This window comes from Parahaliea mediterranea, assembly GCF_017255185.1.
In the GTDB taxonomy this organism is placed as follows: domain Bacteria; phylum Pseudomonadota; class Gammaproteobacteria; order Pseudomonadales; family Halieaceae; genus JAFKCZ01.
The window spans coordinates 1-57,233 of record NZ_JAFKCZ010000008.1 but is presented as its reverse complement, the minus strand read 5'-3'; the positions used below and the strand labels follow the sequence as shown (position 1 = coordinate 57,233).

Genomic DNA, 57,233 nt, shown 5'->3' with positions numbered 1-57,233 from the left:
GCGTAGAGGCACGCCAGTTGAACGAGTACCTGTCGGCATTTCTGGTACAGGCGCTCGGTACCGCCACGCGGCGACAAATGCCGATCATAGAGGCCAGTTTCACGCATGCCGACGCCGGCAACAGAGCGGCGCTGGAGGCATTCTTCAATGCGCCGGTCAGGTTTGGTACCGCGGAAAACATGCTGCGTTTCGATAGCGCTTTCCTGCGGGAGCGTTTCTATACCAGTCACAGCTTGTTGCACGATGTTTTGACGCAGGCGCTGCGTACCTATTTCGGCTCCAAGCATTCGGGGCAGGGGATTGTCGATATCCTTTGCCGTGAACTGATTCGCGTCGGGGGCGACGAAGCGGTTACGCTGGAGCGTATTGCCGAACGGCTTGCCATGTCGCCTCGTACGCTGCGGCGCCGATTGGCGGATGAGGGGTACAGCTTTCAGGAGGTCAAGAAAATGGCGCGCGAAAAGCGTGCCAAGTACTACCTGAGCCAGACCAATATGCCCCTGTCGGAAATAGCCTTTGAACTCGGTTATTCGGAACTCAGTGCCTTTAGCCGCGCATTTCGCAGCTGGGTCGGGCAGACCCCGCAGGCTTACCGCGAACATAGCGCGACACTTCTACGTCCCTAGAAATTTCCCAATACCTCTCCGGTTTTAATCTCGAGAAGCTACGCGGGTCTCGGCGGCCGCGCTATGCACTTTTCGCGTGCGTCCCTGCACACAATTAGTTCCGCAAACACGCCCTGCCGGTCAAGTGAATGGCCCGTTTTGTCAACACCGCGCCAGCCACGCAGGCGTAGTATCGATACCCATACTGCCTACCCAAACTCATTCAGGAGATAATAACGATGAGAGCAAAGCAGTTTATGGCTCTTGCAGTGTTGCTATTGACCGGCCTGGTTCAGGTGCATGCGGCGCCGGACGCGGACCATATCTACACCAACGCAAAAATCTATACGCTCGATCCGAACCGGCCGTGGGCCGAGGCCATTGCGGTACGCGACGGTCGCATTGTCGCGGTCGGCGATACCCGCGAGGTGCTCGCTGGACGGGGCGCCGATACACGGGTGGAGGACCTGGGTGGCGCCATGGTCCTGCCGGGCCTCATCGACGCCCACGTGCATCCGCTCAAGGGCGGTATCAAAACCTTGTACGAATGCAATTTTCCCTTCAGCGCCACACCGAAGGACGTCGCGTCGACGGTTGCCGCCTGTGTCCGCGACAATCCCGACGCGGTGTGGATTCGCGGCGGGCAGTGGGATAGCGCGTTCTTCGACCGCTTCGATGTCCCGTCGCCGAAGCAACTGCTGGACGAGGTGTCGGGTGACAAGGCGGTGGTACTGAGCGACGACAGTGGCCACAACGCCTGGCTGAACAGCAAGGCGCTGTCGCTGATGGGAATCACTGCGGATACCCCCAACCCCGCAGACGGCACCATTGTTCGCCTCGATGGCGGCAGCGAGCCCAACGGCCTGCTGTTGGAGGGGCCGGCGCAAGCGGTGGAGGCACTGCTGCCGGAATGGACCCTGCCCCAGCTGCTGGAAGGGGCGCGGGAGTCCGTGCGCATTGCCAACAGCTTTGGTATTACCGCGATGAAAAGCGCGATGGCGCCGGAGTCGGTGCTAAAGGCGTTTAACACGCTGGATAGTCGTGGCGAGCTGAAAGCGCACATCGCCCTGTCGATACTGACCCCCTACGGCAGTCGCAAATCGCCGTTGAACTACGATGATTACAGCGTGCTGAGGGACAGGTATCGCAGCGCCGATGTCGATACCCGCTTTATCAAGATCTTTATGGATGGCGTGCCGACGCCTTCGCGCACCGCGGCCATGCTGGCGCCGTACACCGCCGAGTCTCCCGGAGCCGAGCGCACCCGCGGCCCCATGCACCTGTCGTCGGAGCAACTGGCAAGCGACCTGATCGCATTCGACAAGCGCGGATTCACGGTCAAGATCCACACGGCGGGAGACCGCTCTGTCCGGGTCGCGCTCGATGCGATCGAAGCCGCGCGCAAGGCCAATGGCAACAGCGGCCTGCGCCACGAGCTGGCCCACGCCGGCTTTATCGACCCCGATGACATCGCACGCTTCGCGGAACTCGGGGCGGTGGCGGATCTATCGCCCTTCCTCTGGCATCCGTCCCCGATCATCGATTCAGTGATCAGCGCGGTCGGGCCGCGAGGCGAACACTATTTCCCGATAAAAACCCTGCTCGAGGCCAAGGCGCCTGTGCTTGCGGGATCGGACTGGCCGGCGGCGGTGGAAACCATCGATCCCTGGCTCGGCATCGAGGCGATGGTTACCCGGCACCACCCACGAAACGCCGCCGCCGGTGAGCTGTGGCCCGAGCAGGCCATCACGCTGGAGCAGGCCATCGCAATTTTCACCGTCGACAACGCCCGGGCGCTGCGCCTGGAGGAAGAGGCCGGTTCCCTGGAAGCGGGCAAGTCCGCCGATTTCGTGGTGCTCTCAGAGAACCTGTTCGATATCGCGCCGGAGTCGATCAGCGACGTCCGTGTGCTGCGCACGGTGTTCAAGGGACAAAGCGTTTATTTGCGGGAGGCCGGCGGCCGGTGAGGTCGCGGGTTCGCAGTTTTCCAGGACAGTATTTTCCACAAACGATAAAACAGTCACCCAGGGGGGTTGGACGATGAACGGATATTTACAGGGTACCAGCAAAAAAACCGCAATGTGGGGCGCCGTGGTGGCCGCGTTAATGGCGCCCGGGCAGGCGGCCCTCGCCGCGCAGATCGAAGAGGTCGTGGTTACCGCGCAAAAGCGGGAGCAGGGCGCCAACGATGTCGGCATTACCATCAATGCGTTTACCGGAGAGCAGTTACAGGACTTCGGCGTGCTTACCGCCGAGGACGTGGCGATGATGACCCCGGGGCTCACGGTCAACGAAACCGCGGCGACCGGGGTCCCGCTGTATACGATTCGCGGCGTCGGCTTCCAGGATTATTCCACCGCGGCTTCCTCGACCGTGGGAATCTACTTCGACGAAGTGGCCATGCCCTATACGGTGATGACCCGTGGCCTGGTCTTCGACACCGCGCGGGTCGAGGTACTCAAGGGTCCCCAGGGCGATCTCTACGGTCGCAACACCACCGCGGGCCAGATCAACTTTATCAGCAACAAGCCCACGCGCGAGTTCGAAGCCGGGGTGATCGGCAGCTACGGCTCCTACGAGACCTTTGACCTCGAGGGTTTCGTCTCCGGGGGCAATGATCTGGTGCAGGGCCGGCTGGCCCTGAAAACCACCCAATCCAGCGAGGGTTGGCAGGAGAGTACCTCCCGCGACGACGAGCTGGGCGAAAAGGACGCCACCGCGGTGCGCGGTATCATCAACGTCGATGCCACCGATACGCTGCGGTTTATGCTGATCGCTCATTACGTCAAGGACCAGTCCGACAACCGCGCGAACTCGCCCTATAACGGCAACGACATCGGCCTTGGCGAATTCAGCAACCCCTACACCCCGCTGGATGAGTACCGCCTGCCGACGGGCAGCCACTTCGGTGAAACGCCGCCCTGGTACACCACCGGCGATGCCGAGGCCGCCGACTGGACCAACAGCTATACCAGTCCCATCACCGGGAAAACCTTTAATCTGCGGCCCCAGCGCGACAACGAACTTACCGGCTTCATGGGCCGGATGGACTGGGATATCGGCGAGATGACGCTGACCGCCATCACCGGTTACGACGAGTTCGAGCGCACCGAGTCCAACGACTGGGACGGTGGTTTCTACACCGATTCCAGCAATATCAACACCACCGACCTGGAGGTGTTCTCGCAGGAGATTCGCCTGTCGGGTGACACCGGGCAACTCAGCTGGATCGCCGGCCTGTATTATTCCCACGACGAGATGGAGGAGTACTATCACTACTTCATGGCGGACTCCGTATTCGGCCTGGGTTCGGTTCCCTGGGGCGTGGACCTGTTCGCCGCGACGCCGATCCTCGAGCTCGATACCAAGTACGAACAGGAAACCGAGTCAGCGGCGGTATTCGGTCATGTGGAATGGATGTTCGCCGAAAAATGGCGGCTCACGCTGGGTGCGCGTTACACCGAGGAAGAGCGCGACTGGGCCGGGTGCACCTTCATCGCGGAGGATGGTTCGCTGGGCGGGTTCCTCAATGCCCAGTTTGGCGCGGCGCTCGGTCCGGGTGACTGCGGTACGATCAACGACAACCCGGATTCTCCGAACTATATCTTCAGCGTAATTGGTACGCCCGCCGTCAACGACGCCTTCCAGGTATACAAAGACACCATCGATACCAAGCGCTGGATGGGCAAGATTGGCTTGGACTACGCGCTGTCCGACGACGTGCTGCTCTACGGCACCATATCCAATGGCTTCAAGTCCGGTGGCTTCAACGGCGCCAACTCCAATACCACCCAGCAGTTGCAGCCCTACGACGAGGAGGTGCTGACCTCCTATGAAATTGGCGCCAAGACCACCTTGCTCGATGGCAGTATGCAGTTGAACGCGGCGACCTTCTTCTACGACTACGAGGACAAGCAGGAGCAGGATATCGCGGTGACCTTCGTGGGTAATATCTCGGGGCTAACCAATGTGCCCAAGTCCGAGATATTCGGCGCGGAGCTGGACCTGCAGTGGCTACCCATCGACGGGCTCATGATCAACGCAGGCATCGCCTGGCTCGACACCGAGGTCACCGAGTGGGACGCGGTGGACCCGGTCGCAAGCGCGTGGCCAGTGACGGTAACCCGCGATGTTTCCGGCATCGAACTGGCGCAGTCGCCGGAGTGGTCCTACACCGCGTTGGTCAGCTACGAGTGGCCGCTGGGCGACGCCCTGAAAATGGAAGTGGCGGGTGACGTCAGCTTTACCGACGATACCACCGGCGGCGCCGAGCCGCAGAACGCCACCGAGGACTACACCATTTTCAACGCGCGCCTGGGTCTGGGTTCCCAGGATGGCCAGTGGCGTGCGCTGCTGTGGGCGCGCAACCTCACCGACGAGGACTACTATCCCGCGGCCTACACCGGGGGCAACGGTCCCTATGTGCGCAGCTACGGCATGCCGCGGACCTACGGGGTAACCCTGAGCTATTTCCTCGGGCAGTGACGCTACCCTCCACTGCCCACCTGTATGGGCCCGGCGTGCCGGGCCCTTTTTTCCGCACAGCGTCCATGGCGTTGTGGATGTAGGAGAGAACACACCATGAGCAGCACACAAGCCCGTACCGGTTTTGTCGCCCACGAACTGTACATGTGGCACAACACGGGCAACTACGCCGGACCGATGCCCTACGGCAACCCCGTGCAACCGGATATCCACGCTGAAAACCCCGAAACCAAGCGCCGCTTCCGCAACCTGCTCGAGGTCGCCGGACTGACACCCCGCTTGCATCACATCGCGCCGCGCGAGGCCACGGAGGCCGAAATCCTGCGCTTCCACACGGCGGAGTACCTGCGAAAACTGAAAGCCCTGAGCGCCGACAACGGCGGTGACGCGGGTCCGTTCACGCCGATGGGCCGCGGCAGCTACGATATTGCCTTGTTGTCCGCCGGCGGTGTGCTGGCGGCGCTGGAGGCGATTATGGAAGGCCGGGTGGATAACGCCTACGCGCTGGTGCGCCCGCCCGGCCACCACGCCCTGGCCGACATGGGCATGGGCTTCTGCCTGCTCGGCAACGCGGCCATCGCCGGTTACCACGCACTGGAACACTACGGGCTCGAGCGCATCGCGTTTGTCGACTGGGACGTGCACCATGGCAATGGCACCCAGAGCGCGTTCTATGGCGATCCCCGCGCGCTCACCATCTCGGTGCACCAGGACAACTGCTTCCCGCCCGACTCCGGCCACCTGCACGAACGCGGCAGCGGCGAGGGGGAGGGCTTCAATATCAATGTGCCGCTGCCGCCCGGTTCCGGCGTGGGGGCCTACCAGGCGGCCTGGGAAAGGGTGGTGATTCCCGCCCTCGACGCGTTCAAGCCCCAGCTCATTGTCGTGCCATCGGGCTTCGACGCGGGGGCCTACGACCCCCTGGGGCGCATGCAGATGCACAGCGACGGCTATCGCTCGCTCACCCGGCAATTGATGGATGCGGCGCGACGCCACTGCGGCGGACGCCTGCTGCTGTGCCACGAGGGTGGCTACAATACCTGGACAGTGCCCTTTTTCGGACTGGCGGTTCTGGAGACCCTCAGCAGTATCCAGACGGGTACCGTGGATCCCTTCCTGGAGATGCACGCGGCGCTGGGCGGCCAGGATTTGCAGCCCCACCAGTCCGAGGCCATCGCGCGGGCACAGGAGCTGCTGGCGGGGCTGTCGTAAAATGACTTTGGAGCTGGTCTGGTCGAACGGGGAGGGCAAGCGGATGTCACTCAATGAACAGGAGCGGGCGGTGCGCGCCGTGATCCAGTCCTACGTCGACGCCTGCCAGGGCGGCGACGTCATGGCGCTGCGCGAACTGTTTCACGCCGATGCATCGATGAGTGGGTACCTCGGCGACAACGCGATTGCCGGGACGCCCGAGCCCTTTTTCGACGCCGTGGCGCAAAACCCGGCGCCCGCGGACGCCGGCCTGCGCTACGAGGCCACCATAGAATCCGTCTCGGTGAACGGTCGCGTCGGTACCGCGGAACTCCATGAGCAGGGCTACCTGGGCATGAACTTCGTCAATCACTTCCATCTGATGTTGGCGGATGGGCAGTGGTACATCACCGCGAAACTGTTCGATTCCGAGCCGGTGGGCGCCCGTTGACGGAGGTGCTCCAACATCGCGCCGCGGCCACCGCGGCCGCGGTTCTACTGAGCTTTATCGCCACCGGGGGTTTTCTTATCCTGCCATTGCTGGTGGGGGCGGCGGCGACCGATTTTCAATTGACCGAGGCCCAGGTGGGCATTCTCGCGACGGCCGTCATGGGGGGCGCGGCGCTGAGTTCCGCCGCGGCCCTGCTGTGGATTCGTCGCGTCGATTGGCGCCGGGCGGTCGCGGCTTCGATGCTATTGATCCTGCTGGCGCATTTTGGCTGTCTCTACGCTACCGGGGCGGAAGCGCTGGCGCTGCTGCTGTTGCTGACCGGGCTGGGCGGTGGCGCGGCCTACTCGGTTGCGCTCACCGTGCTGGCGGACCAGGCGCACGCGGCGCGTTACTTCGGGCTCTCCGTCGCCGCCCAGGTGACCTTTCAGATTGTCGGCATGCTGCTCTTGCCACCTTTTATCGCGGATTACGGCCTGGTTGCCGTGCTGGCTCTGTTGTTGGCGCTAAATGTCGCGGGCCTGTGCCTGGCGTGGTGGCTGCCCGCTGGTGGACTGGTTACGCCGCATCTGGAGGGAGGCAGGTTGTTGCCCGGTGTTCCGGCCTTGCTGGCGCTGCTTGGCTGTTTTCTGTTTTTTTTCAATGTCGGTGTCGTTTGGGCCTACATCGAGAGAATGGCGTCGGCGGCGGGCTTGTCCCCGGAATTCATCGGCCTGGGCCTGGCGATCGGGGTCAGCTTCGGCATTCCCGGGGCGTTGATGGCTTCCTGGTGTGGCGATCGCTATGGCCAGGTGCCGCCGCTGGTCATCGGGGGGGTTGTTATGCTGGCCTCCGTGGCCCTGCTGGCCTTCGCTCTTTCCGGGCCGGGCTACATCGTTGCGCTGGCCCTTTACAATTTCAGCTGGAACTTTTGCCTTGCCTTCCAGTACGCCGCGGTGAATCGCGTCGACGACAACGGCCGCAGCGTGGCGGTCGCGCCGGCGTTTCACGGATTTGGCGCCGCGGTGGGGCCGGTAGTGGCGGCGATTTTCGTGACCCGGGAGAGTTACCTGTCGGTGCATCTGCTCGCCTTCGCGGGGATAGTGGGCAGTGTGCTGCTGTTTGCACTCTCCGTGCGGACCGGAGTTCCGCACTCCGCGGCGGCTGTGCAAGAGGCCGCTTGAGCCCACAAGCAATAGGGGAGAATAGGTGGAGAAAGCCATGAAATCTCGCGCGCGCGACCTGGGGATTCCCCTGGCGGGTGTACCGGGAAAGTGGAACGCCATTACCGATGTTCCCGGCGTGGAAGTCGGCTACCGCACCGTGATCGCGCCGCCGACCGACCGGCAGGGACCGGCATATACCGGGGTCACGGCGATACTGCCGCGCGGTCGCGCCAAACAGCCGAACCCCGTATGGGCGGGCCAGTTCGATCTCAACGGCAACGGGGAAATGACCGGTACGCACTGGATCGATGACGCAGGCTATTTCGCCAGTCCGATCTGTCTCACCAATACCCACTCCGTCGGCGTCGCTCATCACGCGACGGTCGCCTGGATGACTCGCCACTATCACCAGCATTACCACGATTACCACAGTTGGGCCATGCCGGTTATCGCGGAGACCTACGACGGCCTGGTCAACGATATCTGCGCGCGGCACCTGACCGAGCAGCACGTATTCGAGGCCCTCGCAGCGGCGCGGACCGGCCCGGTGGAGGAGGGCAATGTGGGCGGCGGGGCCGGTATGCAAACCTATGAGTTCAAGGGCGGTAGCGGTACCAGCTCGCGGGTGGTGGATATTCTCGGCAGGTCCTACACCGTCGCCGCCTTCGTGCAGTCGAACTTCGGCCTGCGGCCCGAATTCACGGTGGCGGGCGTGCCGGTTGGCCAGCACCTGAGGGACAATGCCATCATCTCCGGTAGCACGGGTCATGAAACCGGTTCGATTATCGCCATCGTCGCCACTGATATCCCCATGCTCCCTATCCAGTTGCGGCGCCTCGCGCGTCGGGGCGCACTGGGGATCGGCAGGACCGGGACCTACGGCGGCCACTTTTCCGGCGACATCATGCTGGCGTTTTCGACCGCGAACGCTATTCATATGCCGCCGCTCGGAGCGGAACAACCGCTGTCGTTTTCGCTGGAGTGTATCAACGACGCGCACTGCGACCTGATCCATGAAGCGGCGGTTCAAGCCGTGGAGGAGTCGGTGTTGAACGCGATGGTGGCGGCTGAGTCGGTGCCCACCTTTAAACCGCCGGGGCACACGCTGGAGGCGATCGATCACGATGCGCTGCGTGATGTCCTGCGCCGCTACAACCGGCTTGTGGAATGAAGCCAGTCCTGGAGGGGAGGCTAAAGCCAATGGATAGAACAGCAACAGATACACCATTAGGCCTGAACCGGCGCCGCCTCCTGGGGGGCGCGGCCGCGGCCGCGGGAATGGCCGCGCTGGGCCCCGCCCTGGGCGCCGTGGGGTCGCGTAGGGACGATTTGCCGGCGGCCATCTGCGACATGACGGCGCTGCAGCTGTCCCGCGCCATACGTTCGGGCCAGCTGGGTTGCCGCGAGGTTATGGAGGCCTACCTGGCCCGGATCGAGCGTTTCAACCCACTGTATAACGCCATCGTGGCGATGCCGGAGCACAGCGAGCTGCTGTCGCAGGCCGAGCTGGCGGACCGGGACCTCGCCCGCGGGCACTACCGGGGCTGGATGCACGGTATGCCACACGCGGTCAAGGATCTCGCCGACGTGAAGGGCCTGGTCAGTACGGGGGGTTCGCCTCTATTCAGGAACCATGTTGCCACGCGTGACAGCCTGGTCACGGCGCGTATGCGCGCCGCCGGCGCGATATTCATTGGCAAGACCAACGTGCCCGAGTACGGTCTCGGCTCCCAGACCTACAACCCGGTCTACGGCACCACGCGCAATGCCTACAACCCCGACCTGGTGGCGGGTGGCAGTAGCGGCGGCGCGGCGGTCGGGCTGGCGACGCGCATGTTGCCGGTGGCCGACGGCAGCGACATGATGGGTTCGCTGCGCAACCCGGCGGCCTTCAACAACGTGATCGGATTCCGTCCCACCCAGGGGCGCGTGCCCCACGAAGGCAGTGACCTGTTCCTGCAGCAACTCGGTTACGAGGGCCCCATGGGCCGCGATGTGGACGACACCGCGCAACTGCTGGCGACCCTCGCCGGTGTCGATCCCGCCACGCCCCTCAGCCTGCGCGACACCTTCAGCGGCGCGCCACCGATGGCGGAAGCCGCTCTCGCCGGCCTGCGCATCGGCTGGCTGGGCGATTACCGCGGCTACCTGCCGATGGAGAGCGGTGTGTTGCCCCTGTGCCGCGGTGCGCTGGGAACCCTCGAGGATCACGGCGTCGCGGTCGAGGACGCCGTTCCGGACTACGACATGGCCCGCCTGTGGCGGTGCTGGCTCACGCTGCGCCACTGGGCATTGGCCGGGGGTGTGGGTGCGCTGTACGCCCAGGCGGACAAGCGGGCGCAGATGAAGCCGGAGTTGGTGTGGGAGATCGAGGGCGGCCTCGACATGAAAGCCGTGGACGTGGCCGCGGCGGGCGTGGCGCGCAGCGACTGGTACCGGGCGCTGCTGGCCCTGTTCGAGCGCTTTGATTTCCTGGTGCTACCCACGGCGCAGGTGTTTCCCTTCGCGGCGGATGTCCACTGGCCGCGACAGGTTGGCGGCGTGGACATGGATACCTACCACCGCTGGATGGAGGTCGTTATCGGCGGCACGCTGTCCGGCTGTCCGGTGGTGAATGTGCCCGCGGGTTTTGCCGCCGACGGCCGGCCCATGGGCCTGCAGGTGATCGGCCCCTTCGGGCAGGACGCCAGGGTGTTGTCCTTTGCGCGGGCCTACACCGGGGTCACGCCGTGGCTGGGGCGGCGGCCGGTGTTGCGCGAAGCCTGATTGTGGGCGGCGGGCGCGTGTCGCCAGCGCCGCCCGGTACCGCGATCAGAAATCGTAGGACAGGCCGGCGTACCAGTAGGCGCCGTTGAAGCCGAAGGGCGCCGAGCGGCGGGAGTAGTCGAACACCCCCGGGCTACTGACCAGGCGCTCGCCCCCGGGGGTTCTCTCCAGGGTGCCGCCGCGACTGTTACCGATTTTATTCCTGTCGGGGTACTCGTCGAAGATATTGTTGCCACCGACGGTAAAGCCGATCCCGTTGCCCAGCGTGTAGCCCAGTTTGAGATCGGTCACGTACACCGCGCCGTAGGTCTGGCGCCCGCCATCCTCGACGGTATATTCACCGAAGCGGTTGACCGAGAGGTTGGCCAGGAAACCGCCACGGGTATAGGTGCCCGACAGATTGACCCGGTCTTCAGGTTGCCACTCCTCGATAATGGAGATCTGCTGGCTGGAGAACACCACTTCGGGATCGACCCCGGCGAGACCGCCGGTGGTGAAAATGTCGGTGACATCGGTTTGGGTGACGTTGCCCGCCAGGGTAAGGTCCAGGTCGCCCCCCATCACGCCGAGTCCGACCCAGGTCATCACCAGGTCGACCCCCTCGGTCTCTGTATCCGCGCCGTTGAGGAAGAACTGGGCGGCGCCGGCGCCGACCGCGTCGAGGGCATCGCCGAGGTTGCCGGTGGGATCGTCGTCACCAACCAGCTGGTTGCTGATGACAATGCGGTCCTCGATCTCGATGAAATAGTAATCGAGGGTGATACTGAGGCTGTCGCCCGGGTTCCACACGATACCGGCACTGTAGTTATTGGATTCCTCCTCCTTCAGCTGGGGAATACCGATGGCCTTGGCCAGTGCGCTGTCGTTACGGAAGGTGCCGATTTGCACTGGAATCTGCGGCCCGTCCGGGTCGTCGGGATTGCTGACAAACTGGGTGCTGATATTGTTGAAGAACTGTTGCTGCATGGACGGCGCACGGAAGCCGGTATTGATCGCTCCGCGCAGGCGGAAATCGTCGGTCAGCGCCAGGTTGCCCGCCAGCTTGAAGTTGGTGGAATCGCCGAAGTCGTCGTAGTCGTCGTAGCGCACCGCCGCGCTGACCAGCAGGTTGGTGGTGAGCTGGTACTCGCCGTCGAGATAAAACGAATACACGTCCCGCTCCTCGTCCACGGCGGATACCGGGGAAATACCCGGGAAGCCCTGGATACCGCCGCCGGCGTCCTGGGGATACAGGGACATGCCATCGCTTGTGTCGAAGTCGGCATAGGAGTACGGCTCGCCCGCTTTGATCTTGTAGTCTTCGCTGCGGTACTCCGCGCCAAAGGCCAGTGCCAGGTCCCCCAGTTCCTGGAACAGGCCGACATTGAGGGTATCCATGCCGAGTTCGAGATCGTAGGCATCCGCCGAGCGCGCAATGGTATCGCGAATCTCGGCGTCGGAGAGCCCCTGGCCGAAGCGCAGTTCGTTGACAAAGGAATAGTTGATGGAATTGCGCGTCTCGTATTCGATGGTGTTTTCGCCGGTGGTGTAGGAGATATCCAGTCCCAGGCCACTGTCAAAATTGATCCGGTAGCCCAGGTCGAGGGAATAGTCCTCGATCTGTGAACTGATCAGCGGCAGGAATCCGTCGGGGACCACGTTGTCGCCATCCGCGAGGAATGCATCGGCGCCCGAGACCGGGTCGCGATAGAAGGCGGCGGATTCGTTGTCGCGCTCGGAGTAGGTGACGAAGCCGTACAGCTCGCCCTGGCCCAGGCTGTAGCCGGCGTTGGCGACGAAGGCGTACTGTTCCGACTCGGCGTCGCCGATGCGGAAGGAATTGCGGTTGAAGTCCAGCTCCCGGGGGTCGCCCGGCTCGTCGATGCCGTTACCGTCGGTGTCGGCACAGCCGCCGTAGACGCAATTGCCCTGCACCCCGGCCCGATCAGTCCAGTCGCGGTCCCGGTAGTTCAAGGTCAGGTTGAGGTAGCCGCTGTCGCCCAGCGGCAGGCCGCCGTTGAGATCGACATTGCCAGTCTCGCCATCGCCCTCCTGGTATTCGCCGTAGGAGGCATAGGCGCGGCCGCCCTCGTCGGCGTCGCGCAGCACGATATTGATGACGCCGGCAATGGCGTCGGAGCCGTACTGGGCGGCGGCGCCATCGCGCAGGACTTCGATGCGCTTGATCGCGGCCGCGGGGATGGCGTTCATGTCGACCCCCGCCGTGCCGCGGCCGACCGAGGTATTGACGTGGATCAGCGAGGCCTGGTGGCGGCGCTTGCCGTTGATCAGCACCAGGGTCTGGTCGGGGCCGAGGCCGCGCAGCGTGGCCGGTCGCAGGGCGTCGGTGCCGTCGCTGATCGCCGAGGTGGAGAAATTGAAGGACGGGGCGATGGCCTGCAGCATCCGGCCCACTTCCGTCTGCCCGGTGTTTGCCAGGTCGTCGGCGGACAGTACATCCACCGGTACCGGCAGCACCTCGGCCGAGCGCCCCGGCGCGCGGGTGCCCGTCACCACCACTTCTTCCAGGACGGGGTCTGTCTGCGCCAGGCTGGACGGGGATTGCGGCAGTAATGCGGCCGCCGCTGCCGCCACGTACAGGGGCGCGCAGGGGGGAGAGTATCTGCGTTTCATCTGTTGAGCCTCCGGAGTGTTGTTCTTGGTGTGGCGTGTTGTTGGCGCAACATTTGGCACCGCAACACGTACTGACTTTCCCTGCAAGGCGGGGTCATCGGCATCTGTAAACCGTACCTTAAGCAACCTTAGCACATGGGCCAGCGGCCATAGGCGGGGCGTTGGAGATTGTAACTATTTAACAGATAGCCGTCGGTCCAGGGGTGAGCGCATGGCTGGCCCGTGATTCCGCTCGGCGCCCTGCGGAACGGGGCGGGCCTGGATTTTCGGGTCGCGCCGTGCGATCACATGCGTTTCAGATGCTCGATAAAGGCCCTGACCTTGGGGGAGTCACCCATCTTTCCATGGTATATGGCGTGGATGGCCTGGCTTCCCCAGTCGACGTCCGGCAACAGGCAAACCAGTTCCCCGCTGCGGATCTCGGCTTCGACCTGGTATTCAAACAGGCGGGCCAGCCCCAGCCCCCCCAGGCACAAACCCTTGATCGCCGCGTAGCTGTTGCAACTGACTTCGCTGTGGGTCGCGACTTCGGCGCGGGCATCGCCGAGGGTGTACGCCCAGTTGTCGTACGCGCGTCGATGGAAAAAGTTCAAACACCGATGGCGCCCGATCCGTGCCGGCGTGTCGGGTGTGCCGTGCTCCGCCAGGTAGCTGGGGGATGCGACGATTACCCGCCGGACGTTGAACAGGTGCTGGCTGGTCAAGGACGAGTCTTCCAGGCGGCTGCTGCTTCTCAGGGCGATATCTATGCTTTGCGAGGGCAGCTTGATCATTTCATTGGTTAAGTTCAAGGACAGGGAAACACCGGGGTAGCGCCGCTTGAAATCCGCGATATGGGCATACGCCAGCCGTTCGCCCACCGCCGGGGTGGCGGTGATCCCGAGAGTACCTTGCGCCAGGTCATCGCGGGATTCGATACGGCCCAACACGGCGCGAAGCGACACCAGTTGCTCGACCCCGTCCCGGTAAAGCAGACGACCCGCTTCGGTCACTTCCAGCGTGCGGGTCGTGCGGTTGAACAGGCGCTTGCCCAGCTGTTCCTCCAGGCGGGCAACGGCCTTGCTGACGGCGGGCCCCTGTACGCCGAGCTGGTCGGCGGCCCGGGAGAAGCTCCCCTGCTCAACCACGCAACAGAAAACCTTCAGCAGATAGAAAATGTCCTTTTCCATTGATTCCGTTCAAGAATTTATAAATTTCCATTATAGCTGTTCATGGGAAACAAATAAGCCCCAATAATGGCCGCCTCAACCAGGGAGGCATATGCCATGTACAAGAGAAAAGCGAGCACCATGTTCAGGGTGATGCGCGGCACCGCGTTCAGCGGCCTGCTAGCGGGATTGCTGTTGGCTTCGGGGCCGGCGAGCCATGCCGGTATCGTCGATCCGGCGCGGACGGAGTTTGTCGAGCTGAAGCTGCCCGACAACTGGTATCTGGGCGAAGTGGCGGGGCTCGAGTTCATGCCCTCCGGCGACCTTGTGGTATTTAACCGGGGGCAGCATCCCCTGTTGGTCTTCGGGCGGGACGGTGGCTTCAAGCGGGAATTGGGCGTGGGTCTTTTCAGGGTGCCCCACGGACTTTTTGTCGACACCCAGGGCTACATCTGGACGACGGATCAGGAAACGCACCAGGTGCTCAAATTCGATAGCGCGGGCGAAATTCAATTGATTCTGGGCAGGAGGGACTTTCCGGGCGAAGGCTGGTTTGACAACGGCTACCAGCTCAATTTGTTCAGGGCGCCCAGCGACGTGGCAACCGACAGCGAGGGCAACATATACGTCGCCGACGGTGGCAATTTCAGGATCGTCAAATTCGATTCGGGTGGCGGCTTGCTGCAAAGTTGGGGCGGCAAGGGCGACGGCGCGGGGGAGTTCAATTTTCCCCACTCCCTGGTGATTGATGAAGACGACCGGATCTATGTCACCGACCGGCAAAATGCACGGATTCAGGTGTTTGATGCCGACGGTGGCTTCAGGGAAGAGTGGCGGGGTATCGGTTACCCCTACGAGCTGGAGCGCTACGACGCGAACACCCTGATCCTGACCGACGCACGCAGTGGTGAAATCAACAAGGTCGGCCTCGACGGCAAGCTCAAGGAGAAGTTCGGGCAGTGGGGCAAGCGGGAATCCGAGTTCGGTTTTCCCCACGGCCTGGCCGTCGACAAGCACGGCAATGTGTTTGTAGGTGAACTGTTGAACTGGCGCATCCAGAAATACCGGTAAGACATGCTGATTTCGCCTGATTTTATAGTGCCAGGCGCCTGCCAAGTGGTGTTCTCTCGATGAAAGCGGGTCTTTTTATGGTGGGCTACGGCCTGTTCCAGACGCTTGTTTGGCTGCTTGTGTCCTATTTGGGCGGAAGCCTTCCGGTCACTGTGATGTTCCTGTTTCGCAATTTGGTCGGCCTGGCGATATCCCTTGTCCGACAGCCGGTTTCTGGCTTTAATCTCGGCACTTTCCGGCGCTGGAGGATGCACCTGCTGCGCGCCGCGGCAACGCTCTGTGGTGGGCTCAGCATCTTTTACTCGGTGACCCGGATACCTGTCGCCGATTCTGTGGCCATCACCTTCCTGGCGCCCATCTGTGGCTCCCTGCTCGGCGTTTTCGTTCTCAAGGAAGCCATAACCAGGCATTTGCTGTTCAAGCTTGTCGGCGGCATCGGCGGAGTCTTCATTATCACCGGGTTCGGCGCCACGGGGGATACAAGCGGCTACCTGGCCGCCCTGTTCGGCGCCCTGATGACCGGTTTGGCCTATGTATCGGTCAAGCGCCTTGCGGATACCGAAACGCCCAGTGACATACTGAACGTATCCTACCTGCTCATGGTGCCCTGTGCCGCCGCACTGGCGGCGCGCGACTGGGTGACGCCGAGCGCGACCGAGCTGCTGTGGCTGATTGCATTGGGCGCGGCGTTTTATTTGTCGCAACTGCTGATGGCCTCGGCCTTTTCACGGGCGCCGGCCGCCAAAATACTGCCGCTGGACTACACGCGAATCCTGTTCTCCAGCGCCCTCGGCTTCCTGGTGCTGGACCAGGCCATTACCTTCCATACCTGGCTTGGCTCTATCCTAATTCTGGCCGTTACCCTGATTCCTGAGAGAAAATCATGCGGTGCTACAGCGTAGATGTCTTCTCGCCGATACCCAAGTACGCGAACCGCTGCCTGGTTTTTTGCGGTGAGCTTCCGCTTTCGGACGGTGAAATGCAACGCCGCGCGCGGGAATCGGGACTGTCGGAAACCGCTTTTATCGCTGGTCGGGGAGAAACCTTCCGGCTCAGGATTTTCTCGCCAGTACGGGAAATGGGTTCCTGCATTCACGCAACATTGGCTGCCCTGTACGTTTTCAGACGTTTTCTCGGGGCGGTTGACAATGCCTGTCTGCTGTTAAACGACAGGAAGATAGGAGGGGGGCTTGCGGCAAACGGGGTGGAGCTTGGGGTCGCCACATTGGGTGCTGACAAAATTTTTAGCAAGAGCGCCCGCCACGAGTTCCCGTCGATAGGGCCGCATAAGGCGCAGTGGAGCGCGGCAACGGCGAGTGGCAACAGGCGGCTGATGCTCGAACAGCGCACCAGGCGGGAAGTTGAGAGCGTGGATGCGCGAAGGATTGCCGCGCTCGACACCCGCTACGATGACGTGGAGTCCTACTTTTTCTATGCACCGATCAATCGGGACCGCACCCGCTTCTATGGCAGGATGTTCGCTCCCAAGCTGGGAATACCAGAGGATCCGGTCAACGGCAATTCCTGCCTGGCCCTGTTCAGTAAAGAGCGCCTGGCGCGCGCCGGGCTCGACGAGATCGAAGTGGTACAGAATACCCGGGCGCGACTGGTCGTGCGGGGCAATGCGCGCGGAGCGACAATACAGGCGCAATGCCATTTGGTTTCCAGTCACTATTCCCCCTTGTATTAAGGGGGGGCGCTAGGGCGGCCAGACCCGCGGAAAGACCCGGTCATCCGCCGGGTACGCCCCGGGCTGCACGTTGACATCGTCCTGCGACACCGTCGGGTCGCTGCCGGGGTGGGGCCACCACCGGGCGTCGTCGCCCAGCCAGCGGGTCGACAGGGCCGCGCGCCGCTTGTTGGCGGAGTTATTGCCGCGGGCGCCGTGCAGGGTCCAGGCGGAGAAGATGACCGCGTCCCCGGGTTTGACATCGAAGCCCACGATATCGAAGTCGCCGCGATTGCCCTCGATGTCCGGTACCGGTTCGCCGCCGTCGACGCCGGTCCACTGCTGGTTGGGGTGATCCTTGCGGGCGTTGAACACTTGCGGGCGGTAATAGGTGCGCGCGGCATGGGAGCCGCGCACGAATTCCATGGCGCTTTCCTCAACGGTGGTCTCGGTCAGCGCCAGCCAGATGGAACAAATCTGGTTGCCCCTGAAGGGCCAGTAGGGGATGTCCTGGTGCCAGGGCGTGGGCGCCGCCGTTTCCGGCTCCTTGACCAGCAGATGGTCGAAGTAGAAGCGCGCCGACGAGGATTGCATGGCCTGGGCCGCGAGGGCCGCGCAACCACTGTGGAAGATGTAGTCGCGGATGGTGGCGTTGTGTTGCCACATATAGCGCTCGGTGAACATGCGGTCCCGGGTCTGGCCGGGGTTGCCGTCGTTGACCCACTGGCCCGGGTGGCTCAGCTGCTCGTCCACCAGGGCATTCAGGCGCTCGACCCACGCTGGATCGACCGCCTGGGGCAGGTAGGCGACGCCATCGCTCTGGTAGCGTTCGATTTCAATGCCGGAAAGCGTGCGTGTCATTATAGTGGGTCTCCGTTTCTCCGCCCGCGAAGGCGGGGCATGCCCCGGCTGGCCCGGGGCGGATAGAGCGGGCTAGAGAATCCGCCGCGGGTTGTCCTTGATTTGTAGCGGTTGGGTCTCATCCTCTTCCTGCAAGCGGATTTTCCAGCGATTGCGGAAGTGGGAAAAGGCCCGGTCGGCGGTAAAGGACTTGGGCGCGAAGTCGGGGCTCTTCTCCAGCAGCTTTTGCTGTTCCTCGATGAAAATCTTGTCTTCCATGAAGCCCTCCATCAGCGAGTCCTTCAGCGACACCGCGATGTCGGGGTTGTCGAGGTCGCTGCCGTGCAGGTAGTCCCAGAAAAAGTGCGTGGTGTTGCGCGTTTCCGGGGTCATGAACTGGCAGTTGCGGTACTCCCGGCGCCGGCCCTGGTCCGCATTGTCGCCCACCGGCTCGAACAGGGTTTCCATGAGGAAAACACCGGGCAGGTACATGGCCATTGTGTTGCAGCGGTCGAGGTCGACCTCGTGCTCCGCGGCCGGAATGACCTTGCGGTGGAAGGGCGGCGGCGCGCTGTTGCGGTGCCAGCGCACCACCTTGAAACCGTTGTCGAGTTTTTCCAGGTCTTCCGCCTGGGTGTCGTAGGCGTAGGCCTCGGAACCGCCGAGGGTGTTGGCGTGCACGAAGGCGACGTGGGAAAAGTCACTGAGGTTGTCGACAATCAACAGCCAGTTGGCGTCATAGTGCAGGTAGTCGCCGCGGTCGAAGCCGCGCCACTGGTCGGGTTGGCTCAGGGGCGGGAAGTCGTGAATGTCGCTTTCGTCGGCCCTGTCCGCATCGCCCATCCAGATCCACAGCATGCCGCCCTTGGAGCACACCGGGTAGCTGCGCACCTTCATGTTGGCGCCGATATGGTCCTGGCCGGGGATTTCGATCACCTCGCCGGCGGGATTGAACAGCAGGCCGTGGTACATGCAGCGCAGGCAGTCGCCCTCGACGCGCCCCAGTGACAGCGGCGCGGAGCGGTGGCAGCAACGGTTGTCGAGGGCCACGTAGCCCTTGCTCTCGGACTTGTAGAACACCAGGGGCACTTCGCAGATGGTCCTGGCCAGTTTGTTGTCCGCCTCCGCGACTTCCCATTCCCAGGCCGCGGCGTACCACATATTGTCGACAAAAGTCCTTTCGATGTTCACGGTGGGTCCTCCCAAATTCTGTCAGTGTGAAATTATGTTTATAAGCCCGGGTTACAGGCGGCTGTCCCCGTAGGTCATGCTATGGGTGCGCGAAGCCTGCGGTCCCGGGACCGCCGCGCCGGATTGCGGCGTGACCGGGAATACGGCATTGAGTTGTCCGGTACCAGAGCTGCCGAAATAGGGGGTGATGATTTCCGCGGGTTGATCGTAGTCAGACCAGCCCAGCGCACCGAGCAGCATGGCGGTGTCGTGCATGAAGCCCTCGCCGTGCCCCTTGGCCGCGTACTCGGGCAACATCGCGCAAAAGGTCTTCCAGTCACCCTGCTGCCAGAGTTCAAGGACATCGTGGTCCAGCCGTTCGAGGAAGGGACTCCACACCCGGTTGAGGTAGTCCGGCGCCATGCCGTTTTGGGCGAAGCGATGCGACAGTGAACCGCTGGCGAGAAAGGCCACGGTGCCGTCGTAGTGCTTCTCCACCGCCTGGCGCATGGCCCAGCCCAGGCGCGCGCTATCGTTGAGGTAGTGCACTGTGCACAGGGCGGATACCGAGATTGCCTTGAAGTGCTGGTCGGCGTTCATGTAGCGCATCGGCACCAGGGTGCCGTATTCCGGGTCCAATGTGGTGTTCACGTGGGCCAGGGTTTCCACTCCCTGGGCGTTGCATTCCTCGGCGAGTATTTCGCCCAGGCGGGGGTTGCCGTGTACCTCGAAAGGCATGTTGTTAATGAAGTGTGGCAGCTCGTTGCTGGTATAGGTGCCTTTCGCCACCTCGCGGCAATTGATGTGATAGGCGGAGTTCACCAGCCAGTGGGTGTCGAAAACCACGAAGGTGTCGACCCCGAGTTCGCGGCAGCGGCGGCTGATTTCCCGGTGGCCGTCGATGGCCGCCTTGCGACAGTCCTTGGTGGGGCCGTCCAGCTCCGACAGGTACATGGACGGTACGTGGGTGATTTTTGCGGCGAGTGCGAGCTTGCCCATTCTAATTCTCCGGTCAATCTAGTCGTTTCGTGTAAGCTGTGTAGGCATGCCTGCATTCAGGCCGCCATTGGTCTCAGGTTCCGGCGCCGGTTCGAAGGGCGCTATCCTGGACCAGCGGCATTACGTGGGCGTAATTGCCCTGGTGGTACAAAAGCGGTGCCTTGCCGCTGTCGCTGAAGCGCAGCACGCGTCCAATGAGAATCCAGTGATCGCCGCCTTCGACCACCTGGTGGCTCCGGCATTCGAACACCGCGGCGCAATCCGGCAGCACCGCGGTCCCGCCGAGGCCGTCCTGGAATTCGCAGCCGGAGAACTTGTCGATACTGCGCCGGGCAAAATGATTGGAGTGCGCCACCTGGTCGGCCGAGAGCACGTTGACCGCAAAGTGCGTGGCGTCGAGAAAAGCCGGAGCACTGCTCGACTGCTTGTCGATGCTCCACAGTACCAGGGCGGGATCCAGCGACACCGAATTGAAGCTATTGGCGGTGACGCCAAGGTGCTTGCCGTTGGGCGCTCTGGTGGTGACCACGGTCACCCCGGTGGCGAAGTTGCCCAGCGCGCGACGCAATTTAATACTGTCGAAATGTTCTATCGCAGTCATTATGTTTATATCCCGCTGTTTTCAATGCACATTCTTCACCGTTGTCGCCGGCCTGCTCAGAGCAGGCCGGGGTCGGGTTCCAGGCCCATCAGTTCGCGGCCGAGGATTTGCGCGCAGACATCGTAGTCAGTATAGGCGTGTGCCGCGGTCATGTGGTTGTCCCGCCACACGCGCTGGGCCTCCCGGTCGAGCATCCAGTTGCTGCCGCCGAGCGCCTTCCACAGCCGGTCGGTGGCCTCGTTACACATTTTGACCGCGTAGGCCTGGTTGGTTCGCCAGTAGGTCAGGGTTTCGCGGTCGGGGTACTGTTGGCGCTCGCCGTGTTCCCGGTGTTCCCGCCAGGTCGCCTCCATGAAGGCGCGGGCCGCCTTCACCTGGTGCACCGACTCGGCGAGGCGAGTGAGGGCGGGAATCGAGGCGCCCACCGACGCACCGGTGTAGGCGCGGGTGCGTTTTTGGGTGTACTCCCGGTAAATCTCTATCATGCGCTCCGCCGTGCCCAGGGCCATGGCGGCGAAGCCCGAGGCGAAATACGGCCGGTACGGGGTGTAGTAGATCTTGCTCTGGGGATACAGGCCAAAGCCCTTGGAGCGGCCCTCCATCATGTCGCGCGCGCTGGAAATCCGGTGCTCGGGTACAAAGGCGCCGCGAATCTTCAGGGTCTTGGTGCCGCTGCCCTTCATGGCCATGGCGTACCAGTTGTCGACGATCTCGTAGTCCCGGCGCGGAATGGCGGCAAAGCAGTAGAGCTTGTCGCCGTCGCTGCCGATGCGGTTGAAGCCCACCAGCGCCCACTGGGCGTGGTCGCAGCCGCTGCTCCAGGTCATATCGCCGGTGAACAGGATACCGCCGTCGGTTTCCTCGTAGCGGCCGATGGGCGCGATACTGCTGCAGGCCGTGGCGTCGGGGTTGTCGCCCCAGACCTCGTCCTGGCACTCCCGGGAAAACATCGCCAGCTGGTGGTTGTGGGTGCACAGCAGGCTGAAGGCCCAGGCGGTGCTGCAGCAGGCGCCGGCGAGGGCGGCGATGCAGTCGGTGAACTCGGTAAGCGGCAGTTCGAGGCCGCCGTAGGCCTTCGGCAGAAATGCCCGGTGCAGTCCGATGCCCTTGAGCAGTTCGACGTTCTCCTCGGGCATTTGGCGCAGCTCTTCCGCCCGTTCAGCGTTGGCGGCGATCTGCGGCAGTATCGCCTGCAGGCGTTCCAGCATGGTGGGGTTGGTTTGGATGGCTTGTAGTTGGGCCGATGGCATCGCGCTGTCCTCTTGTTATAGAGGCGTCCAGTATCGACCCGGGTGCCGGGAATTAAAATGTAAAAAATCTTTGATAAATTGTACTTTTCAACATCCCGAAAGAGGCCCCTCTGACATTTTGCGGTAGTGGAGCGGGCTCATGCCGGTATGGGACTTGAAGAAACGGGAAAAGTAGGCGGGATCGGAAAACCCCAGTTCGTAGGCGATTTCATTGATGGAGAGCGTGCCGAAGGTCAGCATGCGCTTGATCTCCCGCAGAATGCGTTCGTGGATAATCTTCTTGGGCGGGCTGGCGGACACGCGTTGGCAGACCTGGTTGAGGCGGCTTTCGGAGACCCCGATCTCGTCACTGTAGCGCGACAGCCGCCAGTGATCGCGAAAGTGCAGTTCGATCTGCCGGTTGAAACGGTGAAAGAGCCTCAGGTCGTCGCTGGCCACCGCGGTGCTGGTGGCGCGACGGTGGCTCAAGCGGGCGATCTGGATCAGCAGGAAGGCGACCAGGTGCTCCAGGGCCTGCGATTTGCCGGGCAGGTCCGCTTTCCATTCCTGGCGTATCTGTTCCAGCACGCGGCGTAAATTGGTCCACTGGTCCGCCTGCCGCTCGGCGAGATCCCCGGGCGTCAGGCAGATACCCTCGTCGAGCTGGATCGAGGCTTCGTTGCGCAATCCGCCCTTCAGCAGTTGCCAAACCAGCGACTGGTGCACCGTCAATACGTGCCCGCCGGCGCCGGATTCGGTCTGGAAGGAGTGCGGGACCGCCGGGGGCGTCAGGAACAGCGCGGGGCCCTTGACCTGAAACAGTTTGTCGTCGATGTGGAAATTGACCTCGCCCCGCTCGACGTAGTGTATCTGCAGGTACTGGGCGTGGCGGTGCACGGGCATGTCGCGACCGAAAAAGCCCGCCAGGTTGCCGAGGGCGTCGTAGTGTATGACGGCATCGACATAGCGGTGGTCGTAGTCCTCGCCCAGGTTGATATTGGGAATCCACTCGCCCCGCTGGTGGGGGCGGGCGGTGGTCGCGTTGGAGCGGGCAGGCATGGCGGGGCCGCTGCTGTCAGTACGCGCCGTTTCCGGGCTCTTGCGGCGGCGGTGAATCACCGCTGGCCCGGTGGTTGGCGAGGATGGACTTCGCCGTGTTGGCCAGTACCTGGGTGTCGACCCCGAGGGCGACGAACTGCGCGCCACAGGCCTCGTAGTGCCGCGCGAGGGCCTTGTTAGTGGCCAGTGTGCCCGCCGCCTTGCCCGCCGCGCGGATTCTGCCGAGAGCGTCTTCCACCGCCGCTTTCACGTCCGGGTGGGCGGGATTGCCGAGATGCCCCATGGACGCCGCGAGATCCGCGGGGCCGACAAACACGCCGTCCACGCCGGCCACTTCGAGAATGCTGTCCAGGTTGTCCAGGGCCCTGACCGACTCGACCTGGATCAGCAGGCACATTTCGCCATCGGCGTCATCGAAATAGCCCTCTACTTGGTTCCAGCGGGCCGCGCGCGCCAGGGCGGTGCCCACGCCGCGCGTGCCCCGGGGCGGATAGTGCATGGCCGATACCAGGGCCTCGGCCTGTGCCGCGGTTTCGACCATGGGTACCAGCAGGGTCTGCGCCCCCAGGTCCAGCACCTGCTTGATGAGCGACGCGCTATCGTCCACCAGGCGGACCACCGCCTGGGACGGGGTATTGTCGATGGCCAGCAGCTGGGCGTGCATCGCCGACAGGTCGTTGGGCGCGTGTTCCGCGTCGATCAGCAGCCAGTCATAGCCGCACAGGCCGCAGAGTTCGGCGGACAGCGGGTTGCACAGGCCCAGCCAGAAACCGTATTGCTGCTCGCCCTTGTCCAGGGCGTGTTTGAACGCATTGCGAGGCGTTTTCATGGTATCTCCGACGGGGTCAGGTGAACTGGCAGCGAATGTCGCCGAGGGGGCCGTAGTCGGCGTGAATGTCGTCGCCGGGTTGCACGATGATCGGGGCGGTAAAGGAGCCGGACAGCAGGATCTGGCCAGGCTCCAGCGCGATACCGTGGGGCGCGAAGCGCTTCGCGATCCAGCAGATGCCATTGGCCGGGTGATCGAGCACCGCCGCCGCCAGGCCGGTCTCCTCGATAACGCCGTTGCGGTAGAGAATGCCGCCGCTCCAGCGCAGGTCGATGTCGCGGGGTTTGAAGCGCTGTTCGCCGACGATGATGCCGGCGTTGGCCGCGTTGTCGGCAATGGTATCCATCACCGTGCGGGTATAGCCGGTTTCCGGGTCCACCCGGTAGCTGCGCGCGGCGATCAATTCCAGCGCGGGCACCACGTAGTCCGTGGCGTTCAGCACGTCCTCGATGCCCAGGTTGTCGCCGAACAGCCTTTCCTTCAGCACAAAGGCCAGCTCGACCTCGATGCGCGGGTCGGTGAAATCGCCGTGGGGGATGCGGCTGTTGTTGTCGAACCACATCGATTCCAGCAACACGCCGAAATCCGGGGTGTCGATCTTCATCGCGCGCTGCATCACCCGCGAGGTCAGACCGATCTTGTAGCCGATGACCGGATCGCCGTTGGCGGCCTTGCGCTGCACCCAGGCGGACTGGACCGCATAGGCGTCGTCCATGTCCATGTCGGGGTAGCTCTGGGTCAACGGGGCGATTTGCCTGCGCGCGCGCTCGGCCTGGTAAAGGGCCTCGGCCGCGGTCGCGATCTGCTCTTGGCTCAGTGTGCTCATGCACCGGCCTCCAGATAGTCCTGGATATTGTTCTTGTTGTATTTCAGCACCGGCTCCAGCTCTTTCATTTCGAAGGACAGGGCCACGCCCCGGCTGTCGAAGCAGGGGGCGAAATGCCGCTCGTACACGGCGAAGAAAGCCTCCGCCGCGAGCGATTTTTCCTCCGCCGAGCGCCCGCTGCCGATCAGCGCGGTGAGGTGCACGAACATGTGCTCCGGGTTGCCGTCGCCCATGCGGTAGTCGTGGCAGGCGTAGGCCCGGCTGCGAATGCCCTTGAGCGGAAACAGGCCCGTGGACAGCGCGCAGTCGTGCAGGGTGGCGAACAGCTCCTGCAGTGCCAGCGTGTCGCTGTCGATGTTGTCGGAGTACTCGAGTACGAAGTGCATGCGAATCTCCCTCCTAGCGCTTGCCCAGCTCGGGGACCTTGTGCGTGCCGTGGGCCATGCACACGTTCTTGGTCTCCATGTAGAACTCGAAGCTGTAGTCGCCGCCGTCGCGGCCGATGCCGCTCATTTTAACGCCGCCGAAGGGGGAGGGCAGGTTGCGGTTGTTCTCCGAGTTGATCCACAGCATGCCGGTCTCGATCTTGTGGGCCAGGCGCAGGGCCCGGCCCTGGTCCGAGGTCCAGGCGTAGGCCGCCAGCCCGTAGGGGCTGTCGTTGGCGGTGGCGATGGCTTCCTCCTCGGTGTCGAAGGTGAGCGCGGTGAGCACCGGCCCGAAGATTTCCTCCCGGGCGATGCGCATGCTGTTGCTGGCATCGGCGAACAATGTGGGCTGCACGTAGTTGCCGTTGCTGTCGACGCCGTCGCCCTGAAACTTGTGGCCGCCCACGGCGATATTGGCGCCGTCCTCGCGGGCGATGTCCATGTAGCTCAACACTTTCTCAAAGTGGCTGCTGTGAATCAGCGGGCCGACCTCGGTGTCGGGGTCCAGCGGGTGGCCCACCCGCAGGTTGCGGACCCGGGCCTCCAATGCCTGCATGAAGCGATCGCGAATGCCGGACTGCACCAGCAGGCGGCTGCTGGACGTGCAGCGCTGGCCATTGAGGCTGTAGAGCATGAACACCACCGCATCCAGCGCGCGCTCGAAGTCCGCGTCGTCGAACACGATGACCGGGTTCTTGCCACCCAGTTCAAAGTGCATGCGTTTCAGCGTGGGCGCGCCCTGGGCCATGATGTGGGAGCCGGTGACGGATTCACCGACAAAGGCGACCGCGCGAATTGCCGGGTGTTCGGTGAGGCGCTTGCCGGCGGTCTCGCCAAAGCCGTTCACCATGTTCCACACCCCGGGCGGCAACCCGGCCTCTTCGCTGACCTCCGCCAGGATGGCGGCGGTCAGCGGGCTGAATTCCGCGGGCTTGTGCACGATCGTGCAGCCCGCGGCCAGCGCCGGGGCGATTTTCCAGGTGGCCAGCATGAAGGGGGTGTTCCAGGGCGTGATCACGCCCACCGGCCCGATCGGGGTGCGCAGGGTGAGGTTGGAGTGCTCTGGCTGGTACAGGGCCTGGCCATTGCGCGCCTCCGGCGCCTTGTCGGCGAAAAAGCGGAAGTTGGCCGCGCCGCGCACCGCCGCCTGCTTCATGAAGCGCAGGGCCTGGCCGCAATCCATGCTTTCCACCAGGGCGATTTCCTCGGCGCGCGCCTCCAGCAGGTCGGCGAAGCGATGCAGTATGCGCTTGCGCTCCTGTCCGCTCAGGTCCCGCCAGGCGGGAAAGGCCTGTTCGGCCGCGTCACAGGCGGCGTCGACATCGGCCGCGCTGCCGGCGGCGACCTTGCCCAGGCTGCTGTTGTCGACCGGGGTAAGGTTGTCGAACGTGTCGCCGTCGGGGGCCGTCCAGGCGCCGTTGATGAAGTGGGTGGTGGGGCGGTCGCGGAACCGTTGCAGGTAGTTCCCGGCCAGGGACAGGTTGTGCGTCAAATCGGGCATGGCTAATCCTCCAGTCAGGTGTAAAGATATAACACGTTAAGTAAATTGCTGCCAGCCTCAGGGGCTATTCTTGCTGATTTTTGTATTAAATCCCATTTAATAGGACTTAATAGCATAAGGCTGAAGTTTTAGGCTGGTTGATATATTAACGCGTTAAGTATAATCTGGCTAGCCATCGAAACCGAAACCTTAGAGAGGGAATGCAATGCGACTTGCGACATACAGTCAGGACGGGCGGGAGTCCTGGGGGGCGATAGTCAGTGTGGACGGCGCCGATTGCCTGGTGGATCTCGCCGATGTGGCGCCGAGCCTGCAGGCCGCGATCGAGGGCGGCGCACTCGCGGCGATTGCGCTGGAGGGCAGGCCTTCACGGCCCCTGGCGGGTATTGAATGGCGGCCGCCGATCGTGGCGCCGGAAAAAATACTGTGTATTGGCGTCAACTACGCCAACCGCAACGCCGAGTACAAGGACGGCAGCGAGGCGCCGACCAAGCCCAGCGTATTCATCCGTTTTCCCGATTCTTTTACCGGGCATAACCAGCCGCTGATCCGTCCGCCGGAATCCCAGCAGCTGGACTACGAGGGTGAGATCGTGGTGGTGATCGGCAAGGCCGGCCGGCGCATTCCCCGCGAGCGCGCCTTCGAGCATATCGCCGGCCTGACGATCATGAACGAGGGTACCCTGCGGGACTGGGTGCGGCACGCCAAGTTCAACGTCACCCAGGGCAAGAACTTCACCCGCTCGGGTTCGATGGGCCCGTGGCTGGTCACCGCCGACGCGTTCACCCCCCAGGCGCTGGAGGACATGCGCGTGACCACCCGCGTCAATGGCGAGTTGCGCCAGGACGACACGACCGCCAGCATGATGTTTCCCATTGCCTTCATCATTGAGTATCTTTCCACCTTCTGTGAACTCAAGCCGGGCGACGTGATCGCCACCGGCACGCCCAACGGCGCCGGCGCGCGTTTCGATCCGCCCAGGTACCTGGTGCCGGGCGACACCGTGGAGGTGTCGGTGGAAGGGGTGGGCGTGCTGGTCAACGGTGTGGCCGACGAGGAACTGTAATCCGCATGAGAGCCTTTCGCCGCTCGCTGCCGATGTCGCTGCTCAAGGCGCGCGAGGCGGTGATGAAGAATTTCATCCCCCACCTGCGCGAGCACGACCTGTCGCCGCAGCAGTGGCGCGTGCTGCGCGCCCTGTTCGACGCGCGTGAAATCGGCGCGCCGGAAGTGGAAATGACCACCCTGGCGGACCAGTGTTACCTGCTGATGCCCAGCCTGTCGCGCATCGTGCAGCACCTGGCGAAGCGCGGCCTGATCCAGCGCCGAACCTCGGCCACCGACCAGCGCCGTTCGATGATCAGCCTGGACGAGACCGGTGTCGAGTTGGTGAAGGTGATGTCGGTTCAGTCCGAGGCGCGCTACGCGCACATTACCCAGGTGTTTGGTTACGGCAAGCTCGAGTTGCTGTACGAACTGCTGGATGAGCTGACCGAGAAGCTGGGCGAGGAGGCCTTCGAGCCGGACGATTTGAAGGAGGCGGAGTAATTGTCGAGCCTCCTATTCCCCCTGTAGTTCGGCATCTTGTCTTTTGATCTCCTTCTGTCCGTCTTCTGACCGTCCAATTTTCCAGTAGCTGGAAATATAGAGATGGGACTTGGGAACCGCATGCTCCTGTTTGAAAAGCCGCCTGAGGGTTCGCATGCTGCTGAACTCAGAGGCGGACCACACGGCGGGCTGCCCCGCCAGCCACGGCAGCTTGCGGATGCATGCCGCGAGAAAATATCCCTCGGGGTCCGGGGTGGGATTTATCACCCGGCGTATTTCCATGTTTTGTGGGTGCTCAAGCGCTTGTATATCTGCCTTGTCGGTGACTTCGATAAGGGCGTAGCCACGTGCTTCACCCCCCAACGTGATACGGCGCACGTTTTGTGATACCTGCGAGCAGCGTAGCACGGCCAATTCTATTGGATTGGGTCCAGCCATCTGAGTAGTACTCCTTGGTTCCGCTATCTGTTTCCGGTTGCTCGCGGGCGCATCGTCAAAGGGAAGTTTCAATACTGACGGTAAATTGCCTGGGGTCGCCAAAATAGTTTTGCCGTGACCCGCCTTGCACGCGGGCATAGTACTCCTCGTCGGTCAGGTTGGTGCCGTTGAGCACGATACGGGTACTTTCGTTCAGGTTGTAGGACAGCATCATCGAGAAAATGGTATAGCTGTTCTCTTCCCAGCGAATGCCGTTGCTCTCGGAGAACGTACCGCTGCTATACTCCGCACCAAGGCCGAAAGCCAGCTTGCTGTTTAGGCTGTATTTACCCCAAAGTTTTAGGCTGTGTTCGGGTGTAATGGAGGAAAAAGGCTTGCCCTTGTCGGCCGGGTCGCCGGTTTCGATTTGCTCGGTGTCTGTGTAGGCATAGCCGGCCAAGAGGTCGAGATTATCCATCGCGCTGCCGGCGATCTCCATCTCAAAGCCTTCCGCCTGAACTTCTCCGCCTTCGATGGAATAGTCTGGATTTTTCAGGTCCTCGATCGCGCGCTTGTCCTCGGTGATCTGGAACACGGCAAAATGATAGTTGCCCCGACCGCCGTTCAGTTCGCCCTTCAGACCTGCTTCATACTGTATGCCGACCCTGGGCGATAGCACGTTCTCGTTAACGTTGCGTTCATCCTGCGGTACAAAGGACTCCGAAATACTGGCGTACAGGCTGATCGACTCGCTCAGATCGTGGACCAGGCCGGCATTCGGAGTGAACTCGTCGTTTATTTCCGCCGCGGAAGTGCCGTTGTCGGTTTCCCACTTGGTTGTCAGGCGGCCGCCGAGAATCAGGTTGGTCGCGTCCGTTAGCGCCAGGGTTGCCTTGAAGTACGCGCCGTTCTCTTTGGTGTCGGTGGTGCGCGGTGGGCTGCCCAGGGTCAGTGTTTGCCGTGGGTCCGGGTTGCTGGCGGAGTCCGGGTCGTAGACGTTGATGGAAGGGTAGTCAAAGTCGTAGTAGTAGCCGTGAATCGCATTCTCCGCATCGCGACCATTCACGCCCAGTAGCAGTTTGTGCTCCTGGTTGAACAGCGTAAACGGCAGATTCGTGTGTAGGTCGAAACTCAGCTCCGATAGATCCTGGTCGGTCGCAAGGGCCCAGCGCGCGGTCTCGCCGGTAACGGGGTCGATAGGGCTGGCGGTGTAATTGAGTAGGTATTCAACGTCGCGATCGGCATTGGTCACGGTCGCCTTCACGGTCGCGCCGGACTCAAACGCGTACCTGGCTTCCACAAACTGCCGGGCCAACCGGCTTTCCTTGTAGTTGTGGGGTGTACCGGTATACAGGTCGCGATCAATGTCGCCGAAGTTGCCATCGGCCAGGGTGGGAACGCCTACATCGGGCACGGCTTCGGTATCTTCGATGGTGGCGCCGGCTGCCAGCGCCAGGTTCGGGGTCAAGTCGTATTCTATGGTGGTGTAGAACAGCTTCTTCTGGCTGGAAACATCCTCAATGTAGGAATCGGAATCCTCATAGCCAATGGCGGCGCGGGCGCGTAGTCTCTCGTCATTCGTCAGGGCGCCGGTCGCGTCCAGTTCGAGCCGGTAGCCGGGCCAGGATTGGGCAAAGCCCTTAATGTTCACTGAGCGTTCTGCATGGGCCTTTTTACGCACCAAACTGATGTATCCCCCCGGCTCGCCCGCGCCTTCCAGCAGGCCGGCGGGGCCGCGCATCACTTCCACGCTTTCGTAGCTGATCAGGTCCGGGGTGCCGTGGCCGTGAGTGCCATTTGAAGTCCCTGTTGTTCTCACGCCGTCAATACTGACGGCGTCCAGCTCGAATCCGCGCATCAGGTAATTAAAGGTGCCGGAGCCAAAGGTTTTAACGGTCACGCCCGTGGTCGCTTTCAAGGCGTCACTGAGGGTCAGCATGTTGCGGTCTTTGATGGTTTGGCTGGTAATGACCGTAATGGACTGCGGAATCTCGCGCAGCGTCTCAGAACCCTTGCCCAGATTGACGACGTTGGAGGTATAGGCGCCGGTTACGATGACCTCTTCGACGTTGTCGCTTGCGCTCGATGGCCCGGGGCCTGGTGACACCTGCTGCGCCTGCAGGCTCGCCGCGCCCAGCATGGCGCCCACGGCGATGGCGTTGGCAATGGGGCGCAGTCGCTGCGGCGTCCTCGGGAGGCCGTGAGCTGGCGCGAGTTTAGTAGACGACTTTTTTTGCATGATTCCCCCTGTCGATAATTGGCATGGCGAGGTCTGTTGCCTCTTGGCTGCGGGTCGGCCGGATGCGCCCATGTGCCGCGCGGGGCCCCCCTTTGCATTGGGCGACCTGATCGCCGCCTGGCACTGGAAAGAAATGCTGACACAAATGATAACGATTATCAATAACGTTAAGTGTGGGCTGCTGGGGCGCCGCCGCAATGCGGCCATCCACCACCGCGTCAGCTGTGCCAGTCATCCATACTGATCACGCTTGCGGTGTTTTTTGGCGAAATTGGGGGATGGAGCGAGCGATCGGCAGAGGTGTTTGCACGGCGGCGTTATCGCGCAAGGGGCGCGACTGTGCTGCGGTAAGGAGGATTTTTCAGGAGGTGGCAGCCCGCCGCATCGATAGGGTGTGGCGGGCTTTATCGGTCATGAAATGCAATATGTAGGGGCTAGGGATCAGGCCTCATCCCGATACGACTCAACCGACGGGCAGCTACAGTGCAAATTCCGATCCCCATACACATTGTCCACCCGGTTCACCGGCGCCCAGTACTTGCTCTGGCGCAGTGAGACCACCGGGTAGGCGGCCTGCTCGCGGCTGTAGGGGTGTTCCCACTCGCTGGCGGCAACGTCGGCCAGGGTGTGGGGGGCGTTGACCAGGGGGTTGTCTTTTGCGTCGAGCTTGCCGTCCTGTACCGCCTGGATTTCCTGGCGGATGGCGATCAGGGCGTCGCAGAAGCGGTCGAGTTCGGCTTGCGACTCGGACTCGGTGGGTTCCACCATCAGCGTGCCGGGCACCGGGAAGCTCATGGTGGGGGCGTGGAAGCCGTAGTCCACCAGGCGCTTGGCGATGTCCTCCTCGGAGATGCCGCTTTCCTCTTTCAGCGGGCGCATGTCCACGATGCACTCGTGGGCCACGTTGCCAGTGGTGCCGGTGTAGAGGATGGGGAAGTGGTCCTTGAGCCGGTGGGCGATGTAGTTGGCGTTGAGGATCGCCACCTTGGTGGCCTGCTGCAGGCCCTCACCGCCCATCAGCGCGATGTAGGCCCAGGAGATGGGCAGGATGGAGGCGCTGCCATAGGGCGTGGCGGAGACCACGTCGTTGTTGGCATCCAGGCCGGGCACCGGGCTCACCGGGTTGGTGGGCAGGAAGGGCTGCAGGTGCTTGCCCACGCCGATCGGGCCCATGCCGGGACCGCCGCCGCCGTGGGGGATGCAGAAGGTCTTGTGCAGGTTGAGGTGCGACACGTCGGCGCCGAACTTGCCCGGGGCCGCCAGGCCCACCAGGGCGTTGAGGTTGGCGCCGTCCACGTAGACCTGGCCGCCGTGCTGGTGGATTACCTCGCACAGCTCAATGATGGACTCCTCAAACACGCCGTGGGTGGAGGGATAGGTGACCATGATGCAGGACAGGTCCTCGCTGTGGCGCTCGGCCTTCAGCTTCAGGTCGTCCATGTCGACATTGCCCTTGCCGTCGCACTCCACGATCACGATCTTCATGCCCGCCAGCGCGGCGCTGGCCGGGTTGGTGCCGTGGGCGGAGGCGGGGATCAGGCACACGTTGCGCCGGGCATCGCCGCGGCTCTCGTGGTAGCGCCGGATCGCCAGCAGGCCGGCGTACTCGCCCTGGGAGCCGGCGTTGGGCTGCATGGAGATGGCGTCGTAGCCGGTGCACTCGAGCAGCATGTGCTCCAGCTCGGCCAGCAGGGCCTGGTAACCCCTGGTCTGCTCCGCCGGCGCGAAGGGGTGGATCTTGGCGAACTCGGGCCAGGTAATGGCCAGCATCTCGGTGGTGGCGTTGAGCTTCATGGTGCAGGAGCCCAGCGGGATCATCGCGCGGTTGAGGGCGATGTCCTTGTCCTCCAGGCGGCGCATGTAGCGCAGCATCTCGGTTTCGGAGTGGTAGTCGTTGAACAGCGGGTGCCGCAGGTAGTCCACCTGCCGGCGCAGGGCGTTGGGGATGCCGTCGAATTCAGCCACCTCTTCGTCCAGGCTGCTGCAGGGGCTGGTGGGCTGGCTGCCGGTGAAGATTGCCACCAGGGCGTCGACGTCGGCGGCGGTGGTGGTCTCGTCGAGGGACACGCCCAGGCGGTCCCCGCCGATCAGGCGCAGGTTGTAGCCCTTGTCGAGGGCCCGGGCCACGATGGCGTCGCGCTGCTCGCCGACGGTGTAAGTGAGGGTGTCGAACCAGCTGTCGTTGTCGGGGGTGAGGTTGCCGGTGGCCAGCATGCGCTGTAGCAGGCTGGTCAGGCGCTGGATGCGCTCGGCGATGCGGCGCAGGCCCTCGGGGCCGTGGTACATGGCGTAGAAGGCGGCCATGATCGCCAGCAGCGCCTGGGCGGTGCAGATGTTGCTGGTGGCCTTCTCCCGGCGGATGTGCTGCTCCCGGGTCTGCATGGCCATGCGCAGGGCCTCGTTGCCGCGGCGGTCGATGGACACACCGATGATGCGCCCGGGAGTGGAGCGTTTGTAGGCGTCGCGGGTGGCGAAGAAGGCGGCGTGGGGGCCGCCGAAGCCCATCGGCACGCCGAAGCGCTGGCTGTTGCCGACCACCGCGTCGGCGCCCAGTTCGCCGGGTGATTTCACCAGCAGCAGGGCCATGATGTCCGCGGCCACGGTCACCAGGGTCTGGTTGTCGTGGGCGGTCTCTATCAGCGGCGAGATGTCTTCCAGGTGGCCGTGGGTGCCGGGGTACTGGAGCAGGGCGCCGAAGGCGTCGGTGGCGCCGATCAGCTCCGCCGGGTCGCCCACCACCACGTCGATATCCAGGGCGTCGGCCCGGGTCTTCACCACGGCAATGGTCTGGGGGTGGCAGTTTTCGGCCACGATAAAGGTCTGGCTGCGGTTTTTCTTGTTCACCCGCTGCAGCAGGGTCATGGCCTCGGCGGCGGCGGTGCCCTCGTCCAGCATGGAGGCGTTGGCCAGGTCCATTCCGGTGAGGTCCATCACCATCTGCTGGTAGGTCAGCAGGGCTTCCAGGCGGCCCTGGGAGATCTCCGGCTGGTAGGGGGTGTAGGCGGTGTACCAGCCCGGGTTCTCCAGCACGTTGCGCTGGATCACCGCCGGGGTGTAGGTGTCGTGGTAACCGGTGCCGATGAAGGATTTGTTCACCACGTTCTGCGCGGCCAGCGCGCGCAGGCGGGCGATCACCGCCTGTTCGCTCTGTGCGCCGCCCAGGTCCATGGCCTGCTCGCGGCGGATGGCGGCGGGCACCGTGTCGTCGATCAGCGCGTCCAGGCTGTCGTAGCCCAGGGCCTCGGCCATCGCCTGTTGCTGGTTGACAGTGGGGCCGATGTGGCGTTGGATGAAATCCTGGTGGTTTTCCAGATCGACGAGGCTCGGACGGCTCATGGGGGCTCCGGTGGTTCAAATAAATGGTGCAAGCGGGGGCGCGATATTAACAGTCGGGCCCGTTTGCGGCAACGCAGGGGCCGCCATCCGGCGGGCCCGTTGAGCGGGGTCGGGCGCAGCAAACCCATGTCACAAAACCTTCCCATGACCGACCTGCTGGCGACTATCCGCGATTGTCGTCACTGCGCCGGGCGCCTGCCCCTGGGGCCGCGGCCGGTGCTGCGCGCCAGCGCCGGCGCGCGCCTGCTGATTGTGGGCCAGGCGCCGGGCACCCGGGTGCACGCCAGCGGCGTGCCCTGGGACGACCCCAGCGGTGACCGCTTGCGGGACTGGCTGCGGATGGACAAGGCGCAGTTCTACGACGAGCGGCATGTGGCCATCGTGCCCATGGGCTTTTGCTACCCCGGCAAGGGCAAGTCCGGCGACCTGCCGCCGGACCCGGCCTGCGCGCCGAAATGGCACGACCCCCTGCTGGCGGGTATGCCGGAACTGGAGCTGACCCTGCTGGTGGGTAGCTACGCACAGCAGTACTACCTGGAGGCGGACAAAGAGACCCTGTCGAGCCGGGTGCGCCGCTGGCGGGACTTCGGGCCGCGCTTTTTCCCCCTGCCGCACCCCTCGCCCCGCAACAACCTGTGGCTGCGCAAGAACCCCTGGTTCGAGGCCGAGGTGCTGCCGGCGCTGCGGGAGCGGGTGGGGGCTCTGGGCTTGTTTGCCGCCGGTTGAAACCGGCTCCGCCTTGCCTTCATCGGCGGCAACGCCGACACTGTGCGGCCCACGATTTTCAGCAGGAGCACCCATGGACCTGGTCAATCCCGAAACCGTCGGCCTCGACCCCCGGCAACTCGAGCGCATCGGCGAGCACTGGCGGCGCGCCTACCTCGAGCCCGGCAAGATTCCCGGCTGCATCACCCTTATCGCCCGGGCCGGGAAGGTGTGCTACCTCGACGTCGCCGGCCGGCGGGATATCGCGCGCGACCAGCCGATGACCGAGGACACGGTGTTTCGCATTTACTCCATGACCAAGCCCGTGACCTCGCTGGCGTTGATGCAGCTCTACGAGCGCGGCCTGTTCTCGCTGGACGACCCGGTGCACCGCTTCATCCCCGCCTTCCGCGACTTGAGGGTGCGCAAGGCCGGTTCCTTCCCGCTGTTCGAAACCGTGCCCTGTCAGCGCCCGATGTCGGTGCGCGACCTGCTCACCCACACCTCGGGCCTGACCTACGACTTTTTGCGCGAGTCCAATATCGACTACGCCTACCGCAAATTGCAGGTGGGCAATCCCAAGCCGGGCTATACCGCGGCCGACATGGTGGCGGAGCTGGCGCAGTTGCCCCTGGAATTTTCCCCGGGCGAGCGTTGGAACTACTCCCTGGCCACCGACGTCTGCGGCCACCTGGTGGAACTGCTCAGCGGCCAGAGCCTGCCGGACTACCTGGAGCAGCACCTGTTCCAGCCCCTGGGCATGGCGGACACCACCTTCAATATCCGCCCCGGGCAGCTGCCGCGCTTCGCCAGCTGCTACCAGCGCGACGCGAACAGGGAACTGGTGCTGAACGACGACGGCCAGGACAGCCGCTTCCGCGAGCGCAGTTTTTATTCCGGGGGCGGCGGGTTGCTGTCCACGGCGGGGGACTACTACCGCTTCTGCCAGATGCTGCTGAACGGCGGCAGCCTCGACGGCCAGCGGGTGATCGGCTCCCGCACCCTGGATTTCATGACCCGCAACCACCTGCCGGGGGATGTCGACCTGTCACAGATCGCCATTGGCAGTTTCAGCGAGACGGTTTACGAAGGCGTGGGCTTTGGCCTGGGCTTCGCCACCAAACTCGATCCGGTGGCCAACGGTTACCCCGCCTCCCCGGGGACCTTCTTCTGGGGCGGCCTGGCCAGCACCCTGTTCTGGGTCGACCCGGAGGAGGACCTGACGGTCCTGTTCATGACCCAGCTGATGCCCTCCAGCACCTTTAATTTCCGCGGTCAGCTGGAGGCCATGGTCTACGCCGCGCTGGAGTAGCGCCCGGATACGGACTGCAGGTCCCGCCGGCACTGCCGGGCGGCTCCCACCGGCTGCGAGCGCGTTGTGCTTCCAGCCGGTCTTCCCTAGCCGGGCGCCCCTGGCCGGGCGCCCCTAGCCGGGCGCCCCTGGCCCAATCGCGGTAATAATTGGCCCGGCTTCGGCGGCGCTATTGTAAATGAGAATACATCCGATTACTGTTCGTCTCCCAATTATGAGGTGCGTCGCGCCCCCGCAAGATTCGACGCACCGCTATCCGCTAGGGAGACACCATGAACAAGCAGACCCTCGCGCTGGCCGTGGCCAGTGTCATCGCCAGCTCCGCCATGGCGGACAATGCCCTCGAGGAAGTCACCATCGTCGGCAGCCAGGAAGCGGTGCGCAACCTGCCGGGCACCGGGGCCCTGGTGGACAATGAGCAGATCAGCGTCGAAGCCGCCAACGACATCAACCAGCTGCTGAAAACCGTACCGGGTATCTATATCCAGGAGGAGGACGGCTACGGCCTGCGCCCCAATATCGGCATTCGCGGCGCCACCTCCGAGCGCGCCTCCAAGGTTACGCTGATGGAAGACGGGGTGATGATCGCGCCAGCGCCGTACTCCAATCCCGCCGCTTACTATTTCCCGACCACCGCGCGCATGCACGCCATTGAGGTGATCAAGGGCGCGCCACTGCTGCGCTACGGCCCGCAGACCACCGGCGGGGTGATCAACCTGGTGTCCACGCCGATTCCGGAATCCAACAGCGGCAATCTCAACTTCCGCTATGGCGAAAACGGCGAGACCGACCTGCTGGCCAGTTTTGGCGCGCGCGCCGGTGACTTTGGCGTGTTGCTGGAAACCACCCAGCGCCGCAGCGACGGCTTCAAGGACATCGACCGCAGCAGTCGCGACAGCGGCTATGACATCCAGGATTACCTGTTGAAACTGGGTTGGCAGGGCGAGGGCCAGAGCCTGCTGTTCAAGGCCCAGTACTCGGAGGAGACCTCCGACGAGACCTACCTCGGCCTCACCGACACGGATTTCGACCGCGATCCCGACCGGCGCTACGGCCTGTCCAGCATCGACGAAATGGACAACGACCACCAGGGCTACAGCCTGAGCTACGAGCTGGCCCTCGGCGAACGGGTCAACATGACCGCCCTGGGCTACTACAACGAGTTCGCCCGGGACTGGTTCAAGCTCGGTGGTGGCGGCAGCTTCATCAGCGCCGCCAACGCTGGCGACGCCGAGGCCCAGGGGGTGCTGGATGGCACCGTCGACGCCTTCGGCCTGAAATACAAGCACAACAACCGCGAGTACGAGTCGCGGGGTGTCGAGCTCAACTTCGATGTCGATCTGGGCGCCCACCAGCTCGCGGTGGGCGGCCGGGTGCACGAAGACGAGATGGACCGCTACCAGCCGGAGGAAATCTACAACCAGATCGACGGCGAACTGGTGTTCGTGGGCATCGAGGCGGCCACCGGCGGCGACAACCGCCTGGAGGAGGCCGATGCCACCAGCCTGTGGCTGGTGGATACCTGGCAGGTCAACCCGGTAATGGACGTCAACCTGGCGCTGCGCTACGAGGATGTGGAGTCCCGGCGGCGCCAGTACGCCACTGCGGACCGCTCCGACGCGCCGAGTCGCCGTGGCAACGACAGTGACGAGTGGCTGCCCGGGGTGTCTTTCACCTACCAGCTGGGCCAGGACTGGCAGCTGCTGGCCGGCGTGCACCGGGGCTTTTCGCCCCTGGGCGGCGGCGCGGTGGCCAACGAGGAGCCGGAAACCAGCACCAACTGGGAAGCCGGTTTCCGCTACGACGGCGGCTGGTTCCTGGAGGTTGTGGGCTTCTACAGCGACTTCGAGAACAAGACCGAGAACTGCTCCAACGCCAGCCCCTGCAGCAACGGCGACACCTCGGGCTCCTTCAACACCGGCGAGGCGGTGATCCAGGGCCTGGAGCTGCAACTGGGCAGCGCCATTGAGGCGGGTGCGCTGACCATTCCGGTCAACCTGATGTACACCTACACCGACGCCGCGATCAGCGAGGACAATCCCGCCGAGGGCTTCGAGGACGGCGACCAGCTGGCCTCGGTGCCGGAGAACACCTTCAGCCTGCGCGTGGGCCTGGAGACCGGCATGGGCTGGAACAACTACGCCGTGGCCAAGTACATCGACGAGATGTGCATGAACGTCGGTTGCAACAACGGCGGCGACCGCTTCGCGCGCAGCGAGGACTTGTTTGTGGTGGATTTCATCAGCCGCTACGAAATCAGTCCCGGGGCGGTGGCCTTCCTCAAGGTGGAGAACCTGTTCGACGAGCAGGCCATCGTTTCGCGCCAGCCCGATGGCGCGCGGCCCAACAAGCCACGCACGGCATCGGTGGGGATGGAGTGGACGTTCTGATTCCCGACCCAATCGGCACCTGAAAAAAACGGGCCGCTGGAGACAGCGGCCCGTTTTTTGTCGGGGGAGGGTGTTACAGGCGGTAGTTGAGGTTGAGGTAGAGCATCCGCCCACGGGGGTCGTGTACCTTGGTGTCGTAGCCGAGCAGGTCCACCACGGCGGGCGGTTCCTCGTCGGTCACGTTGATGGCGCCGACCGCCAGCGTCGCCTCGCTCTCGCCCAGGGCAAAGGCGTAGGCGTAGCGCAGATCGACGGTGGCGTGGCTGTCGATCTCCAGTCCACTGTTGTCGTCGTCGTAGCTGTCGGTGTAGCGCAGGTAGGCCGTGGCGCTGTGCGCGCCCAGGGCCCAGTCCAGACTGATATTGCCCTTCCACTCTGGCAGTGAACGGGCGAAGTTCAGCTTGTTGCGGCTGCCCACGGCGTCGATGGTGTCGCTGCCGCCGCTCTCGCGCAGCTCGTATTTGTTGACCCAGGTCCACTGCGTGCCAAAGCGGAACAGCCCGGCGCCGCTATCCAGCCGATACTGTCCCGACAGGTCGATGCCATCGGTCTCCGCCGAGGAGGCGTTGATGAAGTCGGTCTGCACCAGGGTGATCAGGTTGCTGGCGGGGTCGCGGGTGACCGCGAGCTGCGCTGGCGTGCCGCTGAGGCCGGCCTGGGTGTCGGCCACTTCCTGGGCCACTACCGCGTCGGGCACCTGCTTGACGATCAGGTCCTCGTAGTCGTAGTACCAGTAGTCGAGGCTCAGCTCGAGGGTGTCGTTCTCCCAGGTGACCCCGAGGTTGACCACGTCCGCCTGTTCCGGGTCGAGGTCGGGATTGCCATTGGTCTGGGCGGAGCGGAACACCGTGCTGTCGGTCAGCGGGTCGTACATATTGGCCTGGGAGGCCTGGGTGGCGTCGGTCTGGAACAGTGAGGGCGCGCGGAAGGCGGTGCCGACGCTGCCGCGGAAGGAGAGCGTGTCGCTGGGCTGCCACAGCGCACCCAGTTTCGGGTCGAGGCTGTTCACGCCGTCGCCGTAGTCCTCGTAGCGGGCCGAGGCCTGCAGCTCCAGGTTGGCGGTCACCGGGATGCTGAACTCGGTGAACAGGGCGTAGATATCCCGCTCGGCATCGTAGTCGGGACCGCCGAACAGGGACAGGAACTCCTGGTTGTTGTAGTCCTCGCCCCAGTCGTGGGCCAGCTCCTCCCGCCGGTAGTGCGCGCCGAAGGCCGCCATCACCGTGCCGGCCTCCAGCTCGAACAGCTCTCCCGAGGTGATGGCGTCGAAGGTGAGCAGTGATGTTTCGCCATTCATGTCGGTGCTGCCGATCATATCGGCGATCACCGCGGGGTCGTTGTCGGCGCCCGCCAGGGGGTTCCAGTACTGGTTGTTGTCTGGCCCGCCGCGGCCGGCCAGGGCCGCCACGGCGCGGCTTTGCAGGGTGTCCGGGCGATCGTAGAACACTTCCTGTTCGCTGTAGCTGCCCTGCGCGGTCCAGTACCAGTCATTGGCGAACTGCCCCTCCAGGTTGCCCGCCACGCGCAGGGTGTCGTACTCGTTGCGCGCCACCGAGGGGCCGGCCTCCGCACCCTGGATGCGGCCAAAGTAGCTGACATCCTCGCCCCACAGGTTGCCGGGGTTGTCCTCGGGCACGGTGGGGAAGAAGGTCAGGAAGGGGAAGGACGGCGAGGCGATGTGCTCCACCTCGGTCTTGTTGTAGGCCAGCTCCAGGCGGCCGGACACGGTTTCGGAGAAGTCGTGCCGGGCGGTGGCGAACAATTGTGTGCGCTGCTCGTCGGGAGACAGGTCGAAGTAGGGCGAGTAGTCGAAGCCGCAGAAGCCGTTGTCGCGGGGAAAGCCGCCGACCGTGCCGCAGCCGGGGTCCATGACAAAGCCGCCGCTGGTGAGAAAGGTGCCGGGATGGCCCAGGCTGGACAGGGCGGTGCCTTCGGTGAAGTCGCGGTCGGCGGAGTACATGGCCTCGCGATCGAAATAGCTGGCGGCGAGCATGAGGTGGGTGCTGTCGTTGCCGCCGCCCCAGATCGCGCCGAACTCCGCATCACTGTGGTCGCCGTGCTCCGCCGCCTGGTAGTTGGCCTGGATCTCGAAACCGTCGAAGTTGTCGCGGCTGATGAAGTTGACCACCCCGGCCACGGCGTCGGAGCCGTAGGTGGCGGCGGCGCCGTCCTTGAGGATTTCCATGCGCTCGATGGCGATGAAGGGCAGCAGCGAGTTGGTATCCACGAAACTGGAGCCATCGGTGGCCGCGACTGCGCTCAGTGTCTGGCGCTGGCCGTTGATCATCACCAGGGTGGACCCGAGCCCCAGGTTGCGCAGGTTGATATTGGAGGTGCCGCTGGTCAGGGGCTGGGCCAGGTTGTCCACCTGGAACTCGGCGCCGCTGTTCTCGGGCAGATTCTTGACCACGTCGACCACCGTGGCAGCGCCCTGGTCGAGCATGTCCTCCCGGCCCACCACGCTCAACGGCGAGGGCGAGTCGAACTGGCTGGGGCGGCGGATATGGCTGCCGGTGACGACCACTTCCTCCAGCGCCGGGCTGTTGCCCTGCGCTTGCAGGCTGGCCGGTAGCGGCAGCAGGATGAAGCCGGCGGCGGCCAGCAGGGAATGGGTGGCGGGTTTGGCTTTATGTTTTGTCATTGCGAGCGCTCCTTGGTTGAACCTCTTATCCAGGACGGTCGCCGCGGTGATTCACCCCACCTCGGTAATCAACGTTGCCACTCTACACTCAGGTACCACACCCGCCCCCGCGGATCGTGGGTGTGGGCGTCGTAGCCCAGGAAGGTGTTCACGGCGGGGGGATCGCGATCAGTGACGTTGTACACGCCCAGAGCCAGATCGGCGCCCCCGGGCAGCAGGCCGGGCCAGGCGGCGTGCAGGTCGAGGGTGACCTGGCTGGCAATGTCCTCGCCGCGGTTGCGGTCGTCGCGGTAGCCGGAAACCCCGTTCAGTCGCGCCCGGGTCTCGAATCGCGGGCCCCGCCAGCCGAACCAGGCGTTGGCTTTGAGCCGCGGCAGGGCGCGCGCCGCGGGGGTGCCGGCGTTGCGGCTGCCGGCGCCCTCGAACACCGCCCCGCTGGCGTCGCGAATGCGAAAGCGCTCGGTCCAGGTCCAGGACAGGCCCGTGTCCAGTGCGCCGCTGCCCCAGGGCAGTTGCGCGCCGAGGGCGCCGTCGAGGCCGATGCTGCGGATGTCTGCTGCGTTGACGAAATCGGCGCGGATCTCGGTGATCTGGCCGTTGGCCGGGTCGCGGCTGACCTTGGCGATGGCTGCCGGATCTCCCGCCCGGGCGTCCTCGAGAATGGTCTGCGGCGACTCCTTGAGGGTCACGTTGCGGTAGTCGTAGTACCACAGGTCGAGCCCTGCATAGATACCCCGCGGGTCGCGGTATTCAAAGCCGGCGGTGGCAATGCGGGCGGTGGCCGGCGACAGGTCGCGGCGGCCGCTGGTGATCACGTTGGCGAATTGCGGCGTGCCCGGCGTGATGCCGTCGCTGATCGCCACCGGCACCGCCTGGCTGGCCTGGGTCTGGAACAGCGACGGCGCGCGAAAGGCCCGCCCCCAGGTCAGCCGCAGGGCGCTGCGCGACCCTGCCTGCCAGTTGAGCGCGAGCTTGGGCGACAGCGCGCCCCGGGCGCCGCCGGCGTGCTCGTAGCGTCCGGCGAGTTGCAGGTCGAGGGTGTCGGTGGGGGACAGCAGCAACTCGCTGTACAGCGCGGACACGTCGCGGCTGCCGCTGAAATCCGGCCCGCCGCCGAGGCTGAGAAACTGCTTGTCGTTGTAGACCTGGGCGAAGTGCTGTGACAGCCACTCGCGGCGGAACTGCCCGCCGAGGGCGAAGCGCGCCGGTGTTCCCGCCAGGGTCAGGTCGTGGCTCGAGGCCGACAGGTCGAACGCGACCAGGCGCGACTGGCCGCGCATGCCCCAGTCGGCGAACAGGGCCTCGACCACCTCCGGGTCGTTGACGGCGCCGTGCCGGGGGTTCCAGTAGGCGTTGTGCTGCGGCCCGCCGCGGCCATCCAGCGCCGCCTGCAGTTCGTCGCGCACCGTATCGGTGCGGCCGTAGCGCGTGCGGCTGTAACTGAAATTGACTCCCGCCTGCAGGTGGACCGGATACTCCGTGCGGCTGAATTCGAGACGCGCGAAATCGCTGCGATAGCGGCTGCGGGAGCGCGAGGCGCCGGCTTCCGCGCCCAGGACCCGGCCGTAGAACCGCACGTCCTCGCCGAAGTCGTTGCCCGGGTTGTGCGCCGGCACCAGCGGGAGGGTGTTGGCAAAGGGAAAGGAGGGGGTGGCGTGCACCCAGACCTCGGCGGCGTTGTGGCTCAGGGTGGCGGTGACGCGGCTGCCGTCGCGCCAGGTGTGTTCCAGGCGGGTGTATAGCCGCCGGCGCCGCTCCTCGGGGCTGAGGTCGAAGTAGGGCGATGAGTCGAACAGGCAGTAGGGGTTGCCGGGCCGTATTTCACCACCGGCCACGCCGCAGTCCGGGTCCCGTACCAGGCCCTCCTTCGAGGTCAGGTAGGTGCCGGGTTGCCCCAGGCTGCTGATTACCGTGTGATCCGGGTAGTCCCGGTCGGTGGTGAGCAGCGCATCCTGCTGTTCCAGGCTCAGCGCCAGGATGCCGCTGCTGTTGCCGCCGGGTAGCGCGCCGCCAAACAGGGCGCCGAGGCGGGTGTTGTCCTGTCCGCTGCGGCTGGTGGCTGAATGGCGCAGGGCCAGTTCCACGCCGCGAAAGCCGTGACGCGGGATCACATTGACGACCCCGGCGACGGCGTCGGAGCCGTAAGTGGCGGAGGCGCCGTCGCGCAACACGTCGATGCGCCCGATGGCGATTTCGGGCACCAGGGCGTTGACGTCGACGAAAGTCTCGCCCTGGGTGGTGGCCACCGGCACGTCGACCTGGCGCTGGCCGTCGAGCAGTACCAGCGTGGTGCCGAGGCCCAGGTTGCGCAGGTTGATGGCGGCGGTGCCGGCGGTCAGGGGCTGGTTGAGGTTGTTGATCTGGATCTCCGCCCCCGAGTTGATCGGCAGCTGCTGCAAGACCCGGGGCAGGCTGACGTGGCCCTCGGCGCGCAGCGTGGCTCGCGGCACCATGGTGACCGGCGACAGGCCGCCGCGATCCGCCGGCAGACCCAGGTGGGAGCCGGTGACCAGGATCTCCTCCCGCGGCGGTACGGATGCAGCGCGCTGTTCGCCGGGCTCCGCGCTCACCCGGTAGATGACCAGGGTGCCCGCGTCGCTGTAGCGAAAGGCCAGGTCGGTATCGCGCAGCAGGGTGGTGATGGCCGCCTCGACGCTCTCTGCATCGCTGACCGCCGGCGCCTGCAGGCCCGCGGTGAGTTCGGAGGCAAAGATGATCTGCAAGCCCGCCAGCCGCGACAGCTCCAGCAGCGCCCGATCCAGCGGTTGGGCGGGGAGTTGGTAGGGGGGCTGGTAGGAAAGAGGCTCGGCCGCCGCAGGGGGCGGGGCCGCCAGCAGACCGGCCAGGCACAGCAGGCAGGCGGCGAGCAGGTGCGGGGCGTCGTTCACCGCACCCGGATATGGATGCCCGAGGCGGTGTGGACCACCCGGGCGGGCAGGGCGTCCTCCACATCCCTGAGTACCGCGTCGACATCGCCGAAGTGGTCAAAAGAAGCCGTGATCGACTGCTTGCCGAGCTGGCTGCTGGCGATGTAAATGGGGGTGTCGCTGTAGCGGTTGAGGTCCGCCACCAGTTGCCGCAACGGCTCCCGGAAGTAGTCGCGCCGGCCTTCCCGCCAGGGCGCGGCGCCGGTGCCGGCCAGGGACGTCAGCGCCAGGGCGCTGCCGTCGTCGCGATAGCCGGAGGCCTGGCCCGCGGCCAGTTCCAGCGCGCTGTGCGGGTCCTCCCGCTGGATGGCGACCCGGCCGTGGGCGACCGCCACGCGCACCGCGTCCTCGCCCAGGCTCACATTGAAGGCGGTGCCCAGAGCGCGGGCGCTGACCCCGCCGGCGCTCACCGTGAACGGGCGCCGGGGGTCGCTGGCCACGTCGAAGAAAGCCTCGCCGCGCAGCAGCGCCAGCCGGCGCTGGGCGGGTGCGTAGCGCACCGTGACCCGGGAATGGGCCCCCAAAGTCACGGTGCTGCCGTCGGCGAGTTCGATGCTGCGAATTTCTCCGCGGTCGGTGCTGTAGTAGGCGGGTTCGCCCGGGGCGGTTGTCGTTGGATCGGTAAAGAGCTGCGCGGCCCCGGCAAACAGCAGGGCCAGCACCACGCTGGCCGCCAGCGCCCAGCGCCAGCGCTGGACCGGGAGCCGTTGCTCCGGGGGCGGCGCCGGCTCGCCTGTCGCCGCCCGCTCGGTCCGCAACACGGCCTCGCGGGCGAGGTCGAGTTCTCCCCACAGGCGGCAGACCGATTCAAAGGCCCGCGCGTGCTCGGGGGAGGCTTCCAGCCAGGCGCGCAGGGCCGCGTAATCGGCTTCCCCGGCCTCGCCGGAGGACATGCGCAGTAGCCAGTCGCGGGCCTGGGCGCGTGTGTCGGCGTGATCAGCGATCATCGGCGCCCTCCGTCAGTTCGCGATCCAGTTGCGCCAGCGCCTGCGACATGTGTTTTTCCACCATGCCCTGGCTGATGCCCAGGTGGTGGGCCACCTCGCGGTAGGTGAGCTGGCGGTACTTGTGCAGTACGAAGACCTGGCGGCGCTTGGGCGGCAGGCGGCGCACCGCGGCCTCCAGCGCGCGCAGGCGCTCCCGGGACACCAGGGACGCGGGCAGGTCGTCACCGGGTGTCGCGGTGTCGAGATCGGCGGCCTGGGCCCGGGCGGTGTTGCCGCGGCTGGTGGCGGCGCGCAGCTTGTCCACCGCGAGGTTGCGGGCCATGCGGTACAGGTAGGCGACCGGTGAGCGCGCGCGGGCAAAGGCGCGCGCGGGGGCGCTGTGCTCCGCCGCCAGGCGCAGGAAGGTTTCCTGTACCACGTCCTCCGCCTCTTCGTCCTGGCCGATTTTGCGGGCCACGTAGCGCTGCAGGGACTGACGGTGTTCGCTGTACAGGTGTTCCAGTTTATTTTTATTGGGGTCCATGGGCGCAGACCCTACCACAGGGCGCACGGTTCGCGAACTCGTGGCGGTGGTCGCGGGGAGCGCCGGAACAGCCCTGGTCGCGCCCATTAAACCGCGGCCTCCGCCCGCCGGAAGGCCGCCAGCCCCTGCCACGCCAGCAGCGCGGCCAGCGGGCACACCAGCAGCGGCAACAGCGCCAGGGACTGGTGCAGGGCGGCGTCGTCCTGGAACAGGAAATCGGTCAGCATCGCCACAGCCGAGGGCCCGAGGGCGAGACCGAAGAAGTTGGTACAGAACAGCAGCAGGGCCGAGGCCTGGGCGCGCATTCGGTTGGGGGTGATGAACTGCAGCGCGGCGACCCCCACGCCGTAGTAGGCGTTGAGGCAAAACACGATCGGTACCGCCGCCAGCAGCGCCAGGGAACTGGAGGGCGCCAGCGGCCCCAGGATGGCGGGCACCAGCCACAGCAGGGCGATGCCGAGGATGATGCGCAGCGGGGCGTCGCCGTGGCCGCGCGCCATCAGCGGCTGCACACACCAGCCCGCGGCCAGGGTGCCGAGGCTGCCGGCCACCAGGAAGATGGCGCCGAACTGCGTGCCCGCAGTCTCCCGGGGCACGCCGAAACTGCGGATCAGGAATTCCGGGTACCAGGCCATGGTGCCGTAGCCCAGGATCGACAGCAGCGACAGCGAGCCGATCACCCCCAGATAGGCCCGGCGGTGGGCGCGAAACTGCCGGCCGATGTCGGCCAGGGTGGCGTGGTCGCCGGGGGCGGCGCTCAGCCCGGCGCGCCGGGGCGGCTCCTTCAGCATCGCCAGCAACAGGGTCAGCAACAGGCCCGGGGCGCCCACCGCGACAAAGGTCATCTGCCAGGCGGACACCTCGCCCCAACCGGGCACCACCATTGGCTCCATGGTGGCGAACCAGGCGTAGGCGGCGCCGCCCACCACATAGGCCAGGCCGCCGCCCAGGGTGATGCCCAGGCTGTAGATGGCCAGGGCCCGGGCCAGCTTGTCCTTGGGAAACAGGTCGCCAAGCAGGGAGAAGGCGGCGGGCGACAGCGCCGCCTCGCCCACCCCGACCCCGATGCGGGTCACGAACAGGGTGCCGAAACTGCGCGCGGCGCCGCACAGGCAGGTCATCAGGCTCCAGCAGAAGATGCCGATGCTGATGATCCACTTGCGGTTGTGGCGGTCCGCCAGCCGGGCGATGGGCAGGCCGAGCACGATGTAGAACATCGAGAAGGCGAAGCCGTGCAGCAGGCTGTACTGGAAGTCGCTGATCGCGAACTCGTCGCGGATCGGCCCGATCAGCACCGCCATCACATTGCGGTCAATGAAGGAGAGGATGTAGGCCAGTAACAGCAGCGCCAGGGCGTAGTTGGCCTGGCGGCGGTCCGGGTAGTCTGCGGGCAAGGTGGAAACTCCTGTTTTTATTGTTGTGACGCTAGCCGGCCGGGTTTACCCCACCCCATTTCTATCCGGTCGCGGCGTAGCGGATCTCGGTAATCAGGAAGCGGCGCTCGCCGGTGGGGCTGCGCACGGTGATTTCGTCGTCCAGCCGCCGCCCCAGCAGGGAGCGCGCCATGGGCGAGTCCATGCTCAGCTTGCCCGCGGCCAGGTCGAACTCGTCGGGGCCGACGATGCGCCAGGTCTGCTCCGCGCCGTCGTCGTCCTCCAGGGTGACCCAGGCGCCGAAAAACACCTTGTCGGTGTCGTCCGGGGTGCGCGACACCACCTGCAGTTCGTCCAGGCGCTTGTTGAGGAAGCGCACCCGGGAGTCGATCTCCCGCAGGCGGCGCTTGCCGTAGATATAGTCCCCGTTTTCCGAGCGGTCGCCATTCTTGGCCGCCTCGTGCACGGTTTGCGTGACCACGGGGCGCTCCACCTTCCACAATTGGTGTAGCTCGGCCCGCAGGACCTGTTCGCCCTCGGGAGTGATGTAGGCCGAGCCTCTTCGGCGCGGCGGTCGATATCTGCCCATGCCGCGCATTTTAGCGCCGCTCGCGCCCGGGGCAATAGCGGGCGCTTGCCTTCCCCCGATGGGAATGTTCTATGCTCGCTGTTTGCAAACTGGAGCTAGCCACGCAATGGATGAGAATCACAACAGCGCCGCCCTGGCGGGTCAGCTGCGCTGCCCCCACGGCTCCGAGGCCGTGGCGATAGGGGCGCGAATGGCGCGCAACAATGCCGGTCCGATCACCCAGGCGATCGACTGGCTGGCTCCCGCCAATGGGGATCGGGTGCTGGAAGTGGGGCCGGGCAGCGGGGCGCACATCCCATTGATACTCGAACGCGGCGATGCCATTCGCTACCAGGGCTTGGACCTGTCGGCGCCGATGGTGGCCGAGGCGGTTGCCAGCCAGGGTGCGTGGATCGAGACGGGGCGGGCGCGTTTCCAGCAGGGCAGTTCCGAGGCCATGCCTTTTGCCGATGCGGCATTTGACAGCTTGCTCTGCGTCAATACTCTCTATTTCTGGGAGCGCCCGCAGGATCACCTGGCGGAGATGCGGCGGGTGCTGCGACCCGGCGGGCGTTTGTGTCTGGCCTACGGCGACCGGGACTTCATGAGTGCCTTGCCGTTCAGTCGCCACGGTTTTCGCCTGTATGGCCGCCCGCAGGGGGAGGCGCTGCTGGCCGTGGCGGGCTTTGACACCATTGAGCACCGTTCGTACTGTGAGACTGGTGGCAGCAACAGCGGTGGCGAGGTGCAAAAGCGCTTCCATTTGCTGCGCGCCCGCCGGCCGGTGCTGGACCTTGCGACCAGCCCCTGCTAGAAATGGGGCTCATATTAACTGGAGACTCGCTGTGCCTGCACTTCCCAAGTTTCGCCCCTTGTTGACCGCTATTGCCCTGGGGGGCGCGGTGTTGGTTTGCGCGCCCGTGTCCGCTGCCTGCCTGGACTGGCGGGGCGAGTTGCGCCAGGGCGGACTGGTGTCGGCGCGGGTGGCGCCGGGAACCGAGGTCAGCCTGGCCGGCGAGCCGCTGGACGTGCTGGAGGACGGCACCGTGTTCGCCGGATTCGGCCGCGACGCGCCCGCTACCGCGGAGCTGGTGGTCGGCGGCGCCTCGCCCTGCACCCAGACCCTGGCCGTGGCCCAGCGCGAGTACAAGATCCAGCGGGTGGAGGGGGTGCCCCAGCGCACCGTGACCCCGTCGCCGGAGCACCAGGAGCGGATCGCCCGCGAGCGCGCCCTGGTGGGGGCCGCCAAGGGCCGCGAACTCCGGCGGCCGGAGTTGCTGCGGGGGGCCCTGGCGGGTTTCGACTGGCCGGTGACCGGCCCCATTTCCGGGGTCTACGGCAGTCAGCGTTTCTACAACGGCGTGCCCCGCAGCCCCCACTACGGGGTGGACGTGGCGGTGCCCACCGGCACCGAGGTGCGGGCCCCGGCATCGGGGGTGGTGACCCTGGCGGAGCCTGACCTGTTTTACTCCGGCGGCACCATCATCCTCGACCACGGCTACCGCCTGTCCTCGTCCTTCCTGCACCTGAGCAAGGTGCGGGTGGCGGTGGGTGACGAGGTGAGCGCCGGGGACGTCATCGGCGAGGTGGGCGCCACCGGGCGCGCCACCGGCCCCCACCTGGACTGGCGCATGAGCTGGCGCGGGCACCGTATCGACCCGCAATTGCTGGTGCCCCCCATGCCGCAACCCGGGCAGGCCACCGGGGGCCACTGAGCCGGCGGTGCAACTGCGGGCCAAATGCCCGTATAATGGCCGGCCGTTTTGAACATCCGGACCGGATTCATGATCGACGAAAAGTTGTTGAGCATCCTGGTGTGCCCCGTGAGCAAGGCGCCGCTGGAGTATGACAGGGATAAAGAGGAGCTGCTGTGCAAGGCCTCCGGCCTGGCCTACCCGGTGCGCGACGGCATCCCGGTGATGCTGGAGAGCGAGGCCCGCCAACTCACCGCCGACGAGAAACTGGGCTGAGCATCGAGGTCAGTGGATGTGACCCTACAGGCGCCGGCAACACCCCCCTGTAGGGTCGAATTCATTCGGCCACCCAGCGCGGAACATTACCAGGCCAAATTCATTCGGCCAAAATACCCCGGCAGCTAACCAGGGAGACCCCCGAACCCATGTCCGACACCATCTTCGGCAAAATCGTCAACGGCGATATCCCCACCGAGTTCGTCTACGAGGACGAGCACTGCGTGGCCATCAACGATATCCATCCCCAGGCGCCGGTGCACGTGCTGGTCATCCCCCGCAAGGCGATCGAGAAACTCTCCGACGCGCAGGATGACGACCAGGCCCTGCTGGGCCACCTGATGCTGGCCGCGGGCAAGGTCGCCCGGCAGCTCGGCGTGGACGACGCCTTCCGCCTGATCGTCAACAACGGCGGCGGGGCGGGGCAGACCGTGTTCCACCTGCACCTGCACATCCTGGCGGGCTCCACCCTCGCAGAGAGCCGCATGCTCGGCTGAGCCGCTTCTTTTCCATTCCGAGACCGACTATGAAGACCGTAGAGATACGCGAAGCCTTCCTTGCCTTTTTTGAGCGCCAGGGCCACACCCGGGTACCCTCCAGTTCGCTGGTACCCGCCAACGACCCGACCCTGCTGTTCACCAACGCGGGCATGAACCAGTTCAAGGACACCTTCCTGGGCACCGACCCGCGCCCCTACAACCGCGCCGCCAGCAGCCAGCGCTGCGTGCGCGCCGGGGGCAAGCACAACGACCTGGAAAACGTCGGCTACACCGCGCGTCACCACACCTTCTTCGAGATGCTGGGCAACTTCAGCTTCGGCGATTACTTCAAGCGCGAGGCCATCCGCTTCGCCTGGCAGTTCCTCACCGAGGAGATGCAGCTGCCGAAGGAGCGCCTGTGGGTGACCTGCCACGTCTCCGACGACGAGGCCGAGCGCATCTGGGTCGAGGACATCGGTTTCCCCGCGGAGCGCATCTCCCGGCTGGACGAGGACAACTTCTGGCAGATGGGCGACACCGGCCCCTGCGGCCCCTGTTCCGAGATTTTCTACGACCACGGTCCCGAGGTCCCCGGCGGGCCGCCCGGCAGCGAGGACGACGACCTCGACCGCTACATCGAGATCTGGAACCTGGTGTTCATGCAGTACAACCGCGACGCCAGTGGCGAGATGCACCCGCTGCCGGCGCCCTCGGTGGATACCGGCATGGGCCTGGAGCGCATCGCCGCGGTGATGCAGGGCGTGCACAGCAACTACGAGATCGACCTGTTCCAGGCGCTGATCCGCGCCGCCGCCGGCATCCTGGGGGTGGACGACCTCGAACACGCCTCGCTGAAAGTGATCGCCGACCATATCCGCTCCTGCGCCTTCCTGGTCACCGATGGCGTGATGCCGGGCAACGAGGGTCGCGGTTACGTGCTGCGACGCATCATCCGCCGCGCGGTGCGCCACGGCAACAAGCTCGGCGCCACCGGCCCCTTTTTCCACCAACTGGTGTCGACCCTGGCGGCGGAAATGGGCGAGGCCTACCCGGAGCTGGTGAAGCTCCAGGCCCAGGTGGAGAAGGCCCTGCTGACCGAGGAGGAGCAGTTCGCCAAGACCCTCGACAACGGCCTGCAGATTCTCAACGACGCCCTGGAGCAGCTCGAGGGCGCCCAGATTCCCGGCGACGTGGTATTCCGGCTCTACGACACCTACGGTTTCCCCGTGGACCTCACCAACGACATCGCCCGCGAGCGCGGCCTGACCCTGGACATTGCCGGCTACGAGGCCGCGATGGCCGAACAGCGCAGCCGCTCCCAGGAAAGCGGTACCTTCAGGGTGGATTACAACGACGTGCTCAAGCTGGAGGGCAGCACCGAGTTCACCGGCTACGACGCGCTGACTGGGCAGGGCACCGTGAGCGCCCTGCTGCGCGATGGTGAGGCGGTGGACAGCCTGGCCGCGGACGAGTCCGGCGTGGTGGTGCTGGACCGCACGCCCTTCTACGCGGAGTCCGGTGGACAGGTGGGCGACACCGGCTACCTGAGTGCCGAGGGGCTGCGTCTGGAGGTGACCGATACCACCAAGGCCCAGGGCCACCACCTGCACCACGTCAAGGTGCTGTCGGGCAGCCTTAAAACCGGCGACCGCCTGGAAGCCACGGTGGACGGCAGTGTGCGCCAGCGCACCCGCCTCAATCACTCCGCCACCCACCTGCTGCACGCCGCCCTGCGCCAGGTGCTGGGCGAGCATGTGACCCAGAAGGGCTCGCTGGTGGACTCCGAGCGCCTGCGCTTCGACTTTTCCCACTTCGAGGCGGTCAAGGCCGAGGAGCTCAAGGCCATCGAGACCCTGGTCAACGCCCAGATTCGCGCCAACACCCCGGTCACCACCCGGCTGATGAGCATGGAGGAGGCCATGGCGGCCGGCGCCATGGCCCTGTTCGGGGAGAAGTACGGCGATAGCGTGCGGGTGCTCAGCATGGGCGAGAAGGACTTCTCGGTGGAGCTGTGCGGCGGCACCCACGTGGCGCGTACCGGGGACATCGGCCTGATGCGCATCTCCGCTGAATCTGGTGTCGCCTCCGGCGTGCGCCGCATCGAGGCGGTGACCGGCGCCGGGGCCCTGGCGGCGATCGACGCCCTGGAAGGGCAGCTCGGCCAGGTCTGCGAGGTGGTCAAGGCCGGCCGCGACAACGTCGCCGCCAAGGTCGGGGCCCTGCGGGCCGAGGCCCGCGAGCTGGAGAAGGAAGTGGCGCGGCTGAAACAGAAGCTGGCGACCTCCGCCGGCGGCGATCTCACCGCCGGCGCGGTGGAGGTGGCGGGGGTCAAGGTGCTGGCGGCCAGTGTCGACGGCGGCGACGCCAAGACCCTGCGCGACACCATGGACCAGTGCAAGAACAAGCTCGGCAGCGGGGTGATCCTGCTGGCGGCGGTGGACGGCGACAAGATCGCGCTGGCGGCCGGTGTCACCAAGGACCTGACCGGCCGCGTGCGCGCCGGCGACCTGATGAAGGAATTCGCCGGGCGCCTGGGCGGCAAGGGCGGCGGTCGCCCGGACATGGCCCAGGGCGGCGGCTCCGACGTGGCGGCCCTGGCCGATACGCTGAAAGCCGTCCCGGAGTGGGTCGCGCAGGAGCTGGGCTGAACCGTGAGCGAGCCAGGGCGGTCGAATGAATTCGACCCTACAGCAGTTGGACCCCGCCCCCCTGTAGGGCCGAATTCATTCGGCCAGGCAGATCGGAGCCCACCCCCTGTAGGGCCGAATTCATTCGGCCAGGCAGATCGGAGCCCGCTCCCTGTAGGGCCGAATTCATTCGGCCAAGCAGATCGGAGCCCACCCCCTGTAGGGCCGAATTCCTTCGGCCAGGCAGATCGGAGCCCACCCCCTGTAGGGCCGAATTCATTCGGCCATTCCGGTACTGTTCACACTTCCATCGAACGTTGCCCCGCAGCGGTTTTCAATCCCCATACTTTGTTGTTTAATGGCGCCCCTTTAAACACAGGGCGCAGAGCGAGCGCATGAGCCTGATCGTACAGAAATTCGGCGGAACCTCGGTAGGCAGCATCGAGCGTATCGAGCAGGTGGCCGAAAAAGTAGCCCGCTTCCAGGGCGAGGGCCACGAAGTGGTGGTGGTGGTCTCCGCGATGAGCGGCGAGACCAACCGCCTCATTGCCCTGGCCCATGAAATCCAGGACCGCCCGGTACCCCGTGAGATGGATGTGCTGGTGTCCACCGGCGAGCAGGTCACCACCGCGCTGCTGGCCATGGCGCTGAACAAGCGCGGGGTCAAGGCCAAGAGTTACAACGGCAGCCAGGTGCGCATTCTCACTGACGACGCCCACACCAAGGCGCGCATTCGCCAGATCGACGACGAGCGCCTGCACGCCGACCTGGACGAGGGCTACGTGGTCGTGGTCGCCGGTTTCCAGGGGGTGGACGAGAAGGGCAACATCACCACCCTCGGCCGCGGCGGCTCCGACACCACCGCGGTGGCCCTGGCGGCGGCCCTGAAGGCCGACGAGTGCCAGATCTACACCGATGTTGACGGCGTATATACCACCGATCCCCGGATCGTCGATGGCGCCCGCCGACTGGATCGCATCACCTTCGAGGAAATGCTGGAAATGGCCAGTATGGGCTCCAAGGTATTACAGATCCGTGCGGTGGAGTTCGCTGGCAAGTACAATGTCCCGCTGCGGGTCCTGCACAGCTTCCAGGAAGGCCCGGGCACACTGATTGCGCTGGAGGACAGTTCGCAAATGGAAACACCGACCATCGCCGGCATCGCCTTCAACCGCGACGAGGCCAAGCTGACCGTGCAGGGCGTGCCCGATATGCCCGGCGTGGCACACAGGATTCTCGGGCCCATTGGCGAGGCCAATGTCGAGGTGGACGTGATCGTGCAGAACGTGGCCGATGACAACACCACCGACTTCACCTTTACCGTGGGGCGCGGCGACCTGGCCAAGGCGGAAGAGATCCTGCAGCAGGTGGCGAGGGACATCAACGCCGAGGCGGTGACCTCAGACAGCAAGATCGCCAAGGTTTCGATCGTCGGTGTGGGCATGCGTTCCCACGCCGGTGTTGCCAGCCAGGCCTTCGCCGCCCTGGCCGAGGTGGGTATCAATATCCAGATGATCACCACCTCCGAGATCAAGATTTCGGTGATTATCGAGGAAAAATTCCTGGAGCTGGCGGTGCGTTCGCTGCATTCCGCTTTTGGGCTCAACAAGGAACCCGAAGACGAAACCGCTGCCTAACCATGAAGGACGGCACAGCCGCACAGACGGGCCGCGTGTTGCGTTTTCGTGAATCTGAACTAGTAATAGATAACAGCGATCACTCGCATCGCCCGGCCCTGCTAACGCGTGGGGGTGGCAGCTGTCGTGTGTTTGTCCTGTTAACAGACACACTACCGGAGAAAGGAAGCCTATGCTGATCTTGACACGCAGGGTTGGAGAGTCACTGATGGTTGGTGACGACATTACCGTGACCGTACTGGGGGTGAAAGGCAACCAGGTACGTATCGGCGTCAACGCCCCCCGCGACGTGGCTGTTCACCGTGAGGAAATCTACAACCGTATCCAGGACGGCGGGGAAGGCGAGCCGTCCAAAGACGAAGAATCTTCCTCTTAATCCGCCGCAACGCTTTGAATTTACAGCCGTTGTGGTATCATGCCGCGCCTGTGTCGATGGCATGGCGTTATCGCACCTGATATTTCCGGAGAGCTGGCCGAGTGGCTGAAGGCGCACCCCTGCTAAGGGTGTATAGGTTAATCCCTATCGAGGGTTCGAATCCCTCGCTCTCCGCCATATAACGGGTTGATTTACTTGAAATAAGATCTCTACCCTGTCCGGCTTGGGACCGTTTTGGGACCAAGCCCTTTCCCACCCCCAAACGCTCCGACACAAATTGCGCCATACCCGTAGCATCTTCGGAGATCCATCTGCCGTAGTGCTCATCGATCATACGGGTGCTGGTGTGGCCGACCTGACGAATAATCCACTCCTTCGGAATACCGGCCGTCAGCAGCTGACTGATGAAGGTGTGGCGCGCATTGTTCGGCCCGCGATAGCGCACTTTGGCTTTTTTAAGATGCGTGCTCCAAAAGCAATTTCTGACCGTGCCATCGGATCTGTGCGGCTTCATCGTATTGCTGTTTAAAAACACCACGCGTACTTCTTCGTCGAAGGTTTTTTTGTTGTCCCGTGACGTCACTTTCAGGCGACGCGGTGCCAGCTCTTCTGTGTAAGGACGCTGCGCCTGCAGCCATTCCAGGGCCGGCGTGATCAGTTCTACCTCCCGCGTGGAGCGTTTGGTTTTGGTTTGCTTGAAGCGTCCGCCGACTTTCGCGCGGCACACCTTGACCGTCCCGCGCTTGAGGTCGATGTCCTCCCAGGCGAGCGCAATCAACTCGGAGATTCTGAGCCCTGACCAAAAGGCGAAACCCATCATGTGGATTTCCTGCTGCCGTTTGGTCGGCGTCGACAAGATGGTTTCGATTTCGGTTTGAGTAAAAGGGTCGGGATCTTCCCGGTCACCGAGCGGCAGATTATCGATGGCCTCAACCGGCGAGTCATTGCGCACGTTATCCGCTTTGGCATCTTTGAAAATGCCGCGCAGAATAATCATGACTTCGTTGATGGTTTTGTTTGAGAGTGCGACCAGATCCAGTGCGATCCATTTCTCGATTTCTGTTTTCGTGATCGACGCGAGCCGGTGCGATCCCCAGCGAGGACGGATGTGATTTTCAACTTTGGATTTGTAGTTCACATAGGTTGATTGCGCGGTCCGTACTTTCTTGACGGACAACCAGAGGTCTAGTGCCTGGTCGACGGTGCGGTCACGGTGGGGGTTGCTGCCGAACTCGCGGCAGCGTTTGGAGTCGGGGAAGTGGTTGGCATAGTCGAAGACACCGCGACCAATCTCATACAGAATGGACGCGCGTTTGTTCTCGGCGAACTTGATGTTGGCTTTGGTGACATTGAGTCCTTTCAGCGTTTCGCGGCACCGCACACCGCGGTAGCGGAAATCGATCCGAATAGTGGAGCCGTGGATCTGAACACCATCGGGTAATTCCTGCGCCACCGTCTCGGTCGACGATGTGTTCTCTGGCTTGTCAGTGGTAGCCACTTTCCGTCCATTCATCGATTGCTCGCCAGTTGTACATGATGTTGCCGTCGGGGGCTTTCACCCAGTGCACGCCCTCGAGCCAGACACCTTGTACGCGTTTGTGCTTTTGGGCATCCAACCGGAAACCGGTGAGCTCGGTTAACTTTTTGCCCCGAATCCACTTCGGTAACGGCACACTGTAATCACGGGGGTCGTTCATACGGGTCTCGCAGAGTCGTCACATCGCAGTGCGCTAAAGATTAGCAGCGAGCTAATCAATGCGACAAGTGACCCTGCGGACTAAATGCTTACCACTGTGCTAAATCGCGCTATAGCGCTTCGCCCTTGAAGACGATGACACCGCACACGGTGGTGTTCCTATCCACCTTGATAATTCGATCGGGCCAATCCGGGTTGAGTGTCTTGAGATACTGTTTCCCTTCCTCTTCGATCCACTGTTTGAACGTCACTTCGCCGCTCGATTCGAGACGAACGACGACAAATTTGCCGTGACTGACCGGCGCAAAGGGGTCGACGAAAATCAGTTCACCCTCGCGAAATTTTGGCTCCATGCTGGCGCCACGCACGCGCAGCACGAAGGTCTCCTCACTGCATTTGACGGGGCAAATCAGAAGGTCGGTGGCGTAGGGGAGTGGCTCATGCTCAGAGAGGTTTTTATCGCCCTTTTTCCCCACCTGACTCCACGAAATAAGCCGGTGGTGGTTGTTCAGATTGGGGCCATCGCTGGCGCCGTAAGCTCGGGTGTCGTGATCGACGTCCATCCAACCGGGGGGCTTCTTCATGGCCGCCTCCAACTTGGCCGCCAGATCATCTCCGATACTGCGTGGCGTCCCTTTTTGCGTGGGTAGTTGATTGCGTACCTGGCTGAGGTAGGAGCTATTGGTCTCCGCGGCACGGGCGAGGCGTGCCGCCGAACCTGCTTCGCGAATGAGGATCTCGAGGTTTTTGAGCCGAATGGGGCTTTGCTTTCTTGTCATGTGGCTAGTACAAAAGGGAGACCCCCCAGCTTTGCTGGGGAGGCAAGCGAAGTTTGACAGTTCCAGAAGTCTCATAGTAACCCCCAAGTGTGAGCCGCCAAGCACCACACAAGGGAGTAACCA

General features: G+C 64.3%; 47 protein-coding genes, 1 tRNA gene and 2 pseudogenes (1 of these 50 running past the window's edge). 25 read left to right on the top strand and 25 right to left on the bottom strand.

Going from position 1 to position 57,233, the window contains the following annotated elements:
• From JYP50_RS12090 to JYP50_RS12055, 8 genes are all read left to right on the top strand, one after another.
• On the top strand, positions 1-626 hold the 3' portion of the coding sequence (locus JYP50_RS12090; protein WP_206560788.1) for an AraC family transcriptional regulator. The gene continues 457 nt to the left of window position 1, outside the view; 626 of the gene's 1,083 nt are visible here — the last part of the coding sequence; its start codon lies beyond the left edge, outside the window; the stop codon is at positions 624-626.
• 218 nt (positions 627-844) lie between these two features.
• On the top strand, positions 845-2,572 hold the full coding sequence (locus JYP50_RS12085; protein ID WP_206560787.1) for an amidohydrolase: 1,728 nt from the start codon (positions 845-847) through the stop codon (positions 2,570-2,572).
• Between the two features lie 73 nt (positions 2,573-2,645).
• Positions 2,646-5,090, top strand: coding sequence for a TonB-dependent receptor (locus tag JYP50_RS12080; RefSeq protein WP_241263097.1), 2,445 nt, complete (start codon positions 2,646-2,648; stop codon positions 5,088-5,090).
• Between the two features lie 96 nt (positions 5,091-5,186).
• Positions 5,187-6,302 (top strand): class II histone deacetylase, encoded by a 1,116-nt coding sequence (locus JYP50_RS12075; RefSeq protein ID WP_206560786.1) that lies wholly within the window; start codon positions 5,187-5,189, stop codon positions 6,300-6,302.
• A 43-nt stretch (positions 6,303-6,345) separates the two neighbouring features.
• Positions 6,346-6,732 (top strand): nuclear transport factor 2 family protein, encoded by a 387-nt coding sequence (locus JYP50_RS12070; protein WP_206560785.1) that lies wholly within the window; start codon positions 6,346-6,348, stop codon positions 6,730-6,732.
• 5 nt (positions 6,733-6,737) lie between these two features.
• Entirely contained in the window at positions 6,738-7,892 is a 1,155-nt protein-coding gene (locus JYP50_RS12065) for an MFS transporter (protein WP_347136786.1), read from the top strand.
• A gap of 37 nt (positions 7,893-7,929) precedes the next feature.
• Positions 7,930-9,045: a P1 family peptidase gene (locus tag JYP50_RS12060; protein ID WP_206560783.1), complete on the top strand. Its 1,116-nt coding sequence runs from the start codon at positions 7,930-7,932 to the stop codon at positions 9,043-9,045.
• A 29-nt stretch (positions 9,046-9,074) separates the two neighbouring features.
• Positions 9,075-10,640, top strand: a complete 1,566-nt coding sequence (locus JYP50_RS12055; protein WP_241263096.1) for an amidase — start codon at positions 9,075-9,077, stop codon at positions 10,638-10,640.
• Positions 10,641-10,685: 45 nt separating this feature from the next.
• On the opposite strand, the gene JYP50_RS12050 is transcribed toward JYP50_RS12055, so the two are convergent.
• The gene (locus JYP50_RS12050) at positions 10,686-13,253 is read right to left on the bottom strand and encodes a TonB-dependent receptor plug domain-containing protein (RefSeq protein ID WP_206560782.1); all 2,568 of its coding nucleotides are present in this window, start codon (positions 13,251-13,253) and stop codon (positions 10,686-10,688) included.
• 284 nt (positions 13,254-13,537) lie between these two features.
• Entirely contained in the window at positions 13,538-14,422 is an 885-nt protein-coding gene (locus tag JYP50_RS12045; protein ID WP_206560781.1) for a LysR family transcriptional regulator, read from the bottom strand.
• A gap of 96 nt (positions 14,423-14,518) precedes the next feature.
• On the opposite strand from JYP50_RS12045, the gene JYP50_RS12040 reads away from it, so the two are divergent.
• The 3 genes from JYP50_RS12040 to JYP50_RS12030 are packed head-to-tail and all read left to right on the top strand — an operon-like array spanning position 14,519 to position 17,162.
• A complete protein-coding gene (locus tag JYP50_RS12040) occupies positions 14,519-15,472 on the top strand; it encodes a peptidyl-alpha-hydroxyglycine alpha-amidating lyase family protein (protein ID WP_206560780.1) in 954 nt (317 codons plus the stop codon).
• A 59-nt stretch (positions 15,473-15,531) separates the two neighbouring features.
• The gene (locus JYP50_RS12035) at positions 15,532-16,374 is read left to right on the top strand and encodes a DMT family transporter (protein ID WP_206560779.1); all 843 of its coding nucleotides are present in this window, start codon (positions 15,532-15,534) and stop codon (positions 16,372-16,374) included.
• Positions 16,356-17,162 (top strand): PhzF family phenazine biosynthesis protein, encoded by an 807-nt coding sequence (locus tag JYP50_RS12030; protein WP_206560778.1) that lies wholly within the window; start codon positions 16,356-16,358, stop codon positions 17,160-17,162. The genes JYP50_RS12035 and JYP50_RS12030 overlap by 19 nt, the downstream gene beginning before the upstream one ends.
• Positions 17,163-17,171: 9 nt before the next feature.
• On the opposite strand, the gene JYP50_RS12025 is transcribed toward JYP50_RS12030, so the two are convergent.
• From JYP50_RS12025 to hpaE, 10 genes are all read right to left on the bottom strand, one after another.
• Positions 17,172-18,002 carry a phytanoyl-CoA dioxygenase family protein gene (locus JYP50_RS12025; RefSeq protein ID WP_206560777.1) on the bottom strand — a complete coding sequence of 277 codons (831 nt, stop codon included), beginning with the start codon at positions 18,000-18,002 and terminating at the stop codon, positions 17,172-17,174.
• A 72-nt stretch (positions 18,003-18,074) separates the two neighbouring features.
• A complete protein-coding gene (locus JYP50_RS12020) occupies positions 18,075-19,172 on the bottom strand; it encodes an aromatic ring-hydroxylating dioxygenase subunit alpha (protein WP_347136777.1) in 1,098 nt (365 codons plus the stop codon).
• 51 nt (positions 19,173-19,223) lie between these two features.
• A complete protein-coding gene (hpaD, locus tag JYP50_RS12015; protein WP_206560776.1) occupies positions 19,224-20,150 on the bottom strand; it encodes a 3,4-dihydroxyphenylacetate 2,3-dioxygenase in 927 nt (308 codons plus the stop codon).
• A 73-nt stretch (positions 20,151-20,223) separates the two neighbouring features.
• Positions 20,224-20,751 carry a flavin reductase family protein gene (locus JYP50_RS12010; RefSeq protein ID WP_206560775.1) on the bottom strand — a complete coding sequence of 176 codons (528 nt, stop codon included), beginning with the start codon at positions 20,749-20,751 and terminating at the stop codon, positions 20,224-20,226.
• 56 nt (positions 20,752-20,807) lie between these two features.
• A complete protein-coding gene (locus JYP50_RS12005; RefSeq protein WP_206560774.1) occupies positions 20,808-22,001 on the bottom strand; it encodes a p-hydroxyphenylacetate 3-hydroxylase oxygenase component in 1,194 nt (397 codons plus the stop codon).
• Positions 22,002-22,088: 87 nt separating this feature from the next.
• Positions 22,089-23,039, bottom strand: a complete 951-nt coding sequence (gene hpaA, locus JYP50_RS12000; RefSeq protein WP_206560773.1) for a 4-hydroxyphenylacetate catabolism regulatory protein HpaA — start codon at positions 23,037-23,039, stop codon at positions 22,089-22,091.
• A gap of 16 nt (positions 23,040-23,055) precedes the next feature.
• Complete coding sequence (locus JYP50_RS11995; RefSeq protein WP_206560772.1) at positions 23,056-23,868, bottom strand: aldolase/citrate lyase family protein; 813 nt, start codon at positions 23,866-23,868, stop codon at positions 23,056-23,058.
• Between the two features lie 16 nt (positions 23,869-23,884).
• Positions 23,885-24,694, bottom strand: a complete 810-nt coding sequence (hpaH, locus tag JYP50_RS11990) for a 2-oxo-hept-4-ene-1,7-dioate hydratase (protein ID WP_206560771.1) — start codon at positions 24,692-24,694, stop codon at positions 23,885-23,887.
• On the bottom strand, positions 24,691-25,080 hold the full coding sequence (locus tag JYP50_RS11985; RefSeq protein ID WP_206560770.1) for a 5-carboxymethyl-2-hydroxymuconate Delta-isomerase: 390 nt from the start codon (positions 25,078-25,080) through the stop codon (positions 24,691-24,693). Before JYP50_RS11985 ends, hpaH begins: the two co-directional genes overlap by 4 nt.
• A 13-nt stretch (positions 25,081-25,093) precedes the next feature.
• The gene (gene hpaE, locus JYP50_RS11980; protein WP_206560769.1) at positions 25,094-26,620 is read right to left on the bottom strand and encodes a 5-carboxymethyl-2-hydroxymuconate semialdehyde dehydrogenase; all 1,527 of its coding nucleotides are present in this window, start codon (positions 26,618-26,620) and stop codon (positions 25,094-25,096) included.
• Positions 26,621-26,825: 205 nt separating this feature from the next.
• Here hpaE and JYP50_RS11975 point away from each other — a divergent pair, with 205 nt between their 5' ends.
• Positions 26,826-27,686: a fumarylacetoacetate hydrolase family protein gene (locus JYP50_RS11975; RefSeq protein WP_206560768.1), complete on the top strand. Its 861-nt coding sequence runs from the start codon at positions 26,826-26,828 to the stop codon at positions 27,684-27,686.
• A gap of 5 nt (positions 27,687-27,691) precedes the next feature.
• On the top strand, positions 27,692-28,168 hold the full coding sequence (hpaR, locus tag JYP50_RS11970; protein ID WP_206560767.1) for a homoprotocatechuate degradation operon regulator HpaR: 477 nt from the start codon (positions 27,692-27,694) through the stop codon (positions 28,166-28,168).
• Between the two features lie 12 nt (positions 28,169-28,180).
• Here the strand turns inward: hpaR and JYP50_RS11965 are convergent, their stop codons facing one another.
• The 3 genes from JYP50_RS11965 to gcvP all read right to left on the bottom strand — a co-directional run bounded on the left by JYP50_RS11965 (position 28,181) and on the right by gcvP (position 34,160).
• A complete protein-coding gene (locus JYP50_RS11965) occupies positions 28,181-28,606 on the bottom strand; it encodes a siderophore-interacting protein (protein ID WP_206560766.1) in 426 nt (141 codons plus the stop codon).
• Between the two features lie 55 nt (positions 28,607-28,661).
• On the bottom strand, positions 28,662-30,824 hold the full coding sequence (locus JYP50_RS11960; RefSeq protein WP_206560765.1) for a TonB-dependent siderophore receptor: 2,163 nt from the start codon (positions 30,822-30,824) through the stop codon (positions 28,662-28,664).
• Between the two features lie 441 nt (positions 30,825-31,265).
• Positions 31,266-34,160 (bottom strand): aminomethyl-transferring glycine dehydrogenase, encoded by a 2,895-nt coding sequence (gene gcvP / locus JYP50_RS11955; RefSeq protein WP_206560764.1) that lies wholly within the window; start codon positions 34,158-34,160, stop codon positions 31,266-31,268.
• Positions 34,161-34,286: 126 nt separating this feature from the next.
• Between gcvP and JYP50_RS11950 the strand changes: the two genes are divergently transcribed.
• The 3 genes from JYP50_RS11950 (at position 34,287) to JYP50_RS11940 (ending at position 38,567) form a co-directional block, all read left to right on the top strand.
• Positions 34,287-34,886, top strand: a complete 600-nt coding sequence (locus JYP50_RS11950) for a uracil-DNA glycosylase family protein (protein WP_206560763.1) — start codon at positions 34,287-34,289, stop codon at positions 34,884-34,886.
• A 73-nt stretch (positions 34,887-34,959) separates the two neighbouring features.
• The gene (locus tag JYP50_RS11945; protein ID WP_206560762.1) at positions 34,960-36,177 is read left to right on the top strand and encodes a serine hydrolase domain-containing protein; all 1,218 of its coding nucleotides are present in this window, start codon (positions 34,960-34,962) and stop codon (positions 36,175-36,177) included.
• 272 nt (positions 36,178-36,449) lie between these two features.
• Complete coding sequence (locus JYP50_RS11940; protein ID WP_206560761.1) at positions 36,450-38,567, top strand: TonB-dependent receptor family protein; 2,118 nt, start codon at positions 36,450-36,452, stop codon at positions 38,565-38,567.
• Between the two features lie 73 nt (positions 38,568-38,640).
• Here the strand turns inward: JYP50_RS11940 and JYP50_RS11935 are convergent, their stop codons facing one another.
• From JYP50_RS11935 to greB, 6 genes are all read right to left on the bottom strand, one after another.
• Complete coding sequence (locus JYP50_RS11935) at positions 38,641-41,208, bottom strand: TonB-dependent receptor plug domain-containing protein (protein ID WP_206560760.1); 2,568 nt, start codon at positions 41,206-41,208, stop codon at positions 38,641-38,643.
• A 68-nt stretch (positions 41,209-41,276) separates the two neighbouring features.
• Positions 41,277-44,096, bottom strand: a complete 2,820-nt coding sequence (locus JYP50_RS11930; protein WP_206560759.1) for a TonB-dependent receptor domain-containing protein — start codon at positions 44,094-44,096, stop codon at positions 41,277-41,279.
• The gene (locus JYP50_RS11925) at positions 44,093-45,082 is read right to left on the bottom strand and encodes a FecR family protein (RefSeq protein WP_206560758.1); all 990 of its coding nucleotides are present in this window, start codon (positions 45,080-45,082) and stop codon (positions 44,093-44,095) included. The genes JYP50_RS11930 and JYP50_RS11925 overlap by 4 nt, the downstream gene beginning before the upstream one ends.
• A complete protein-coding gene (locus JYP50_RS11920; RefSeq protein WP_206560757.1) occupies positions 45,072-45,605 on the bottom strand; it encodes an RNA polymerase sigma factor in 534 nt (177 codons plus the stop codon). Before JYP50_RS11920 ends, JYP50_RS11925 begins: the two co-directional genes overlap by 11 nt.
• 86 nt (positions 45,606-45,691) lie before the next feature.
• Positions 45,692-46,999, bottom strand: coding sequence for a spinster family MFS transporter (locus JYP50_RS11915; RefSeq protein WP_206560756.1), 1,308 nt, complete (start codon positions 46,997-46,999; stop codon positions 45,692-45,694).
• Between the two features lie 61 nt (positions 47,000-47,060).
• Positions 47,061-47,567 (bottom strand): transcription elongation factor GreB, encoded by a 507-nt coding sequence (gene greB, locus JYP50_RS11910; protein ID WP_206560755.1) that lies wholly within the window; start codon positions 47,565-47,567, stop codon positions 47,061-47,063.
• Between the two features lie 106 nt (positions 47,568-47,673).
• On the opposite strand from greB, the gene JYP50_RS21840 reads away from it, so the two are divergent.
• The 8 genes from JYP50_RS21840 to JYP50_RS11875 all read left to right on the top strand — a co-directional run bounded on the left by JYP50_RS21840 (position 47,674) and on the right by JYP50_RS11875 (position 54,812).
• Positions 47,674-48,360 (top strand): class I SAM-dependent methyltransferase, encoded by a 687-nt coding sequence (locus tag JYP50_RS21840; protein ID WP_241263095.1) that lies wholly within the window; start codon positions 47,674-47,676, stop codon positions 48,358-48,360.
• Positions 48,361-48,391: 31 nt separating this feature from the next.
• Entirely contained in the window at positions 48,392-49,261 is an 870-nt protein-coding gene (locus tag JYP50_RS11905) for a M23 family metallopeptidase (protein WP_347136776.1), read from the top strand.
• 69 nt (positions 49,262-49,330) lie between these two features.
• Positions 49,331-49,516 carry a Trm112 family protein gene (locus tag JYP50_RS11900; protein ID WP_206560753.1) on the top strand — a complete coding sequence of 62 codons (186 nt, stop codon included), beginning with the start codon at positions 49,331-49,333 and terminating at the stop codon, positions 49,514-49,516.
• Between the two features lie 149 nt (positions 49,517-49,665).
• The gene (locus JYP50_RS11895) at positions 49,666-50,013 is read left to right on the top strand and encodes a histidine triad nucleotide-binding protein (RefSeq protein ID WP_206560752.1); all 348 of its coding nucleotides are present in this window, start codon (positions 49,666-49,668) and stop codon (positions 50,011-50,013) included.
• 29 nt (positions 50,014-50,042) lie between these two features.
• Positions 50,043-52,643 (top strand): alanine--tRNA ligase, encoded by a 2,601-nt coding sequence (gene alaS / locus JYP50_RS11890; RefSeq protein WP_206560751.1) that lies wholly within the window; start codon positions 50,043-50,045, stop codon positions 52,641-52,643.
• A 374-nt stretch (positions 52,644-53,017) separates the two neighbouring features.
• Positions 53,018-54,259 carry an aspartate kinase gene (locus JYP50_RS11885; protein WP_206560750.1) on the top strand — a complete coding sequence of 414 codons (1,242 nt, stop codon included), beginning with the start codon at positions 53,018-53,020 and terminating at the stop codon, positions 54,257-54,259.
• Positions 54,260-54,431: 172 nt separating this feature from the next.
• A complete protein-coding gene (gene csrA, locus JYP50_RS11880) occupies positions 54,432-54,635 on the top strand; it encodes a carbon storage regulator CsrA (RefSeq protein ID WP_206560749.1) in 204 nt (67 codons plus the stop codon).
• A gap of 87 nt (positions 54,636-54,722) precedes the next feature.
• Positions 54,723-54,812 (top strand) — tRNA-Ser (locus tag JYP50_RS11875).
• A 199-nt stretch (positions 54,813-55,011) separates the two neighbouring features.
• Here the strand turns inward: JYP50_RS11875 and JYP50_RS22280 are convergent.
• Positions 55,012-55,455 (bottom strand): annotated as a pseudogene (locus JYP50_RS22280) (tyrosine-type recombinase/integrase); the annotation flags it as partial.
• Here JYP50_RS22280 and JYP50_RS21835 point away from each other — a divergent pair.
• Positions 55,456-55,656: a hypothetical protein gene (locus JYP50_RS21835; RefSeq protein ID WP_241263094.1), complete on the top strand. Its 201-nt coding sequence runs from the start codon at positions 55,456-55,458 to the stop codon at positions 55,654-55,656.
• Positions 55,657-55,689: 33 nt separating this feature from the next.
• Here the strand turns inward: JYP50_RS21835 and JYP50_RS22275 are convergent.
• The 3 genes and pseudogenes from JYP50_RS22275 to JYP50_RS11855 form a co-directional block, all read right to left on the bottom strand.
• Positions 55,690-56,148 (bottom strand): annotated as a pseudogene (locus tag JYP50_RS22275) (Arm DNA-binding domain-containing protein); the annotation flags it as partial.
• On the bottom strand, positions 56,120-56,332 hold the full coding sequence (xisR, locus tag JYP50_RS11860) for an excisionase family protein (protein ID WP_206560748.1): 213 nt from the start codon (positions 56,330-56,332) through the stop codon (positions 56,120-56,122). The gene xisR and the pseudogene JYP50_RS22275, both read right to left, overlap by 29 nt.
• Before the next feature lie 109 nt (positions 56,333-56,441).
• The gene (locus JYP50_RS11855; RefSeq protein ID WP_206560747.1) at positions 56,442-57,110 is read right to left on the bottom strand and encodes a S24 family peptidase; all 669 of its coding nucleotides are present in this window, start codon (positions 57,108-57,110) and stop codon (positions 56,442-56,444) included.
• Positions 57,111-57,233 lie beyond the last annotated feature (123 nt).

What these genes read in the sequence shown, in the direction of transcription:
- csrA (WP_206560749.1), top strand. Translation starts at nt 54,432, where the DNA reads ATGCTGATCTTGACACGCAGGGTTGGAGAGTCACTGATGGTTGGTGAC.
- JYP50_RS11950 (WP_206560763.1), top strand. Translation starts at nt 34,287, where the DNA reads ATGTCACAAAACCTTCCCATGACCGACCTGCTGGCGACTATCCGCGAT.
- JYP50_RS11940 (WP_206560761.1), top strand. Translation starts at nt 36,450, where the DNA reads ATGAACAAGCAGACCCTCGCGCTGGCCGTGGCCAGTGTCATCGCCAGC.
- gcvP (WP_206560764.1), bottom strand. Translation starts at nt 34,160, where the DNA reads ATGAGCCGTCCGAGCCTCGTCGATCTGGAAAACCACCAGGATTTCATC.
- JYP50_RS11885 (WP_206560750.1), top strand. Translation starts at nt 53,018, where the DNA reads ATGAGCCTGATCGTACAGAAATTCGGCGGAACCTCGGTAGGCAGCATC.
- JYP50_RS11855 (WP_206560747.1), bottom strand. Translation starts at nt 57,110, where the DNA reads ATGACAAGAAAGCAAAGCCCCATTCGGCTCAAAAACCTCGAGATCCTC.
- xisR (WP_206560748.1), bottom strand. Translation starts at nt 56,332, where the DNA reads ATGAACGACCCCCGTGATTACAGTGTGCCGTTACCGAAGTGGATTCGG.
- JYP50_RS11960 (WP_206560765.1), bottom strand. Translation starts at nt 30,824, where the DNA reads ATGCAAAAAAAGTCGTCTACTAAACTCGCGCCAGCTCACGGCCTCCCG.
- JYP50_RS12035 (WP_206560779.1), top strand. Translation starts at nt 15,532, where the DNA reads ATGAAAGCGGGTCTTTTTATGGTGGGCTACGGCCTGTTCCAGACGCTT.
- JYP50_RS11895 (WP_206560752.1), top strand. Translation starts at nt 49,666, where the DNA reads ATGTCCGACACCATCTTCGGCAAAATCGTCAACGGCGATATCCCCACC.
- JYP50_RS12045 (WP_206560781.1), bottom strand. Translation starts at nt 14,422, where the DNA reads ATGGAAAAGGACATTTTCTATCTGCTGAAGGTTTTCTGTTGCGTGGTT.
- JYP50_RS12055 (WP_241263096.1), top strand. Translation starts at nt 9,075, where the DNA reads ATGGATAGAACAGCAACAGATACACCATTAGGCCTGAACCGGCGCCGC.
- JYP50_RS11945 (WP_206560762.1), top strand. Translation starts at nt 34,960, where the DNA reads ATGGACCTGGTCAATCCCGAAACCGTCGGCCTCGACCCCCGGCAACTC.
- JYP50_RS12060 (WP_206560783.1), top strand. Translation starts at nt 7,930, where the DNA reads ATGAAATCTCGCGCGCGCGACCTGGGGATTCCCCTGGCGGGTGTACCG.
- JYP50_RS11920 (WP_206560757.1), bottom strand. Translation starts at nt 45,605, where the DNA reads ATGGACCCCAATAAAAATAAACTGGAACACCTGTACAGCGAACACCGT.
- hpaH (WP_206560771.1), bottom strand. Translation starts at nt 24,694, where the DNA reads ATGAGCACACTGAGCCAAGAGCAGATCGCGACCGCGGCCGAGGCCCTT.
- JYP50_RS12075 (WP_206560786.1), top strand. Translation starts at nt 5,187, where the DNA reads ATGAGCAGCACACAAGCCCGTACCGGTTTTGTCGCCCACGAACTGTAC.
- JYP50_RS11975 (WP_206560768.1), top strand. Translation starts at nt 26,826, where the DNA reads ATGCGACTTGCGACATACAGTCAGGACGGGCGGGAGTCCTGGGGGGCG.
- alaS (WP_206560751.1), top strand. Translation starts at nt 50,043, where the DNA reads ATGAAGACCGTAGAGATACGCGAAGCCTTCCTTGCCTTTTTTGAGCGC.
- JYP50_RS12040 (WP_206560780.1), top strand. Translation starts at nt 14,519, where the DNA reads ATGTACAAGAGAAAAGCGAGCACCATGTTCAGGGTGATGCGCGGCACC.
- JYP50_RS11985 (WP_206560770.1), bottom strand. Translation starts at nt 25,080, where the DNA reads ATGCACTTCGTACTCGAGTACTCCGACAACATCGACAGCGACACGCTG.
- JYP50_RS21840 (WP_241263095.1), top strand. Translation starts at nt 47,674, where the DNA reads ATGGATGAGAATCACAACAGCGCCGCCCTGGCGGGTCAGCTGCGCTGC.
- JYP50_RS12025 (WP_206560777.1), bottom strand. Translation starts at nt 18,002, where the DNA reads ATGACACGCACGCTTTCCGGCATTGAAATCGAACGCTACCAGAGCGAT.
- hpaA (WP_206560773.1), bottom strand. Translation starts at nt 23,039, where the DNA reads ATGCCTGCCCGCTCCAACGCGACCACCGCCCGCCCCCACCAGCGGGGC.
- JYP50_RS11995 (WP_206560772.1), bottom strand. Translation starts at nt 23,868, where the DNA reads ATGAAAACGCCTCGCAATGCGTTCAAACACGCCCTGGACAAGGGCGAG.
- JYP50_RS11900 (WP_206560753.1), top strand. Translation starts at nt 49,331, where the DNA reads ATGATCGACGAAAAGTTGTTGAGCATCCTGGTGTGCCCCGTGAGCAAG.
- JYP50_RS11935 (WP_206560760.1), bottom strand. Translation starts at nt 41,208, where the DNA reads ATGACAAAACATAAAGCCAAACCCGCCACCCATTCCCTGCTGGCCGCC.
- JYP50_RS12005 (WP_206560774.1), bottom strand. Translation starts at nt 22,001, where the DNA reads ATGCCATCGGCCCAACTACAAGCCATCCAAACCAACCCCACCATGCTG.
- hpaR (WP_206560767.1), top strand. Translation starts at nt 27,692, where the DNA reads ATGAGAGCCTTTCGCCGCTCGCTGCCGATGTCGCTGCTCAAGGCGCGC.
- JYP50_RS12085 (WP_206560787.1), top strand. Translation starts at nt 845, where the DNA reads ATGAGAGCAAAGCAGTTTATGGCTCTTGCAGTGTTGCTATTGACCGGC.
- JYP50_RS12050 (WP_206560782.1), bottom strand. Translation starts at nt 13,253, where the DNA reads ATGAAACGCAGATACTCTCCCCCCTGCGCGCCCCTGTACGTGGCGGCA.
- JYP50_RS11965 (WP_206560766.1), bottom strand. Translation starts at nt 28,606, where the DNA reads ATGGCTGGACCCAATCCAATAGAATTGGCCGTGCTACGCTGCTCGCAG.
- JYP50_RS12070 (WP_206560785.1), top strand. Translation starts at nt 6,346, where the DNA reads ATGTCACTCAATGAACAGGAGCGGGCGGTGCGCGCCGTGATCCAGTCC.
- hpaD (WP_206560776.1), bottom strand. Translation starts at nt 20,150, where the DNA reads ATGGGCAAGCTCGCACTCGCCGCAAAAATCACCCACGTACCGTCCATG.
- hpaE (WP_206560769.1), bottom strand. Translation starts at nt 26,620, where the DNA reads ATGCCCGATTTGACGCACAACCTGTCCCTGGCCGGGAACTACCTGCAA.
- greB (WP_206560755.1), bottom strand. Translation starts at nt 47,567, where the DNA reads ATGGGCAGATATCGACCGCCGCGCCGAAGAGGCTCGGCCTACATCACT.
- JYP50_RS12010 (WP_206560775.1), bottom strand. Translation starts at nt 20,751, where the DNA reads ATGACTGCGATAGAACATTTCGACAGTATTAAATTGCGTCGCGCGCTG.
- JYP50_RS11925 (WP_206560758.1), bottom strand. Translation starts at nt 45,082, where the DNA reads ATGATCGCTGATCACGCCGACACACGCGCCCAGGCCCGCGACTGGCTA.
- JYP50_RS12030 (WP_206560778.1), top strand. Translation starts at nt 16,356, where the DNA reads ATGCGGTGCTACAGCGTAGATGTCTTCTCGCCGATACCCAAGTACGCG.
- JYP50_RS12080 (WP_241263097.1), top strand. Translation starts at nt 2,646, where the DNA reads ATGAACGGATATTTACAGGGTACCAGCAAAAAAACCGCAATGTGGGGC.